This is a genomic window from Streptomyces sp. NPDC088915, assembly GCF_044749825.1.
Classification (GTDB): domain Bacteria; phylum Actinomycetota; class Actinomycetes; order Streptomycetales; family Streptomycetaceae; genus Streptomyces.
Genome location: NZ_JBIVIR010000001.1, coordinates 450,475 through 504,755, shown reverse-complemented (window position 1 = coordinate 504,755; position 54,281 = coordinate 450,475). Strand labels below are relative to the sequence as shown.

59 protein-coding genes and 1 tRNA gene (2 of these 60 only partly in view) are annotated in these 54,281 nt (G+C 71.4%); 35 read left to right on the top strand and 25 right to left on the bottom strand.

From position 1 onward, the window contains the following. The 9 genes from ACIP5O_RS02430 to ACIP5O_RS02390 form a co-directional block, all read left to right on the top strand. Positions 1-502: the 3' end of a thioesterase domain-containing protein gene (locus ACIP5O_RS02430; RefSeq protein ID WP_401287581.1), read on the top strand. Its footprint begins 629 nt before the window's first position; only the last 502 of its 1,131 coding nucleotides appear in the window; its start codon lies beyond the left edge, outside the window; its stop codon occupies positions 500-502. Next, positions 499-999 carry an SAM-dependent methyltransferase gene (locus ACIP5O_RS02425; RefSeq protein WP_401287579.1) on the top strand — a complete coding sequence of 167 codons (501 nt, stop codon included), beginning with the start codon at positions 499-501 and terminating at the stop codon, positions 997-999. Before ACIP5O_RS02430 ends, ACIP5O_RS02425 begins: the two co-directional genes overlap by 4 nt. A gap of 61 nt (positions 1,000-1,060) precedes the next feature. Further along, a complete protein-coding gene (locus ACIP5O_RS02420) occupies positions 1,061-2,530 on the top strand; it encodes a coproporphyrinogen-III oxidase family protein (protein WP_401287576.1) in 1,470 nt (489 codons plus the stop codon). Positions 2,531-2,532: 2 nt separating this feature from the next. After that, positions 2,533-3,618: a PLP-dependent transferase gene (locus tag ACIP5O_RS02415; RefSeq protein ID WP_401288127.1), complete on the top strand. Its 1,086-nt coding sequence runs from the start codon at positions 2,533-2,535 to the stop codon at positions 3,616-3,618. After that, positions 3,612-4,634, top strand: a complete 1,023-nt coding sequence (locus ACIP5O_RS02410) for a hypothetical protein (protein WP_401287573.1) — start codon at positions 3,612-3,614, stop codon at positions 4,632-4,634. The genes ACIP5O_RS02415 and ACIP5O_RS02410 overlap by 7 nt, the downstream gene beginning before the upstream one ends. Positions 4,635-4,707: 73 nt before the next feature. Next, positions 4,708-5,457, top strand: coding sequence for a class I SAM-dependent methyltransferase (locus ACIP5O_RS02405; RefSeq protein WP_401287571.1), 750 nt, complete (start codon positions 4,708-4,710; stop codon positions 5,455-5,457). Positions 5,458-5,512: 55 nt separating this feature from the next. Further along, positions 5,513-6,826 (top strand): acetyl-CoA carboxylase biotin carboxylase subunit family protein, encoded by a 1,314-nt coding sequence (locus ACIP5O_RS02400; protein ID WP_401287568.1) that lies wholly within the window; start codon positions 5,513-5,515, stop codon positions 6,824-6,826. Positions 6,827-6,862: 36 nt separating this feature from the next. After that, positions 6,863-7,342, top strand: coding sequence for an SAM-dependent methyltransferase (locus ACIP5O_RS02395; protein ID WP_401287565.1), 480 nt, complete (start codon positions 6,863-6,865; stop codon positions 7,340-7,342). A 243-nt stretch (positions 7,343-7,585) separates the two neighbouring features. Then, the gene (locus tag ACIP5O_RS02390) at positions 7,586-8,593 is read left to right on the top strand and encodes a helix-turn-helix domain-containing protein (RefSeq protein WP_401287562.1); all 1,008 of its coding nucleotides are present in this window, start codon (positions 7,586-7,588) and stop codon (positions 8,591-8,593) included. 126 nt (positions 8,594-8,719) lie between these two features. On the opposite strand, the gene ACIP5O_RS02385 is transcribed toward ACIP5O_RS02390, so the two are convergent. Next, entirely contained in the window at positions 8,720-9,253 is a 534-nt protein-coding gene (locus tag ACIP5O_RS02385) for a YbjN domain-containing protein (RefSeq protein ID WP_125656152.1), read from the bottom strand. A gap of 120 nt (positions 9,254-9,373) precedes the next feature. Here ACIP5O_RS02385 and ACIP5O_RS02380 point away from each other — a divergent pair, with 120 nt between their 5' ends. Beyond that, the gene (locus tag ACIP5O_RS02380; protein ID WP_401287559.1) at positions 9,374-9,808 is read left to right on the top strand and encodes a hypothetical protein; all 435 of its coding nucleotides are present in this window, start codon (positions 9,374-9,376) and stop codon (positions 9,806-9,808) included. Between the two features lie 7 nt (positions 9,809-9,815). Here ACIP5O_RS02380 and clpB read toward each other — a convergent pair whose 3' ends face one another. Further along, positions 9,816-12,410 carry an ATP-dependent chaperone ClpB gene (gene clpB / locus ACIP5O_RS02375; protein WP_401287556.1) on the bottom strand — a complete coding sequence of 865 codons (2,595 nt, stop codon included), beginning with the start codon at positions 12,408-12,410 and terminating at the stop codon, positions 9,816-9,818. Positions 12,411-12,596: 186 nt separating this feature from the next. Between clpB and ACIP5O_RS02370 the strand changes: the two genes are divergently transcribed. Further along, positions 12,597-13,001, top strand: a complete 405-nt coding sequence (locus tag ACIP5O_RS02370) for a pyridoxamine 5'-phosphate oxidase family protein (protein ID WP_401287554.1) — start codon at positions 12,597-12,599, stop codon at positions 12,999-13,001. 120 nt (positions 13,002-13,121) lie between these two features. Here ACIP5O_RS02370 and ACIP5O_RS02365 read toward each other — a convergent pair whose 3' ends face one another. Beyond that, entirely contained in the window at positions 13,122-13,439 is a 318-nt protein-coding gene (locus tag ACIP5O_RS02365; protein WP_356539340.1) for a (2Fe-2S)-binding protein, read from the bottom strand. 8 nt (positions 13,440-13,447) lie between these two features. Continuing rightward, positions 13,448-13,732: a hypothetical protein gene (locus ACIP5O_RS02360; RefSeq protein WP_401287551.1), complete on the bottom strand. Its 285-nt coding sequence runs from the start codon at positions 13,730-13,732 to the stop codon at positions 13,448-13,450. A 132-nt stretch (positions 13,733-13,864) separates the two neighbouring features. Here ACIP5O_RS02360 and ACIP5O_RS02355 point away from each other — a divergent pair, with 132 nt between their 5' ends. Beyond that, the gene (locus tag ACIP5O_RS02355; RefSeq protein ID WP_401287549.1) at positions 13,865-14,845 is read left to right on the top strand and encodes a helix-turn-helix transcriptional regulator; all 981 of its coding nucleotides are present in this window, start codon (positions 13,865-13,867) and stop codon (positions 14,843-14,845) included. 236 nt (positions 14,846-15,081) lie between these two features. Here ACIP5O_RS02355 and ACIP5O_RS02350 read toward each other — a convergent pair whose 3' ends face one another. The 4 genes from ACIP5O_RS02350 to dnaK are packed head-to-tail and all read right to left on the bottom strand — an operon-like array spanning position 15,082 to position 19,254. Continuing rightward, positions 15,082-15,543 (bottom strand): heat shock protein transcriptional repressor HspR, encoded by a 462-nt coding sequence (locus tag ACIP5O_RS02350; protein WP_125656167.1) that lies wholly within the window; start codon positions 15,541-15,543, stop codon positions 15,082-15,084. A gap of 4 nt (positions 15,544-15,547) precedes the next feature. Beyond that, positions 15,548-16,720, bottom strand: a complete 1,173-nt coding sequence (gene dnaJ, locus ACIP5O_RS02345; RefSeq protein ID WP_401287546.1) for a molecular chaperone DnaJ — start codon at positions 16,718-16,720, stop codon at positions 15,548-15,550. A 30-nt stretch (positions 16,721-16,750) separates the two neighbouring features. Continuing rightward, on the bottom strand, positions 16,751-17,413 hold the full coding sequence (grpE, locus tag ACIP5O_RS02340; RefSeq protein WP_401287543.1) for a nucleotide exchange factor GrpE: 663 nt from the start codon (positions 17,411-17,413) through the stop codon (positions 16,751-16,753). After that, entirely contained in the window at positions 17,410-19,254 is a 1,845-nt protein-coding gene (dnaK, locus tag ACIP5O_RS02335; protein WP_356539351.1) for a molecular chaperone DnaK, read from the bottom strand. Before dnaK ends, grpE begins: the two co-directional genes overlap by 4 nt. Positions 19,255-19,515: 261 nt before the next feature. Here dnaK and ACIP5O_RS02330 point away from each other — a divergent pair, with 261 nt between their 5' ends. The 3 genes from ACIP5O_RS02330 (at position 19,516) to ACIP5O_RS02320 (ending at position 23,706) form a co-directional block, all read left to right on the top strand. Beyond that, a complete protein-coding gene (locus ACIP5O_RS02330) occupies positions 19,516-20,100 on the top strand; it encodes a sugar transferase (protein WP_401287540.1) in 585 nt (194 codons plus the stop codon). A 318-nt stretch (positions 20,101-20,418) separates the two neighbouring features. Beyond that, positions 20,419-22,680 carry a (Fe-S)-binding protein gene (locus ACIP5O_RS02325; RefSeq protein WP_401287537.1) on the top strand — a complete coding sequence of 754 codons (2,262 nt, stop codon included), beginning with the start codon at positions 20,419-20,421 and terminating at the stop codon, positions 22,678-22,680. Positions 22,681-22,815: 135 nt separating this feature from the next. Beyond that, complete coding sequence (locus ACIP5O_RS02320) at positions 22,816-23,706, top strand: Yip1 family protein (protein WP_356539357.1); 891 nt, start codon at positions 22,816-22,818, stop codon at positions 23,704-23,706. A 75-nt stretch (positions 23,707-23,781) separates the two neighbouring features. On the opposite strand, the gene ACIP5O_RS02315 is transcribed toward ACIP5O_RS02320, so the two are convergent. Further along, positions 23,782-24,279: a phosphoribosyltransferase gene (locus ACIP5O_RS02315; RefSeq protein WP_121830310.1), complete on the bottom strand. Its 498-nt coding sequence runs from the start codon at positions 24,277-24,279 to the stop codon at positions 23,782-23,784. 13 nt (positions 24,280-24,292) lie between these two features. Further along, entirely contained in the window at positions 24,293-24,868 is a 576-nt protein-coding gene (gene dcd / locus ACIP5O_RS02310; protein WP_137988410.1) for a dCTP deaminase, read from the bottom strand. Positions 24,869-25,279: 411 nt separating this feature from the next. Here dcd and ACIP5O_RS02305 point away from each other — a divergent pair. Then, positions 25,280-25,350: transfer RNA gene (locus ACIP5O_RS02305), tRNA-Gly, on the top strand. A 170-nt stretch (positions 25,351-25,520) separates the two neighbouring features. Here the strand turns inward: ACIP5O_RS02305 and ACIP5O_RS02300 are convergent. Together ACIP5O_RS02300 and ACIP5O_RS02295 are read right to left on the bottom strand one after the other, a co-directional pair. Then, the gene (locus ACIP5O_RS02300) at positions 25,521-27,398 is read right to left on the bottom strand and encodes a sensor histidine kinase (RefSeq protein ID WP_401287533.1); all 1,878 of its coding nucleotides are present in this window, start codon (positions 27,396-27,398) and stop codon (positions 25,521-25,523) included. Further along, positions 27,385-28,188 carry a response regulator transcription factor gene (locus tag ACIP5O_RS02295; protein ID WP_401287530.1) on the bottom strand — a complete coding sequence of 268 codons (804 nt, stop codon included), beginning with the start codon at positions 28,186-28,188 and terminating at the stop codon, positions 27,385-27,387. Before ACIP5O_RS02295 ends, ACIP5O_RS02300 begins: the two co-directional genes overlap by 14 nt. Before the next feature lie 133 nt (positions 28,189-28,321). Between ACIP5O_RS02295 and ACIP5O_RS02290 the strand changes: the two genes are divergently transcribed. Both ACIP5O_RS02290 and ACIP5O_RS02285 read left to right on the top strand, forming a co-directional pair. Then, entirely contained in the window at positions 28,322-29,476 is a 1,155-nt protein-coding gene (locus tag ACIP5O_RS02290; RefSeq protein ID WP_401287527.1) for a serine aminopeptidase domain-containing protein, read from the top strand. Between the two features lie 230 nt (positions 29,477-29,706). After that, positions 29,707-31,035, top strand: coding sequence for an alpha/beta hydrolase (locus ACIP5O_RS02285; RefSeq protein WP_401287525.1), 1,329 nt, complete (start codon positions 29,707-29,709; stop codon positions 31,033-31,035). A gap of 699 nt (positions 31,036-31,734) precedes the next feature. Here ACIP5O_RS02285 and ACIP5O_RS02280 read toward each other — a convergent pair. Continuing rightward, on the bottom strand, positions 31,735-32,526 hold the full coding sequence (locus ACIP5O_RS02280) for a hemolysin III family protein (RefSeq protein WP_401287522.1): 792 nt from the start codon (positions 32,524-32,526) through the stop codon (positions 31,735-31,737). A 358-nt stretch (positions 32,527-32,884) separates the two neighbouring features. Between ACIP5O_RS02280 and ACIP5O_RS02275 the strand changes: the two genes are divergently transcribed. The 3 genes from ACIP5O_RS02275 to ACIP5O_RS02265 all read left to right on the top strand — a co-directional run bounded on the left by ACIP5O_RS02275 (position 32,885) and on the right by ACIP5O_RS02265 (position 34,056). Beyond that, positions 32,885-33,436 carry a DUF5994 family protein gene (locus tag ACIP5O_RS02275; protein ID WP_401287520.1) on the top strand — a complete coding sequence of 184 codons (552 nt, stop codon included), beginning with the start codon at positions 32,885-32,887 and terminating at the stop codon, positions 33,434-33,436. A gap of 4 nt (positions 33,437-33,440) precedes the next feature. Next, entirely contained in the window at positions 33,441-33,650 is a 210-nt protein-coding gene (locus ACIP5O_RS02270; RefSeq protein ID WP_401287517.1) for a hypothetical protein, read from the top strand. A 238-nt stretch (positions 33,651-33,888) separates the two neighbouring features. After that, positions 33,889-34,056 carry a hypothetical protein gene (locus tag ACIP5O_RS02265; RefSeq protein WP_383406928.1) on the top strand — a complete coding sequence of 56 codons (168 nt, stop codon included), beginning with the start codon at positions 33,889-33,891 and terminating at the stop codon, positions 34,054-34,056. 110 nt (positions 34,057-34,166) lie between these two features. Here the strand turns inward: ACIP5O_RS02265 and ACIP5O_RS02260 are convergent, their stop codons facing one another. After that, a complete protein-coding gene (locus ACIP5O_RS02260; RefSeq protein ID WP_401287515.1) occupies positions 34,167-34,664 on the bottom strand; it encodes a DUF5994 family protein in 498 nt (165 codons plus the stop codon). A gap of 239 nt (positions 34,665-34,903) precedes the next feature. On the opposite strand from ACIP5O_RS02260, the gene ACIP5O_RS02255 reads away from it, so the two are divergent. From ACIP5O_RS02255 to ACIP5O_RS02240, 4 genes are all read left to right on the top strand, one after another. Then, positions 34,904-35,170: a hypothetical protein gene (locus tag ACIP5O_RS02255; protein WP_401287513.1), complete on the top strand. Its 267-nt coding sequence runs from the start codon at positions 34,904-34,906 to the stop codon at positions 35,168-35,170. A 152-nt stretch (positions 35,171-35,322) separates the two neighbouring features. Then, entirely contained in the window at positions 35,323-36,531 is a 1,209-nt protein-coding gene (locus ACIP5O_RS02250; RefSeq protein ID WP_401288124.1) for a PP2C family protein-serine/threonine phosphatase, read from the top strand. 992 nt (positions 36,532-37,523) lie between these two features. Next, entirely contained in the window at positions 37,524-37,871 is a 348-nt protein-coding gene (locus tag ACIP5O_RS02245) for a transcriptional regulator (RefSeq protein WP_401287510.1), read from the top strand. Continuing rightward, positions 37,868-38,539 (top strand): nucleotidyl transferase AbiEii/AbiGii toxin family protein, encoded by a 672-nt coding sequence (locus ACIP5O_RS02240; protein WP_401287508.1) that lies wholly within the window; start codon positions 37,868-37,870, stop codon positions 38,537-38,539. The genes ACIP5O_RS02245 and ACIP5O_RS02240 overlap by 4 nt, the downstream gene beginning before the upstream one ends. Positions 38,540-38,888: 349 nt before the next feature. On the opposite strand, the gene ACIP5O_RS02235 is transcribed toward ACIP5O_RS02240, so the two are convergent. From ACIP5O_RS02235 to ACIP5O_RS02210, 6 genes are all read right to left on the bottom strand, one after another. Further along, positions 38,889-40,004 (bottom strand): hypothetical protein, encoded by a 1,116-nt coding sequence (locus ACIP5O_RS02235; protein ID WP_401287505.1) that lies wholly within the window; start codon positions 40,002-40,004, stop codon positions 38,889-38,891. Beyond that, the gene (locus ACIP5O_RS02230; protein WP_401287502.1) at positions 40,001-40,309 is read right to left on the bottom strand and encodes a helix-turn-helix domain-containing protein; all 309 of its coding nucleotides are present in this window, start codon (positions 40,307-40,309) and stop codon (positions 40,001-40,003) included. The genes ACIP5O_RS02235 and ACIP5O_RS02230 overlap by 4 nt, the downstream gene beginning before the upstream one ends. Continuing rightward, positions 40,306-41,052, bottom strand: a complete 747-nt coding sequence (locus tag ACIP5O_RS02225) for a hypothetical protein (RefSeq protein WP_401287499.1) — start codon at positions 41,050-41,052, stop codon at positions 40,306-40,308. Before ACIP5O_RS02225 ends, ACIP5O_RS02230 begins: the two co-directional genes overlap by 4 nt. After that, entirely contained in the window at positions 41,043-41,339 is a 297-nt protein-coding gene (locus ACIP5O_RS02220) for a hypothetical protein (RefSeq protein ID WP_401287496.1), read from the bottom strand. The genes ACIP5O_RS02225 and ACIP5O_RS02220 overlap by 10 nt, the downstream gene beginning before the upstream one ends. Next, a complete protein-coding gene (locus ACIP5O_RS02215) occupies positions 41,336-42,127 on the bottom strand; it encodes a hypothetical protein (RefSeq protein ID WP_401287493.1) in 792 nt (263 codons plus the stop codon). Before ACIP5O_RS02215 ends, ACIP5O_RS02220 begins: the two co-directional genes overlap by 4 nt. Before the next feature lie 115 nt (positions 42,128-42,242). Then, positions 42,243-42,977, bottom strand: coding sequence for a Crp/Fnr family transcriptional regulator (locus tag ACIP5O_RS02210; protein ID WP_401287491.1), 735 nt, complete (start codon positions 42,975-42,977; stop codon positions 42,243-42,245). A 676-nt stretch (positions 42,978-43,653) separates the two neighbouring features. Between ACIP5O_RS02210 and ACIP5O_RS02205 the strand changes: the two genes are divergently transcribed. Together ACIP5O_RS02205 and ACIP5O_RS02200 are read left to right on the top strand one after the other, a co-directional pair. Beyond that, positions 43,654-43,902, top strand: a complete 249-nt coding sequence (locus ACIP5O_RS02205; protein ID WP_401287488.1) for a hypothetical protein — start codon at positions 43,654-43,656, stop codon at positions 43,900-43,902. After that, entirely contained in the window at positions 43,899-44,300 is a 402-nt protein-coding gene (locus ACIP5O_RS02200) for a DNA-binding protein (RefSeq protein ID WP_401287487.1), read from the top strand. Before ACIP5O_RS02205 ends, ACIP5O_RS02200 begins: the two co-directional genes overlap by 4 nt. A 273-nt stretch (positions 44,301-44,573) precedes the next feature. Here the strand turns inward: ACIP5O_RS02200 and ACIP5O_RS02195 are convergent, their stop codons facing one another. After that, positions 44,574-44,963 (bottom strand): VOC family protein, encoded by a 390-nt coding sequence (locus ACIP5O_RS02195; RefSeq protein WP_401287484.1) that lies wholly within the window; start codon positions 44,961-44,963, stop codon positions 44,574-44,576. A 146-nt stretch (positions 44,964-45,109) separates the two neighbouring features. Next, on the bottom strand, positions 45,110-45,676 hold the full coding sequence (locus ACIP5O_RS02190; RefSeq protein WP_401287481.1) for a TetR/AcrR family transcriptional regulator: 567 nt from the start codon (positions 45,674-45,676) through the stop codon (positions 45,110-45,112). A 151-nt stretch (positions 45,677-45,827) separates the two neighbouring features. On the opposite strand from ACIP5O_RS02190, the gene ACIP5O_RS02185 reads away from it, so the two are divergent. Genes ACIP5O_RS02185 through ACIP5O_RS02165 form a run of 5 tightly spaced genes read left to right on the top strand, consistent with a single transcriptional unit; the run spans position 45,828 to position 49,565 of the window. Further along, positions 45,828-47,462: an MFS transporter gene (locus ACIP5O_RS02185; RefSeq protein ID WP_401287479.1), complete on the top strand. Its 1,635-nt coding sequence runs from the start codon at positions 45,828-45,830 to the stop codon at positions 47,460-47,462. Next, a complete protein-coding gene (locus tag ACIP5O_RS02180; RefSeq protein ID WP_401287476.1) occupies positions 47,393-48,049 on the top strand; it encodes a CatB-related O-acetyltransferase in 657 nt (218 codons plus the stop codon). Before ACIP5O_RS02185 ends, ACIP5O_RS02180 begins: the two co-directional genes overlap by 70 nt. After that, the gene (locus ACIP5O_RS02175; RefSeq protein WP_401287474.1) at positions 48,046-48,858 is read left to right on the top strand and encodes a virginiamycin B lyase; all 813 of its coding nucleotides are present in this window, start codon (positions 48,046-48,048) and stop codon (positions 48,856-48,858) included. Before ACIP5O_RS02180 ends, ACIP5O_RS02175 begins: the two co-directional genes overlap by 4 nt. Beyond that, positions 48,773-49,168 (top strand): hypothetical protein, encoded by a 396-nt coding sequence (locus ACIP5O_RS02170; protein WP_401287471.1) that lies wholly within the window; start codon positions 48,773-48,775, stop codon positions 49,166-49,168. The genes ACIP5O_RS02175 and ACIP5O_RS02170 overlap by 86 nt, the downstream gene beginning before the upstream one ends. Beyond that, the gene (locus ACIP5O_RS02165) at positions 49,155-49,565 is read left to right on the top strand and encodes an Imm50 family immunity protein (protein WP_401287469.1); all 411 of its coding nucleotides are present in this window, start codon (positions 49,155-49,157) and stop codon (positions 49,563-49,565) included. The genes ACIP5O_RS02170 and ACIP5O_RS02165 overlap by 14 nt, the downstream gene beginning before the upstream one ends. Before the next feature lie 140 nt (positions 49,566-49,705). Here the strand turns inward: ACIP5O_RS02165 and ACIP5O_RS02160 are convergent, their stop codons facing one another. The 3 genes from ACIP5O_RS02160 to ACIP5O_RS02150 all read right to left on the bottom strand — a co-directional run bounded on the left by ACIP5O_RS02160 (position 49,706) and on the right by ACIP5O_RS02150 (position 52,116). Further along, positions 49,706-50,983 carry a M23 family metallopeptidase gene (locus tag ACIP5O_RS02160; RefSeq protein WP_401287466.1) on the bottom strand — a complete coding sequence of 426 codons (1,278 nt, stop codon included), beginning with the start codon at positions 50,981-50,983 and terminating at the stop codon, positions 49,706-49,708. A 322-nt stretch (positions 50,984-51,305) separates the two neighbouring features. Next, on the bottom strand, positions 51,306-51,740 hold the full coding sequence (locus tag ACIP5O_RS02155) for a hypothetical protein (protein WP_401287463.1): 435 nt from the start codon (positions 51,738-51,740) through the stop codon (positions 51,306-51,308). 160 nt (positions 51,741-51,900) lie between these two features. Then, entirely contained in the window at positions 51,901-52,116 is a 216-nt protein-coding gene (locus ACIP5O_RS02150) for a DUF6243 family protein (RefSeq protein WP_401287460.1), read from the bottom strand. A 268-nt stretch (positions 52,117-52,384) separates the two neighbouring features. Between ACIP5O_RS02150 and ACIP5O_RS02145 the strand changes: the two genes are divergently transcribed. The 3 genes in view from ACIP5O_RS02145 to ACIP5O_RS02135 are tightly spaced (at most 19 nt apart) and all read left to right on the top strand, a layout consistent with a single transcriptional unit that may run on beyond the window. Then, entirely contained in the window at positions 52,385-52,786 is a 402-nt protein-coding gene (locus ACIP5O_RS02145) for a WXG100 family type VII secretion target (RefSeq protein ID WP_401287458.1), read from the top strand. A 19-nt stretch (positions 52,787-52,805) separates the two neighbouring features. Further along, positions 52,806-53,111, top strand: a complete 306-nt coding sequence (locus ACIP5O_RS02140) for a WXG100 family type VII secretion target (RefSeq protein ID WP_365539621.1) — start codon at positions 52,806-52,808, stop codon at positions 53,109-53,111. Further along, positions 53,111-54,281 carry the 5' portion of an RNase A-like domain-containing protein gene (locus tag ACIP5O_RS02135; protein ID WP_401287454.1) on the top strand. 596 nt of this gene lie beyond the right edge of the window, so 1,171 of the gene's 1,767 nt are visible here — the first part of the coding sequence; it begins with the start codon at positions 53,111-53,113; its stop codon lies beyond the right edge, outside the window. The genes ACIP5O_RS02140 and ACIP5O_RS02135 overlap by 1 nt, the downstream gene beginning before the upstream one ends.

Genomic DNA, 54,281 nt, shown 5'->3' with positions numbered 1-54,281 from the left:
GCGGGTCGGGCTCGTCGGACTGCTCGACACCCGGATCAACGTCTCGCCCTCGGGCGACCCCGACTTCGCCCTGCGGGCCCTGCTCTGGCGCGGACTCAAGCTGGAGCTGGACATCGACTGGCTCCGGGGCCTGGCGCCCGAGGAACGCGCGGCGGTGCTCGTCGAGCGGGCCGTCGCCGCCGGGACGGTGCCCGCCGACTTCGACGCGGACCGGCTGCGCCGCATGATCGACATGTACCAGTTCAACCTGGACGCCCTCGCGGCCTACGAGGTGAAGCCGTACGACGGCACGGTCACCGTCTTCCGGGTCACGGACCGCTCCATGGAGGACGGCACGCTGCCCGAGGACCTCGGTTGGAGCGCGGTCGCCGCGCACACCGTGGTCTGCGACGTGCCGGGCGACCACTTCACGATGATCGAGCCCGGACAGGTCGAGGTGCTGGGCCGGCGCCTGAGGGAGCAGCTCGTCCCCCGTTCCACGGAGGAGGGAACGTCCGCATGAACCAGGAACCCACCAGCGCCCCGGACCCGGCCCCGTACCGGTTCCGTCCGATCGGTGTCGTCCGCTCGCCCCGCACCGTCCCCCGGCACGACCACTGGGGCGACGTCAGTGCCGTCATCGAGCTCGACCCCGAGCAACTGGACCCCGACGCGGTGGCCGGGCTCGACCAGTTCTCCCACCTCGAAGTGATCTTCCACTTCCACCTCGTACCCGAGTCCGACACCGTACGGGGCTCCTGCCCGCCGCGCGGCCGCGGGGACCTGCCGGCGCTCGGCATCCTCGCCCAGCGGCTCAAGGAGCGGCCCAACCGGCTCGGCGTCTCGCGCTGCGAGCTGGCCGGTGTCGACGGGCTCACGCTCCACGTACGGGGACTCGACGCGCTGGACGGCACCCCCGTCCTCGACGTGAAGCCGTACCAGCAGATCTTCCAGCCGGCGCCCGAGACGGTGCGCGAGCCCACCTGGCTGCGGGCGGCGATGTCCGCCTACTACTTCTGACCGTTCCCGCCCCTGTCCGGCCACAAGCCGGCCGCGGACGTCCACCCCAAGGAGACCCACCTTGTCCAGCCTCACCACCGGCGGCAACGGCACCGTCGACCTGGAACTGAACCTCGGCCGACTCCTCGACCGCAACCCGCAGCTGCAGATCCCCCGCGACGAGTACAACATCAACGTCACCTCGAACGAGGGCGATCAGCTCAGCAGCGAGGAACTCGCCCGGGAGTACGGCACGTTCCCCGGCGCCGGCCACCCGGCCCACCTGTACTTCCACCTCCCCCTCTGCAACTACATCTGTCATTTCTGCAACTACGTCAAGCGACTGGTGCCGCGCGGCAAGGAGGACCCCTCGCTGCGACTGTGGTCCGACCTCCTCATCGAGGAGTCGCGCCGCTACCTGGACCGCTTCGACTGGGTGTCCCAGGCCCGCGTCGAGTCCTTCTACATCGGCGGCGGCACGGCCGCGCTGCTCCTCAACAGCCCCGAGTACATCGAGCCGTTGGTCCGCCACGCCCGCGAGAACTACGACCTGTCGGACGACGTCGAGTTCAACATCGAGGGCAACCCCGAGAACTTCCAGCGCCACCACCTGGAGACCGCGCGGGAGCTGGGCTTCAACCGGTTCAGCCTCGGCGTCCAGTCGCTCCAGGACGAGGTCAACGACTTCACCAAGCGCCGCCACTCCTCGGCCCAGTCCATCGAGGCCGTCGAGAACCTGCTGGCGACCGGCTGCCCGTTCAACGTCGACATGATGTTCGGCCTGCCGTACCAGACCCCGGAATCCGTCCGCCGTGACATGACGATCCTCACCGACCTCGGCGTCCCGACGATCACCATCTACCGGCTGCGCAACGCGGACCGCGAGGAGATGGGCATCGGCAACCGGGCCGTCTGGAACAACCCCGCCGTGCGCGAACGCCTGATCAGCGAGGGCCGCTTCCCCGACCTGGACTCCACCTACGCGATGCGACAGGAGGCCGTCGAGGTCCTCCTCGAGAAGGGCTACTACCCGAGCCCCTGCGGCTGGTGGAGCCGCCCCGGCACGTACAGCGGCGGCAACATCCCGCAGACGTCGAAGAACAAGTGGGAGCACTACAACACCATGATCGCGTACGGTCCCGGCGCCTACGGCTGGCTGACCGGCGACCAGGAGGAGTTCCTCCAGACCCACAACATCACCGACATCAGCAAGTACGTCTCCTTCATGCAGAAGAACGACGGCCTGCCCCTCAACTTCGGCCGCCGCCTCTCCGGCCACAAGGCCGTCGGCACCGCCCTCGGCTTCAACTTCAAGGCCAACCAGCCGATCGACCTCCAGCGCTACAAGGACCGCTTCGGCGCCGACCTGATGGAGATGGAACCCTTCGCCTCCGCCTTCGCGGAACTGCTGGAGCGCGGTCTCGTGGAGATGGTCGACGACGGCGCCGCGCTGAAGCCGACCCTGGACGGCGAAGCCCTGCACGAGGAGATCATCTTCCACTACTTCCACCAGCGCATCGGCCTCTCCGACGCCCCGGTCTGCCGGCGGTGACCATGTACGACGTCACCGTGAAGGCCCCGGCCGTCCCGGGGCCGCCGTCCGCGGAGGCCCGCGGCCCCGTCCAGCGGGCCGAGGACGCCTTCGCCGCCTTGCACGGCGCCGACGCGGCGCTGCTGCTCCCCGGCGTGGTGGCCGCCACCACAGCCGTACTGCTCGCCCTCACCAACCCCGGCGGACATGTGATCGCCTCCGACCAGACCCGCGACCCGCTGCGCCGGGTCCTGCTCGCGGAGCTCACCGGCGCCCGGCGCACGGTCTCGTTCGTCGACTGCACCGAGGTCGACGCGGTCGCCGCGGCGGTCCGCCCCGAGACCCAGGTCGTGTACACCCCGTCCCTCAGCGACCCGCTGATGAAGCTGTCCCAGCTCAACGACGTGGCCACCTACGCGCAGATGAACGACCTGCTCCTGGTCGTGGACAACACCGTCCTCTCTCCGGCGCAGCTCCGGCCCCTGGAGACCGGCGCGGTCGTCGTCGTCGAGGACGCCTCGCCCTGCCTCGACGAGTGGGACGACCTCAACGCCGCCCTGGTGACCTGCGTCAACCGGTACCTCGTACCGATCCGCGAGCAGGCCGGACTCCTCGGCGGCCGGGTCGACCCGTGGGCGGCGCACCTCCTGGAGCGCTCCCTCTCCACCCTGGAACTGCGGATGACGGCCCGGCAGGCCCACGCGGAACGGGTCGCGGACGCGCTCCGCGGCCACCCCGCCGTCCACACCGTGCACCGGCCGACGTTCGACGACGCGGACTGGGCCCTGGAGACCCACCAGGGCTTCGGCGCGCTGCTCTCCTTCGAGGTAGTGCCGGAGGCCGGGAACCTCGACGGCGTCCTGGCCGCGGCCGGCGCGCGCACGGCGGCGGGCAGCGCGCTGACCCTCCCCGCGCTCACCACCCACGCCCGCCTCAGCGAGCGGCTGCGCCGGGAGGCCGGAGTCTCCCGGCAGCTGGTGCGCGTGTCGGTCGGCACCGAGGACCCCGGCCCGCTGATCCGCCGCCTGCGCCAGGCCCTGGACGCGGCACTCGTAACGGACGCCGGTGCCGTCGTACCGGCCTCCGGGGCCGAAGGAGAGTCATGCTGAACGGAGTCGACCTGCCGGCCAGGCAGGCACTGGCCGAGCAGATCCGGGAGGACTCCTGGGAGGCTCAGCTGAGCATCGGGGTGCAGGCGCACCCCGAGCCCGGCGCCCGCTGCCGGGTGGACACCGAGCCGATGCGCCTCGGGTCCACCCGGGTCGCCCGGTCCTTCAGCGTCCACCAGAGTCGCGGGGCGGCCGCTTCCCAAGGTTCCGCGGGTTCTGCGAACTGCCTCGATCCGGTCGGGTCGGTGCTCGTCGCCCTCGGCGCGTCCGTCGCCGACAGCGTGGCCGCCTCGCTGACCGGCGAAGGCTGCCACCTCACGCTCCTCAAGGTGCTCCCCGTCGTGGAGACCGACACGGACGGCGGGCGGTCCAGGCTCTCGTACGCCCTCCACATCGAGGGCGAGGTCTCCCCGGCGGAGGCCCGGCGGGCGGTCCTGGCGGCGCGCGGGCGGAGCAGTGGCCACCGCACCCTGGAGGAGCCGAATGAGATCCGGGTCGTCGTGCAGACCGCGCGGGACGAGCACCTCACCGCCCGGCCGGTCCCGGCCGACCCGGCGCCGTTCACCGCGGCCCTGCGCCGTGCTGCCGAGGTGGCCTGGGAGGTGGGCGCGCACGTGATCGCCGAAGTCGACGGCGTACGGGCCGAGTCGGACCAGCCGAAGCAGCTGTTCGGTGCCGACCTCGCGCCGAACGCCCAGGAGTACGTGCTGTCCGCGCTGGCGGCGGAGGCACTCCGGTTCGCGGCGCCGGCCGACGCCGGGGGCGCCGCGGCCGAGGACACCGTCCACGCCTCCGGCCGGATCGACCTGCGCGGACCGTACTCCGCCCAGGACGCCCAGGTCGGCCTGCGCAACATCCTCGTCCAGCTGTTGCCCTCCGATCCCTCGGCGGGCGACGGCTCCGCGGCCGCGGCCGTGCGCGGCTGGCTGGCCGAGGGTCACGCCCTGCGCCTGGTCAGGGACGCCCACCCGATCCACGTCGAGCTGGTCCTGAACGGAACGCCGATCGCCGCCTGACCTCCTACGCCCCCCACTCCCCACCCCCACTCCCCCCACGCATCGCTCAGCACCGACACGAAGGAGCAGCACCGTGCCCCGTGAATGGGACGCCAAGACGTACGACGCCCTCCCGCTGCCGCACCAGCAGTGGGGCAAGCGCACCCTCGGCCGCCTCGACCTGCGCGGCGACGAGACCGTCCTGGACGCCGGCTGCGGCACGGGCCGTGACACGGCGGCGCTGCTCGACCTGGTGCCCGAGGGCCGGGTGATCGGTGTCGACGGCTCCACCCGGATGCTGGACCGGCTCCGGGTGAAGCTGGCCGACCGGCTCGACCGCCTGGAGGTCGTCCACGGCGATCTGACGAAGCCGCTGGGCCTGGACGGCCCGGTGGACGCGGTCAGCAGCGTGGCCACGTTCCACTGGATCACCGACCACCCCGCGCTCTTCGCCAACGTGGCCCAGAATCTCCGTCCGGGCGGCCAGTTCGTCGCGGAGTGCGGCGGCGAGGGCAACGTCGCGCGGATCAACGCCGCCGTCGAGGAGGTGCTCGGCGCCTCCGGCGAGCGGGAGGAGGTCTGGTACTTCGCCGGGGTCGAGGAGACCACCGAGCGGCTGCGCGAGGTCGGCTTCACCGACATCGAGGTCGACCTGCTGCCCGACCCGGCCCGGCTGGAGCCCGGCGAGCAGCTGTGGAGCTACCTCGCGACCGTGGTGCTCGGCTCCCACCTGGACCGGCTGCCCGAGGAGGACCACGAGGACTTCGTCCGGTCGGTCGCCGCCAAGCTGCCGGAGCCGGTCGTGGACTACGTCCGGCTGAACATCACGGCCCGCCGCGCGTAACCCTCCCCGTACCGTCCCCCGCTCCTTCGCACCCCGCCGCACCGGAGGCCGACCCATGGGCGATGCCGCCCTGCCCGTCCTGCTCGTGGTCCACGACGAGGGTTCCGCCGCGCCCATGCGCATCCTGGCGGCGGCCAGGGGGCTGTGCAGGGTGGTGCTGCTGTGCGAGCCGGAGCATCCGCGCGTGGCGGAGGGGCTCCGGAGCGTCGGACGGCACGCCGAGATCGCGGACGTCACCGGCCTCGACACCGAGGCCGTGGGCCGGCTGGCCGCCGGATTCACCCCGGGCGGAGTGGTCACCTTCAGCGAACGGCGGCTGCGGCTCACGGCGTCGGTGGCCGAGGCCTGTGGGGTGCCGTTCCACACCGAGGAGACCGTGGACGTCCTGACGGACAAGTTCCGTCAGCGCCGGAGCCTAGCCGCCCACGGCGTCCAGGACACCCGGTGCGTTCCCGTCCCGGGAGTGGAGGACATCGAGGGCGTGATCGACCGCGTGGGCCTGCCCGCCGTGCTCAAGCCGAGGTCCGGGGCGGGCAGCGTGGACACCTGCCTGGTCCGGTCGGCGGACGAGTGCCGCTCCCGGCTGGCGGAGTTCACCGCGGACCGGGACGCCCCCGGGGAGTTCGTCCTGGAGGAGTACCTTCCCGGCGATCCGGGGCTGGCCGGCCCCGACTGGGGGGACTACGTCTCCGTGGAGTCCGTGGTCGTCGACGGAGAACCACGGACCGTCGCGGTGACGGGCAAGCTCCCGCTCGCCCCGCCGTTCCGGGAGACGGGACACCTCCTTCCCGCTCCGCTGGCCCCCGCGGTGGCGGCGGACGTCGTGCGCCTGGAGCGGCGGGCGCTTCGCGCACTGGGCGTACGGCACGGCGTGACCCACACCGAGATCAAGCTGACCCCGGCCGGACCCAGGGTCATCGAGGTCAACGGCCGCCTGGGCGGCCACATGGCCGAGCTCGTCCGGCGTTCCCTGGGGTACGACCTGGTGGCGGCGGCCCTGCGGCTCGCCCTGGGCCTCCCCGTGGAGAGCCCGGAACCCCCGCCGGGACGTGGCCGGAGCGGGGTGGCGTTCCACTTCAAGGTGGTCCCGCCGCCGGACGCGCCGCCGCCGGACCGGCCGGCACTCGTCGAGCGCCTCACGGAGGTGCCGGGCGTGGACCTGGTGGACATGACGGAGATCCCCGTACCGTCCGGATGGCGCGTCGGTACGGCCGGAGCCGTCGGTGTGGTGTACGGCACCGCCCCGGACCACGCCGAGCTGCGGAAAGTACTGGACCGGCTGCGGGAACTGCTGGACGCCGCATGGCGAACGCCCGTACCGCAAGCCCCTCGAAGCCCCTTCGCGCACCCCCGTAGCGACGTACGGTAGCCCTTGATCACTCCCCACCCGTGAAAGGCGCGGCACATGCCAGAGAACAGCTCCCCGGTCGAGGTGGTCTCGGACCCGGTCGGCCGGGTGGTCGGCGGACGGGCCGAGGTACGCGACGACGAATGGGGGGAGGTGTCCGCGGTGATCCGCCTCGACGAGCGATTCGGCACGGAGGCGATCGCGGGCCTGGACTCCTTCTCGCACGTGGAGATCGTCTACCACTTCGACCGGGTCCCGGTGGACAAGGTGCAGACGGGCGCCCGGCACCCGCGCGGCAACACGGACTGGCCGCTGGTCGGCATCTTCGCCCAGCGCGGCAAGAACCGCCCCAACCGCCTCGGCGTCTCCCGCTGCCGGCTGCTGCGCGTCGATGGCCGGGACATCCACGTGGAGGGCCTCGACGCGGTCGACGGAACCCCCGTCCTGGACATCAAGCCCTACATGTCCGAGTTCGGCCCCCGCGGCGGGACGACCCAGCCGGAGTGGGCGACCGAGATCATGCGCCGGTACTACTGACGGCCGGGAAGAAGCGGACGTACGGGACGGGACCGCGAAAACCCCGTCCCGCAGAGGACGGGACGACAAGAACTCCCGTCCCCACCCGGCCCGGCCCCTCGATCAGCCCTTCCCCGCCCCTCCCCGTCTTTGAGGTTGATCACAAGGATTCACGCTCGCGAGCCGAACGCCCCGTGCGTAGGATCGCAAGCGCATCTGGTGCCGACGGGTGATCCCCGTGGAGGCCGGAACGGGGGGATTTGCATGCGCACCGGTGAAGACCGGAGCGGGCTGGACCGCAAGGCCTACGGACTGCTCTACCGGAATCCCGGCTGGGGGCTCGAAGAGGTCTCCGCCGCGGCCGACTGCTCGCCCGCGGAGACGGAGGAGGTCTGCGACCGGTTGCTCGCCATGGGACTGCTCCGCCCGGCCCCGTCCACACCGTGCGGATTCACCACGGTGGAGCCGGAGGCGGCACTCGCCCGGCTCGTCTCGCACGAGGAACGGCAGTCCGTGGCCCACGCCAAGCGTCTCGCGGGGATCAGGTCCGCCATCACCTCGCTCACCACGAACTTCTCCGACCTGCGCAACGAGCGGCGCGAGCCGGTCGAGATCGAGACCCTCACGACGCCGGCGGTGGTGAACTCCTTCCTGGAGGACGCGGGCAGCGCGGTGCGCACCCGGATGAGGTCGATGCACCCCGGCGGCCCACCGCCCGAGGACGTCATCGACGGAATGCTGCTCCGCGACAAGGAGATGGAAGGCCGGAACGTCGAGGTCGATGTCCTCTACCAGCGCCGTACGGCCGAGGTGCCGTACGTGGCGGCGTACCTCAGGGACGCCTCGCGCCCGGGCCGCGAGGCCCGGACGGCGGAGTCCCTGCCCATCCGGATGATCCTCTTCGACGACGACCTCGCCGTCCTGCCCATCAACCCGGCGGACAGCAGCGAGGGCGCCCTCGCGGTCCACGGCCGCACGCTGCTCAGCTCCCTGCACGCGTTCTACGACCACTACTGGCACAACGCGACGCTCCCGCACCAGCCCCCGCCCCGGCACCAGGGAGACCCGACGGCCCGGCCCGCCCTGGACAGCCAGGAGCTGGTCATCGTCCGTCTGCTCGCCGACGGCGTGAAGGACGAGGCGATCGCCCGCCACCTCGGCGTCTCCTCCCGCACCCTGAGCCGACTGGTCTCCGGCCTCCTCGACACCCTGGGCGTCCAGACCCGCTTCCAGGCCGCCCTCCGCATCACCGAACTCGGTCTGCTGGCCTGACGGCGGACTTCGGACGCGGTCGAGCACCGACGGCTCCGCCTTCTGCCGCCGGCCGGCACGAGGCCGGGAAGCAAGGAGCCCGGCCCCCCTTTCCGGGGGCCGGGCTCCTTCACGCTCGGGCGGGGCTCAGGCCTCGTCGCCCTCGGCCTTGTCCTCCGGGGACTCCAGGCCGAACTGCTCCACGATCCACTTGTCGAACTCGATGGAGGCGCGGACCCAGCTCACCGTGGAGGACACGAAGTGCTCCAGGGAGACGCCGGTGCCGATCAGCATCTGGGCCTCGCCGATGAGGCGGAGGGTGGCGGAGCCGTCCTCCTCCTCGTGCAGGTGGGTGTAGACCTTGGGCCACAGGGTGCGGCGGTTCCAGTCGTCGATCGCGTCGAGGACGCGCGCGCGGTCGTCGGCCGAGTGCGGGCGGTCGTAGAACGTCCGGACCGAGAAGACCTGCTGCTCGTCCTCGCCGCGGAACATGAAGTAGGTGCGGAACTCCTCCCACGGCGCCGCGAGGTCACCCTCGTCGTCGACGACGTACTTCAGCTCCATCTGGTCGAGGAGCTGCTTGACGAGGTCCTGGTCGGGGACGACGGGGCCCGCCGGTCCTGCGGCCTGAGGCTGGGGCTGGCCCCCGAAATTCGGAATCGAGGACGGGTCGATGCTCACCGTGTATTTCCCTTCGTACGGATGCTCGCCATCCTCTCCCATCCCGGGCGGTCCGTGGCAACCCCTGCTCCCGCGATCCGCTGCGGGCTGACAAGATCTGCCCCCATGGGGGAGGAGACGGTGGCGAAACGCAAGCCGGTGAAGGCACGGCCCTGGACCTGGGTCTGGGCCACGGTCGTCATGACGGTGGTATGCGGCGGGCCGATGGCCCTGCTGGGCTGGGGCGCGATGGCCTGGTCCGAGATGGGGGAGGCGAAGCCGGCCGACTGCGCCGAAGTGATGACCTTCGCCCGGGGGACGCTCCCGGCGGACGCCCGGGACGCCCGGTGCACGCTGGCCCACTTCCAGGACACGCTGGTCGAGGCCGAATTCCGGATGGACCGGGCCGGGGCCGCGGCCTGGCTGACCGTGACCTACCCGGCCGGGGAGCCCTCCTCCTGCGAGGAGGACGTGTGCGTGAGGGCGTCGTACGACGAGGCGCTGTTCGTGGACGTCACGATCGCGTACGAGGACGGGGACACCGCCCTCGTACGCGTCGAGGCCTTCGACCTCTGACCCGGGGCTACCGGGCCGCCGGCCCCACGATCAGGCCGTCCTCGAAGCGGTCCACGCGGACCGTGTCGCCGTCGCGGACCTCGCCCGCCAGGATCTCGCGGGCGAGGCGGTCGCCGATCGCCGTCTGGATCAGGCGGCGCAGCGGGCGGGCGCCGTACGCCGGGTCGTTGCCCTCGTCGGCCAGCCACTCCAGGGCCTCCGGGGTGACGTCCAGGGTGAGGCGCCGCTCGGCGAGCCGCCGGGCGAGGCGGTCGATCTGGAGCCGCGCGATCCGGCCCAGCTCGGTCCGGTCGAGGGCCGAGAAGACCACCAGGTCGTCGAGCCGGTTGAGGAACTCCGGCTTGAAGCTGGCCCGCACGACCTCCAGGACCTGCTGCTTCTTCACGTCCTCCGGGGTCGCCGGGTCGACCAGGTACTGGCTGCCCAGGTTCGAGGTCAGGATCAGGATGGTGTTGCGGAAGTCCACCGTCCGGCCCTGTCCGTCGGTCAGCCGGCCGTCGTCGAGGACCTGGAGCAGGACGTCGAAGACCTCCGGGTGCGCCTTCTCCACCTCGTCGAGCAGGACCACGCTGTACGGGCGGCGGCGGACCGCCTCCGTGAGCTGGCCGCCCTCCTCGTAGCCGACGTAGCCGGGGGGCGCGCCGACGAGCCGGGCGACGGAGTGCTTCTCGCCGTACTCCGACATGTCGATGCGGACCATGGCCCGCTCGTCGTCGAAGAGGAAGTCCGCGAGCGCCTTCGCCAGCTCGGTCTTGCCGACGCCGGTCGGGCCGAGGAAGAGGAAGGAGCCGGTGGGCCGGTCGGGGTCGGCGATCCCGGCGCGGGTGCGGCGCACCGCGTCGGAGACGGCCCGGACGGCCTCGGACTGGCCGATGAGCCGCTTGCCGAGCTCGTCCTCCATGCGGAGCAGCTTCTGCGTCTCGCCCTCCAGGAGGCGGCCGGCGGGAATGCCGGTCCAGGAGCCGACCACGTCCGCGATGTCGTCGGGGCCGACCTCCTCCTTGACCATGGTGTCCTTGGCCGATTCCTGCTGGGCCTCGGCCTCGGAGGCCTCCTCCAGTTCCCGCTCCAGGGCCGGGATCTCGCCGTAGAGCAGCTTGGAGGCGGTGTCGAAGTCGCCGTCGCGCTGGGCGCGCTCGGCGCGGCCGCGGGCCTCGTCCAGGCGCTCCTTCAGCTCGCCGACCCGGTTGAGGGACTGCTTCTCCTTCTCCCAGCGGGCGGTGAGGCCGCGCAGCTCCTCCTCGCGGTCCGCGAGGTCGCGCCGCAACTTCTCCAGGCGCTGCTTGCTGGCCGCGTCCGTCTCGTTCTTCAGGGCCAGCTCCTCCATGCGGAGCCGGTCCACGGAGCGCTGGAGCTCGTCGATCTCGACCGGGGAGGAGTCGATCTCCATGCGGAGCCGGGAGGCGGCCTCGTCGACGAGGTCGATGGCCTTGTCGGGCAGGAAGCGGGAGGTGATGTACCGGTCGGAGAGGGTCGCGGCGGCCACCAGGGCGGAGTCGTTGATCTGCACCTTGTGGTGGGCCTCGTACCGGCCCTTCAGTCCGCGCAGGATCGCGATGGTGTCCTCGACGGTCGGCTCGGCGACCAGGACCTGCTGGAAGCGGCGCTCCAGGGCGGGGTCCTTCTCGATCCGCTCGCGGTACTCGTCCAGGGTGGTCGCGCCGACCATCCGCAGCTCGCCGCGGGCCAGCATGGGCTTGAGCATGTTGCCCGCGTCCATGGCGGAGTCGCCGCCGGCGCCCGCGCCGACGACCGTGTGCAGCTCGTCGATGAAGGTGATGATCTGGCCGTCGCTCTCCTTGATCTCGGAGAGGACGGTCTTCAGGCGCTCCTCGAACTCGCCGCGGTACTTCGCGCCGGCGACCATCGCGCCGAGGTCGAGCGAGACGAGCCGCTTGTTCTTGAGGGACTCGGGGACGTCGCCCTTCACGATCCGCTGGGCGAGGCCCTCGACGACGGCGGTCTTGCCGACGCCGGGCTCGCCGATGAGGACCGGGTTGTTCTTGGTGCGGCGGGAGAGCACCTGCACCACGCGCCGGATCTCGTGGTCGCGGCCGATGACCGGGTCCAGCCTGCCCTCGCGCGCGGCGGCGGTGAAGTCCGTGCCGAACTTCTCCAGCGCCTTGTACTGCCCTTCCGGGTCGGGTGTGGTCACCCGGCGTCCTCCCCTGGTCGTCTCGAAGGCGTCCAGCAGCCTCTTCGCGCTCGCGCCCTGCCGGTCGAGGATCTCACCGGCGCGGCCGCCCCGGGCCGCGACGCCGATGAGGAGGTGCTCGGTGGAGACGAAGTCGTCCCCGAGCTCCTTGGCCCGCTGCGCGGCGTCCGCGACGACCGCGAGCAGTTCGCGGTCGGGCTGCGGGGGCGCGACCGTGGAGCCGGCGACGCTCGGCCGGGCGGCGAGGAGCCGCTCGGTCTCGGCGCGCACGGCCGCCTGGTCGGCCTCGACGGCGGCGAGCAGGTCGGTGATGTTCTCGTTGTCCTGGCCGGCGAGGAGGGCGAGCAGCAGGTGGGCCGGGGTCAGGTCCGCGTGTCCCTCGGACACGGCCCGGCCGGTGGCCGCGTTGATCGCGTCCCGGCTCCTGTTGGTCAGTTCGGCGTCCATGTGCGGTGCTCCTCCTCGGCGTGCGGTGCCTCCGTGGATCCCGTACGGATCCACTCCACGACGTCGTTCCACGGCGTTGCGCCACGACGTCACTCCACGACTTCCGTGACCCTTCTAGAGTACACAAAGTTGAGTCGATACCGCTCAAGTCAACGGAGGGAGTCCTTTCCCGGGTAGTTTCCGGGCATGGCAACGGATCCCAGGAACCCCGGCGAGTCGTATCTCCGCTTCTGGCGCGAGCACCACATGAGCACCCTGACCACCCCGCGGCCGGACGGCACCCCGCACGTGGTCGCGGTCGGCGTCACGTACGACCCCGAGGGCGGGTACGCGCGCGTGATCACCAACAGGAACAGCCGGAAGGTCGCCAACGTCCTGGCGGCGGGCGCGGAGGGCGCGCGGGTCGCGGTCTGCCAGGTCGACAAGAGGCGCTGGGCCACCCTGGAGGGCGTCGCCCGGATCCGCACGGAGCCGGAGGTCGTCGCGGACGCCGTCGCCCGCTACGCGGAGCGCTACGGGCGCACGCCGACCCCGAACCCGGACCGGGTCGTGATCGAGATCGCCCTCACCCGGGCGATGGGCCGCGCCTGACGCGGAGGGCGCCCGGAAGGAACACGGGCGCAGCACAGCGGCGCCATCGCGTTTCAGGTCCGCGATGGCGCCGCTGTGTGGGGGAAGTACCTGGGCGACCTACAACGACGGGGGGATCGCTCAGGCACTGCGGGGGGTGGCGGTGAGGGTCTCGGGCTCGATCAGCTGGTGGTCGCGCTGGTCGAGGTTGACGAAGATCATGCCGTACCGGATGGCACAGCGGATGGGCTGCGGCGCCCCGCGCGGGCGGCGCAGGCACCGGTAGGCGCGGACGTCCTCGTCCTGCTCCCGTGCGACGACGATCGGTTCTCCGAAGAGGGTGACCTTCAGCGAGTCGCCGCGGTGGGGGATGGCCGTGGCGAGGTCGACGAAGTGCCAGCCGGATCGGTAGGCCGAGGCCATCTCCCGCCGGAACCTGGGGTCATCGGGAACGTTCATGATCCCGCTTAACTCCAGCCGGGGTCGGCGGGGGCCGCGTGCCAGCCCGGGTCGTTCGCGAGGGCCAGCACCGTGGTGGCGGGCGCCACGTGCCAACCGGGGTCGTTGGCGGGCTCCGCGTGCCAGCCCGGGTCCTGGGCCGGCGCGAAGTGCCAGCCCGGGTCGTTCACAGCGGCCTGGACCTTGGCCGGCTCCGCGTGCCAGCCGGGGTCCTGGGTCACGCCCACGGCCCCCACTGCGACAGCCGCGATGAAGGCGACTCCGGCCACCGCACTTATGAGCTTCTTCATCATCACCGAGCAACCTCACTTGAAGGCAACGTCTCTTTGCGACCCCCGCGAGTAAGACGATGGCTTACTCTCTCCGCTTGCACCACCAAACCCATGCATCATGTTCCTGAGATGCAGGAGCCTGGGGGTGTACATATGGGGAAACAAGCGGACGAGACAGGTCACCCTCATTCGCATGCGGAGCTCTGCGCGGCAGGCTCCGAGCTGTACGCGTCCGCACTGCGGGCGGGACGAATACCCCGGTCAGAGACGGTCGAGGCGCCCTGCCTCCTGGATCTGTCCCTGCTCCACCCCGATCCCGACGACGCCCGGTGGCTGCGTCCGGTTCCGCCCTCCGCCGCCCTCGCCCAGCTCCTCCAGCCGATCGAACGCGAAATCCTCGACCGGCGCCGGCGCACCGTCGCCCTGTCCGACGCTTTCGAGCCGTTCATGGCCATCAGCGCCCACGACTCACCGACCACGCACGCCATCACCGTGCTCGAGGGCATCGATCGCATCAACGCCACCCTCGACCGGGTCGTCGCCAACTGCCGCAGCGAACTGCTCACCGTCCAGCCCGGCGGCGGCCGCCCCGCCCAGGCCCTGACCGCGGCCCTCCACCGCGTCTCGCCGCTCCTGGGCCGCGGCATCAACATGCGCACCCTCTACCAGCACACGGCCCGCCACACCGAACTCACCCTGGCCTACCTGGAGCACGTCGGCCCCGAGGTCCAGGTCCGCACCCTGGAAGAGATCATCGACCGGCTGATCATCGTGGACCGCGAGGTCGCCCTGATCCCGGCCCGCAGCGACCGGCAGATCGCCCTGGAGCTGCGCCACCCCGGCCTGGTCGCCTACCTCGGCGGCGTCTTCGACCAGTTCTGGCGCCTGGCGGTGCCGATCCGGGAGGAGATCCCGTACGACGTCAAGACCGACGGCATCGGCGGCGTCCAGCGCTCCATCGCCCGGCTCCTCGTCGAGGGGCACGTGGACGAGGCCATCGCCCGCCGCCTCGGGATGAACGTGCGCACGTGCCGGGCCCACATCGCCAAGCTCGCCGCCACCCTCGGCAGCGGCAGCCGGGCCCAGCTCGGCTACCTCATCGCCCAGTCGGGCATCCTCGACCAGGACGACTAGGGCCTGTCCGGCGGATCAGGGTCGGGTGGGCCGCAGCGTCTGGTGCGGTACATCGCAAGGCGCCGGAGCGGCTCGATAGCGGAGCCATCGGGACGTTTCGGCAACGCGGCGAGGTACCGTGCCAGGCGTCGCGGCCCCGGCCATGATCCGCCGGACAGGCCCTAGGGCCTGTCCGGAGCACGCGTGAGGCCCCCTCCACAGACGGAGGGGGCCTCACGGCACGGTGAACGGCGGGGCTACTCGCCGCGCTTGGGGCGCCAGACCACCAGCGCGCTCGCCTGCTGCACGTCCTGGTACGGCACGAGGTCGCGTCGGTACGAGGCGTGCACCTGGGCCTCGCGCTGCCGCATCGCCGCCGCGGCCCCGTCCACGGCCGCCGACAGCTCGGCGATCCGGCTCTGGAGCGCCGCGACCTGGTTCTCCAGTTCGATGATGCGCTTGATCCCGGCCAGGTTGATGCCCTCGTCCTGCGACAACTGCTGCACCTGGCGAAGCAGTTCGATGTCACGGGCCGAGTAGCGCCGCCCCCGGCCCGCCGTGCGGTCCGGGGAGACCAGGCCGAGCCGGTCGTACTGACGCAGGGTCTGGGGGTGCAGACCGGAGAGCTGGGCCGCCACCGAGATGACGTACACCGGCGACTCGTCGGTCAGTTCGTACGCCCTATTGCCCAATCCTGGCTGTCGTCGGCGCCCTTCCACCGGGTCACGCTCCCTTCGCGGCCTGGAACAGCTCGGCCCGCGGGTCCTCGGAGGCGGTCGCCTCGCGGTAGGTCTCCAGGGCCTCGCGTGCCTTGTCGTCCAGCTCCTCCGGCACGGCGACCTCGACCGTGACGAGCAGGTCGCCGCGCGTGCCGTCCTTGCGGACCGCGCCCTTGCCCCGGGCGCGCATGGTCCGGCCGTTCGGCGTGCCCGCGGGCAGCTTGAGGGTGACCGCGGGGCCGCCGAGGGTCGGCACCCTGATCTCGCCGCCGAGCGCCGCCTCCGTGAAGGAGACCGGCACCGTGACGGTGAGGTTGTCGTCCTTGCGGCCGAAGACCGGGTGGGCGTCGACGTGCACCACGACGTACAGGTCGCCGTTGGGCCCGCCGCGCTCGCCCGGCGCGCCCTTGCCGCGCAGCCGGATCCTCTGGTTGTCGCTCACGCCCGCCGGGATGCGGACCTGCATGGTGCGGGAGGACTTGGCCCGGCCGCTGCCCTTGCAGACGTCGCAGGGGGTCTCGGCGATGAGGCCGCGTCCCTTGCAGTCCACGCAGGGGTCGGTGAGCGAGAAGCCGCCGCCGCTGCCGCGCGAGACCTGCCCGGTGCCGACGCAGGTCGGGCACACCCGGGGGGTGCCGTTCTTGTCGCCGGTGCCCGAACACGCCGTGCACGGCTGCTGGCTGGACATCCGCAGCGGTACGGTCGCGCCCTCGATGGCCTCGGTGAAGCTGAGCGTCACCTCGGACTCGACGTCCTGGCCGCGCCGCGGCTGGGTGCGGGCGCCGCCCCCGCCGCGGTTGAACAGGCCGCCGAAGACGTCCCCGATGCCACCGCCGCCGCCACCGAAGCCGCCGGCCCCGCCCTGGGCGCCCCCGAAGAGGTCGCCCAGGTCGAAGTTGAACGAGCCGCCGCCGGGACCGCCGGCCCGGAGGCCGCCGTTCCCGAAGAGCGCGCGCGCCTCGTCGTACTCCTTGCGCCGCTTGGGGTCACCGAGGACGTCGTTCGCCTCGGAGATCTCCTTGAAGCGCTCCTCGGCCCTGGTGTCGCCCTTGTTGGCGTCCGGGTGGTTCTCGCGGGCGAGCTTCCGGTATGCCTTCTTGATCTCGGCCTCGGTGGCGTCCTTGGGGACGCCGAGGACCTTGTAGTAGTCCTTCTCGACGAAGTCCTTCGTGCTCATCGACGTCCCTCCTTCCGGACGATCGTTGCGTCACCCCTCCTCGGGGGCACCGCTCTCCTCGTCGGCCGACTTCTTCTCGTCCTTGGCCGGGGCCGCGCCCGGCTGGGGCTCGGCGACGGCCACGCGCGCGGGCCTGATGGTCCGCTCGCCGATCCGATACCCGGGCTGCAGGATCGCCACGCAGGTCGTCTCGGTGACGTCCGGCGCGTACGAGTGCATCAGGGCCTCGTGGATCGTCGGGTCGAAGGGCTCGCCCTCCTTGCCGAACTGCTGCAGACCCATCTTGGCGACGACGGTCTCCAGCGATTCGGCCACCGACTTGAACCCGCCCACGAGCTCGCCGTGGTCCCGGGCCCGGCCGACGTCGTCGAGCACGGGGAGGAGCTCGGACAGGAGGCTCGCGACGGCGATCTCCTTGACCGTGACCCGGTCCCGCTCCACGCGGCGGCGGTAGTTCTGGTACTCGGCCTGGAGCCGCTGGAGGTCCGCGGTGCGCTCGTCGAGCGCGGAGCGCACCTGGTCCAGCTGGGCCGTGAGGCCCGCGGCACCGTCCGGCTTCTGGCTGCTTGCGTCCCCGGCCGGGGCCGTCGCGTCCTCCTGGGCGGAGTCCTCGACGGCCTCGGCGGCGTCGTCAGGGGTGGCGCCGGAGGGGACGTCGGGCTTCTCCTCGAAGCCCGGGGTCTCCTCGGTCACGCCTGGCCACCCTTCTTGGGCTCGTCGTCCACGATCTCGGCGTCGACGACGTCGTCGTCCGCCTTGGCCTGGCCCGCACCGGCGTCGCCGCCGGCGGCCTGCGCGGCCTGGGCGTCGGCGTAGAGCGCCTGGCCGAGCTTCTGCGAGACGGCCGCGACCTTCTCGGTGGCAGTGCGGATCTCGGCGGTGTCCTCGCCCTTGAGCTTCTCCTTCAGCTCGGCGAGGGCGCCCTCGACCTCGTCCTTGACGTCGCCGGGGACCTTGTCCTCGTTGTCCTTGAGGAACTTCTCCGTCTGGTAGACGAGCTGCTCGCCCTGGTTGCGGGACTCGGCGGCCTCGCGGCGGCGGTGGTCCTCCTCCGCGTACTGCTCGGCTTCCTGGCGCATCCGGTCGACCTCGTCCTTCGGCAGCGAGGAGCCGCCGGTGACGGTCATCTTCTGCTCCTTGCCCGTGCCCAGGTCCTTCGCGGTCACGTGCATGATGCCGTTGGCGTCGATGTCGAAGGCGACCTCGATCTGCGGGACGCCGCGCGGGGCCGGCGGGAGACCGGTCAGCTCGAACATGCCGAGCTTCTTGTTGTACGCCGCGATCTCGCGCTCGCCCTGGTAGACCTGGATCTGCACGGACGGCTGGTTGTCCTCGGCCGTCGTGAAGATCTCGGACCGCTTGGTCGGGATCGTGGTGTTGCGCTCGATGAGCTTGGTCATGATGCCGCCCTTGGTCTCGATGCCGAGGGACAGCGGGGTCACGTCGAGGAGCAGGACGTCCTTGACCTCGCCCTTGAGGACACCGGCCTGCAGGGCGGCGCCGATGGCGACGACCTCGTCCGGGTTCACGCCCTTGTTGGCCTCCTGGCCACCGGTGAGCTCCTTGACCAGCTCGGCGACGGCCGGCATGCGGGTCGAGCCGCCGACGAGGACGACGTGGTCGATCTCGGAGAGCTGGATGCCCGCGTCCTTGATGACGTTGTGGAACGGCACCTTGCAGCGCTCGAGCAGGTCGGAGGTGAGCTGCTGGAACTGGGCGCGCGTGAGCTTCTCGTCCAGGTGCAGCGGGCCCTCGGCGGAGGCCGTGATGTAGGGCAGGTTGATCGTGGTCTCGGTCGAGGACGAGAGCTCGATCTTCGCCTTCTCGGCCGCCTCGCGCAGACGCTGGAGGGCCATCTTGTCCTTGGCCAGGTCCACGCCGTGACCGTTCTGGAACTGGGTCACCAGGTAGTCGACGACGCGCTGGTCCCAGTCGTCGCCGCCGAGGTGGTTGTCACCGTTGGTGGCCTTCACCTCGACGACGCCGTCGCCGATCTCCAGGAGGGACACGTCGAAGGTGCCGCCACCGAGGTCGAAGACGAGGATCGTCTGGTCGTCCTTGTCGAGGCCGTAGGCCAGGGCGGCCGCGGTCGGCTCGTTGACGATGCGCAGGACGTTGAGGCCCGCGATCTCACCGGCCTCCTTGGTGGCCTGGCGCTCGGAGTCGTTGAAGTACGCCGGGACGGTGATGACCGCGTCGACGACCTTCTCGCCCAGGTAGGCCTCGGCGTCCCGCTTGAGCTTCTGCAGGATGAAGGCGCTCATCTGCTGCGGGTTGAAGTTCTTGCCGTCGATCTCGATCTTCCAGTCGGTGCCCATGTGGCGCTTGACCGACCGGATGGTCCTGTCGACGTTGGTGACCGCCTGACGCTTGGCCACCTCGCCGACGAGCACCTCGCCGTTCTTCGCGAAGGCGACGACGGACGGCGTGGTCCTGGCGCCCTCGGCGTTGGTGATGACGGTGGGCTCGCCGCCTTCCAGAACGCTGACGACGGAGTTAGTCGTGCCCAGGTCGATGCCGACCGCACGTGCCATTTCGATTCCTCCAGCTGACTGACTTGAGTGGTACTGACTCAAGGATGCACGACCTCGGGTGCGGAGTCAACAGACCTGAGTCGATCCGACTCAACTCTTCGCCCGCCCATCCGCTCACGGAACAGCTCCGGAGGGGTGGAGAGGCGCGTCATTCCCCCTTCCGGGAGGGCGACCCGTGAGAGAGTCCGGGTGCCCCTTCCCGGGCAAAGCGGGCATATTCCACGAATATCCCATGATTCTCACGCGGAAGGATGTGAGGGAATGGCGGTCGGTGGAGGTGCGGCGGTCGGCGGGAGCACGGCGGTCCGCAGGAGCACGACGGCCGGCAGGGGCGCGGCGGCCAAGCGCGCCTTCGACGTCGTGGGCGGGCTCGCCCTCGTCACCGTCCTGTCCCCTCTGTTCGCCGCCGTCGCCCTCTCGGTCGTGCTCGGCTCGGCGGCCCCCGGTCGCGGGGTGCTGCGCCGCCGGACGGTGGCGGGTCTGGCGGGCCGGCCCTTCACGATGCTGACCTTCCGCACCCGGAGCCCGCTGGCCGCGCTGCCCCTGCTGCTGCACGTCGTGGCGGGCCGGATGTCCCTGGTCGGGCCGTGTCCGCTGACCCCGGGCCACCGGGAGTGCGCGGGCGAGGGCCGCCGCCGGCTCTCCGTACGGCCGGGGCTCACCGGGCCGTGGCAGATCAGCGGGCGTTCGGACCTGCCGTGGGAGGAGCGGGAGCTGCTCGACCTCCACTATGTGGACCACCACTGGCTGGGGACGGACCTGCTCGTCCTGGCGCGTACGCTTCCAGCAGTGCGCAGACGCCGCGCGGCAGGTCGCGCGGCGGTTCGTCCGGCGAGGATCGCTTGAGTTCCGGCGGGAGTCACCCGACTTCCGGCAGGAGTCATCGCGCTTCCCGCAGGAGCCGTCCGGCTTCCGGCAGGAGTCACCCGGGCTCCGGCAGGAGTCGTCCGGGCTCCGGCAGGAGTCGTCCAGGCTCCGGCAGGAGTCGCCCTGGCCCCCGCAAGGGCCGCCAGGCCTCCGGCAAGGGTTGCCTGAGCGACACAGATCACCGCGAGGCCCCCTGCATCAGCGGGCCCCGAACGGGTAATCTCAGCACGGACTAAATAAGTTACCGCTTAGTAGGCTCAGCTCAGGCACTGAGCGGGCCCGCTCGAGGAGCCCGTCATGCAACTCGCCGCGATCATTGTGTCGCTGACGCTGACCGTGGTCGGCGTTGCCCTGCTGGCTCGTGCCATCGGCCAGTTCGTCCGGTACTTCAAGCTCGGCCAGCCCGTCCCGGCCGGGACCCGGACCGACAACCCGTACCAGCGCAGCGTGACCCTGGTCAGGGAGTTCCTCGGCCACACGCGCATGAACCGCTGGGGCGTCGTCGGCTTCGCCCACTGGTTCGTCGCGGTCGGCTTCCTGACCCTGCCGCCGACCCTGGCGCAGGCCTTCGGCCAGCTCTTCCAGGCCGACTGGACGCTGCCGGTGATCGGCGGCTTCCTGCCGTTCGAGCTGTACATCGAGTTCATCGGCGTGATGACGATCCTCGGCATCGCGGCCCTGATCGTGATCCGCCTCCTCAGCCTCCCGGGCCGGGCGGGCCGCAAGTCGCGCTTCGCCGGCTCCAAGGCGGGCCAGGCGTACTTCGTCGAGTACGTCATCCTCACCATCGGCCTGGCGATCTACGTGCTGCGCGGCCTGGAGGGCGCGATCCACCACGTCGAGCACTACGAGGCCGCGTACTTCGCCTCGTACCCGCTCGTCCTGGCCTTCAAGGGCCTGAGCGTCGGGGCGCTCCAGAACCTCATCTACTTCACCGCCATGGTGAAGATCAGCACGTCGTTCATCTGGATGATCGTCGTCTCGCTGAACACCAACATGGGCGTGGCCTGGCACCGCTTCCTGGCCTTCCCGAACATCTGGTTCAAGCGCAAGGCCGACGGCTCCACCGCGCTCGGCGCGCTCCAGCCGATGACCACCGGCGGCAAGGAGATCGACTGGGAGGACCCGGCCGAGGACGCCGTCTTCGGCGTCTCCCAGGTCGAGCAGTTCTCCTGGAAGGGCCTCCTGGACTTCTCCACCTGCACCGAGTGCGGCCGCTGCCAGTCGCAGTGCCCCGCCTGGAACACCGGCAAGCCCCTCTCCCCCAAGCTCCTGATCATGTCGCTGCGCGACCACGCGCACGCCAAGGCGCCGTACCTGCTCGCGGGCGGCGGCAAGACCATGGAGGGCGACGAGAAGGCGACCGAGGAGCAGCTGAAGGACGTCCCGGCGTCGGCCCTGGCCGAGGCCGAGCGCCCGCTGATCGGGACGGTCGAGGAGAACGGCGTCATCGACCCCGACGTCCTGTGGTCCTGCACCACCTGCGGCGCCTGCGTCGAGCAGTGCCCGGTTGACATCGAGCACATCGACCACATCGTCGACATGCGCCGCTACCAGGTGATGATCGAGTCCGCGTTCCCGTCCGAGGCGGGCACGATGCTCAAGAACCTGGAGAAGAAGGGCAACCCCTGGGGCCTGGCGAAGAAGCAGCGCGTCGAGTGGACCAAGGAGGTCGACTTCGAGGTCCCGATCGTCGGCAAGGACGTCGAGGACCTCACCGAGGTCGACTACCTGTACTGGGTCGGCTGCGCGGGCGCGCTGGAAGACCGCGCCAAGAAGACGACGAAGGCCTTCGCCGAACTCCTCCACATCGCGGGCGTCAAGTTCGCGATCATGGGCGGCGAGGAGAAGTGCACCGGCGACTCCCCCCGCCGCCTGGGCAACGAGCCGCTGTTCCAGCAGCTGGGCCAGGAGAACGTCGCGATGCTGAACATGGCGTTCGGCGAGGACGACGAGGACGAGTCGACGAAGAAGCCGAAGTCGGCGAAGAAGATCGTCTCGACCTGCCCGCACTGCTTCAACACCATCGCCAACGAGTACCCGCAGCTCGGCGGCGAGTACGAGGTCATCCACCACACCCAGCTGCTCCAGCACCTCATCGACGAGGGCAAGCTGATCCCGGTGACCCCGGTCGAGGGCCTCATCACCTACCACGACCCGTGCTACCTGGGCCGTCACAACAAGGTCTACACGCCGCCGCGCGAGATCATGTCCGCCGTCCCCGGCCTGCGCCAGCAGGAGATGCACCGCCACAAGGAGCGCGGCTTCTGCTGCGGCGCCGGCGGTGCCCGGATGTGGATGGAGGAGCGCATCGGCAAGCGCATCAACAACGAGCGCGTCGAGGAGGCCCTGTCCCTCAACCCGGACATCGTCTCCACCGCCTGCCCGTTCTGCCTCGTCATGCTGACCGACTCGGTCAACGGCAAGAAGAACGACGGCAAGGCCAAGGAGTCCGTCACGGTCGTGGACGTGGCCCAGCTCCTCCTGGACTCGGTGAAGACCCCGGTCGACCCGGAGCCGGCGGAGGAGACCGAGCCGGAGCCGGAGCCCGCCGCGTAGGCACCACCCGCTCAGGAGAACGGCCGTCCCGCCTTGGCGCGGGGCGGCCGTTCCCGTACATACCGTCCCCTAGGGGATGTCACAGGTCAGCCGCAAAGGAGCGCCCGACCGGCGGAAGCGGGTACGTTCATTGACGTGGCTGGATTCAGGAACGGACGCGGCCGGGACAACCGCCCCCCGCAAGGACGACCGCAGCAGGCGCCGTACGGGTATGACGCGGCCCCGCCGCCAGGAGCACGGCAGCAGTGGCCCCAGCAGGGCCAGGGGCAGCCGCCGTACGGGCAGCAGGGGCAGCACGGACACGGGCAGCAGGGACACGGACAGCAGCCCTACGGCGAGCCGGAGTACTTCGGCGACCCGTACGGGCAGCAGCACCCGCACGCGGTCACGGCGAACAACCCGGGCCACACGCAGGTGTTCAGCGTGGACGACCCGTACGGCCCGGCCACGGACCACCACGCCGGCGCGGCCCCCGTCCCGACGGGTCCCCGGCTCCCCTGGAAGGCGCTCCTGAGCGGCATCGTGCTGCGCCCCGCGGACACGTTCCTGCGGACGCGGGACCACGCCGTCTGGGGCCCGGCGCTGATCGTCACCTTCCTCTACGGCCTGCTCGCGATCTTCGGCTTCGACACGGCCCGCGAAGAGGCGATCGACGCGACCCTGTCGACGGCGGTCCCGTACGTCCTGATGACCGCCCTCGGCTTCGTCGTCGGCGGGCTGATCCTGGGCGCGGTCACCCACACCCTGGCCCGCCAGCTCGGCGGCGACGGGTCCTGGCAGCCGACCGTCGGCCTGTCGATGCTGATCATGTCGATCACGGACGCGCCCCGCCTGGTCTTCGCCCTCTTCCTGGGCGGCGAGAACGGCCTGGTCCAGGTCATCGGCTGGCTGACCTGGCTGGCGGCGGGCGCCCTCTTCACCGTCATGGTCAGCCGCTCCCACGACCTCCCGTGGCCGAAGGCCCTGGGCGCGTCGGCGATCCAGCTGGTGGCGCTGCTGAGCCTGATCAAGCTGGGCACGCTGTAGGAACGCGTACGTACGGACAGGAAGGCCCCCGCCGGGTGTCGGCGGGGGCCTTCCTCACGTCCGGGGAGGGGCGCCTCAGGCGTCGAGGACCTGCCCCTCACGACGCACGACGGGCGGCTCGACGCTCCAGGGGAAGTTGATCCACTCGTCGGTCTTCTTCCACACGTACTCGCACTTCACGAGGGAGTGGGACTTCTCGTAGATGACGGCCGAGCGGACCTCGGCGACGTGGTCGACGCAGAAGTCGTGGACGAGCTTCAGGGTCTTGCCGGTGTCCGCGACGTCGTCGGCGATGAGCACCTTCTTGTCGCTGAAGTCGATCGCGTTGGGAACGGGCGCCAGCATGACCGGCATCTCCAGGGTGGTGCCGACGCCGGTGTAGAACTCCACGTTCACGAGGTGGATGTTCTTGCAGTCCAGGGCGTAGGCCAGGCCGCCGGCGACGAAGACGCCGCCGCGGGCGATGGAGAGCACGACGTCGGGCTCGTAGCCGTCGTCGGCGATGGTCTGCGCCAGCTCGCGGACGGCCTGCCCGAACCCCTCGTACGTCAGGTTCTCGCGTACTTCACTCATGACTGCGACCGCCTCACACCTGGGTCCGATGGAAGTTCATGTACGAGCGGGAGGCCGTCGGCCCCCGCTGCCCCTGGTACCGCGAGCCGTACCGCTCGCTCCCGTACGGGTGCTCGGCGGGCGAGCTCAGCCGGAACATGCAGAGCTGGCCGATCTTCATCCCCGGCCAGAGCTTGATCGGCAGGGTGGCGAGGTTCGACAGCTCCAGGGTCACGTGTCCGGAGAACCCGGGGTCGATGAACCCGGCGGTCGAGTGGGTCACGAGCCCGAGCCGCCCGAGAGAACTCTTCCCCTCGAGGCGGGACGCGATGTCGTCCGGGAGGGTGATGACCTCGTAGGTGGAGGCGAGCACGAACTCACCCGGGTGGAGGATGAACGCCTCGTCGCCCTCCGGCTCGACCTCGCGCGTCAGGTCGAGCTGCTCGACGGCGGGGTCGATGTGCGGGTAGCGGTGGTTCTCGAACACCCGGAAGAAGCGGTCAAGCCTCACGTCGATGCTCGAGGGCTGCACCATGGATTCGTCGTACGGGTCGATGCGCACCCGCCCGGCATCGATCTCGGCCCGGATGTCCTTGTCTGAGAGAAGCACGCCCCCACGATACGCAGGGGGCGCGGACCTGCCCCAATCGGCAGGGCCCCGCGCCCCGGCGCTCCCGGCTCAGCGCCGTTCGAGCTCCACCGGCACCGCGTGCCGCAGCCGCGCACACCGCGGACACCGGATGAGCCGCCCGGGCCCGATCCGCCCGGCCCCGAGCTGCTGAAGCGGGAACGAGGCGGTACTGAACACGTGCCCCTCGGCACAACGGACGACGGTGCGCTCCATGGAACCCATCAAGTCCCTTCCCCTACACATGCGGTGGACGAGCAGCCACCTTAGGCGACCGCGGGCCCCTCCCCGGGACGGCACTCCGCACACGCCCGAGGAGGGCGGCGGCTTCGTCTCAACTGGCGCATGGGGTACAGTGTGCAACGATGCGGCACCGGTCATCCGGCCCGCTGCGCGGATGTAGTTTAATGGTAGAACATGAGCTTCCCAAGCTTATAGCGCGGGTTCGATTCCCGTCATCCGCTCTTCGAACGAAGGCCCAGGTCAGAGACCTGGGCCTTCGTCGTCGCGCAAGGGCGCCGACCCGGCGCCGGGAGCGGTTCCCGTTCGTCGGCGGGGCCGCGGGCGCGGTTGTCGCTCGTCCGTCCACGGCGTCCCGGTGCGGTGCTTGAGGCGGTCTTCGCCGCTCCTGTGCTCAGGGCGTGGAGGAGCCGGATGTGCCGTCACGCCCGGTGAGGTGCGTCCCGTGGTGCTGGAAGTCGTCGTGTCTCCCCGGCAGCCGTAGGGCGAACACGGAGCCCTGCCCCGGTTCGCTGCTCACGCTCGCCGTGCCCCCGTGCGCCTCGGTGAGGTTGCGCACGATGGAGAGGCCGAGCCCACTGCCGCCGTGCTGCCGGGAACGGGACTTGTCCGCGCGCCAGAAGCGGTCGAAGACGTGGGGGAGGTCCTCCTCGGCGATGCCGGGGCCGGTGTCGCGGACCTCGATGCGGACGCCCCCGCACGCGCCGCCGGCTTCCGCCTCGCTGTCGGTGGGATGTCCGCCCAGGGTGACCGTGCCGCCCGCCGGGGTGTGCCGGATCGCGTTGGACACCAGGTTGCCGACCGCCTGGCGCAGCCGTACGGGGTCCGCGTCGAGCCACAGATCGTCGTCCGCGTCGACGACGAGGGCGATCAGCCCGGCTTCCGCGCGGGCCTGGTGGCCTGCCGCGACCTGGGTGAGGAGGAGACGTACCGGGGTCGGCTCGGGGTGCAGGACCAGTCGGCCGTCGTCGAGGGCGGCGAGGTCGCGGAGGTCGTCGATGACGTGCTGGAGCAGGACGGCTTCGTCGTGGAGGGAGGCGATGTACTCGGCGTCCACCGTGGCCATACCGTCCTGGGCCGCCTCCAGCCAGCCGCGGATGTTGCTGAGCGGGGTGCGCAGCTCATGGGCGATGTCGCTGACCATGTCCTTGCGTTGGCTCTCCAGTCGCGCGCGGTGTTCGGAGAGTTCGTTGAACGCGGAGGCGAGCCGGCCGATCTCGTCCCCGCTCCGGACGGGAACGGGCGTGCTGTCGCCGGCGTCCTTCATCCGCCGGGCCGCGTGGGTCAGGTCGCGCAGCGGCCGGACGACCCGAGCCGCGACGAGGACGGCGGCGCTCACGGAGAGGGCGAACACCAGGGCCGCGAGGCCGATGATCTCGGTCGTGCTCCGGGGCGAGACGCCGAAGGCGGTGCGGCCGGTCGCACCGGTCGGCCCCAGGGCCAGCCTGGCCGGCGGGGCGACGTGGCTCTTGAGCTGTTCGCGGCGGCTCTGCGCGACGCAGGACGTGATCTCGTCGTCGTTGTTCGCCGCGGTCGGACCGCCCGTCGTCCTGGACCAGGAGAAGTCGACGCCGACCCGGATGCCGGTGATGCCCGTTCCGTTCAGGCACTCGGCCACGAGGGTGTCGAGCCGGTCCAGGGCCCTGCGCTCGGTGTCGGTGATCGTCCGCTCCAGGACTCGCTTGCACAGGGGCGCGGCAACGGGCGGGCCGGAGCGGCCGAGGTGGCGGACGCTGGGGCGACCGCTGGGAGCGGTGTCGATGACGGCCTTGATCCCGTTCTTCGCGAGGCATGCCGCTTCTCGTGCGGCGTGGTCGTGGAGGAGGGCGCGTTCGGTCCCCGTGAGCCGGTACGGCCCCACCGCACGGGGATCGATCCGGTCGCCGGCGGGGGCGGCGGAGAGCGGGTCCAGCAGGGTCACCGAGGGTGCGGGCGGAGGCGGAGTGCGCGACGCGGAGTCGGCGAGGGACTTGTGGTCCAGCGAGGTCAGCACGATGCGCCGGCCCGTCTCCCCGGACAGGCGACGCACTTCCGGCTGGACGCCGCTCCAGGTGCCGTGGGTGGCCGCGTAGGCCAGGAGCCGGTCCTGGATCCGGGCGTCGTCGGCGACGATCTGCCCCTGTTCGCGCTCGATCGCGCCGGTCGCGGTCCGCGCGGCGAGCCAGGCCGTGGCAGCGACGCCGCACGCGCCGACCACGACGGAGACCAGGAACAGGCGGAACAGCAGTCGCTTGTGGAGCGGGAGCCTGCCGGACGGCTCAGGACCCGGCACGCGTGGCTCCGTGGACGGCTGCCCCGTCGTTCCCCTCGCTCCGCTCCCCGGTCGGCCGAGCCGGGCAGGACCTGCCGGCCCGCTCGTCCGCGTCGGCCGGGACCAGTTTGTAGCCGACGCCGAAGACGGTGACCAGCCGACGCGGATCGCGGGGATCGTCCTCGGTCTTCCTGCGCAGGTTCATGATGTGCATGTCGACCGTGCGGGGAGTCGTGTAGTGACTGAAACCGTGCAGCTCGTCGAGGAGCCGGTCCCGGGTGAAGACCTGCCCCGGGCGTGCGGCCATCGCGACGAGCAGGCGGAACTCCCCCGGCGTGCACTCGACGGCGCGGCCGTCCACCGTCACCTCGTGCCGCTCGGGACTGACCCGGAGGGTGCCCACGCGAAGGTCCCCGTCGTCGGACGAGGGCTGCGACTCGCTCCGAGCCGCCCGGCGCAGCAGCGTGCGGACGCGGGCGACGAGTTCACGGGGGCTGTAGGGCTTGGTGACGTAGTCGTCCGCACCCAGATCGAGGCCGAGCAGCAGGTCGTCCTCGGAGACCCGGGCGGTCAGCAGCAGGACCGGCACGTCCCGGCCCTCGGCCCGCAGGACGCGCAGCACGTCGAGCCCGTCCACCCGGGGCATCATCCAGTCGAGGACGGCGAGGTCCGGCTCCCGCCGGCGTACTTGGTCGAGTGCGGCGCGGCCGTCGTGGACGGTCCGGACCGTGTGCCCCTGGCGCTCCAGATAGCGGGCCACCAGTTCGGCCTGCTTGGGGTCGTCCTCGGCGACCAGGATGTGTGCGCACATGGCGACGATCGTAAGTCACGACGATCCGATGATCTGCACCGATTGTCCCGGTATGCACGCCGTCCGGTCCGGCACGACGGGAAGCCGACGAGAACCTGACAGCTTCCTGACACGGCTCGACTACGAAGGAGCCATGACCCCCGCTCCTCCCGGCCGACGGCCCCGCCGCGCGGTCGGCACCCTCGTACTGACCCTGCTGCTCGTCCTGGGCTGTCCGCTCGCAGGACCCGGCACCGCGGCCACCGCGGCGGCACAGTCCGCTCCCCAGGCTCCCCAGGCTCCTCGACGGGACGAGGTGCCCGTCAACGCCTGCGTACCGAAGCGGCTGCACGGCAAGGCGATCACCTTCACGGCCTCGGACGGCGTCCGGCTGTCCGGTCTCGTCCTGGGCAGCGGGCCGCGGGGCGTGGTCCTCTCCCACGAGAACGGCTGGAACATCTGCAGTTGGCTGGCGTTCGCCGAGGAGCTCGCCGCCACCGGCCACCAGGTCCTCGTCTACGACCAGCGCGACGTGCACGACGGGGCTTCCGAGCGGGGCGGCCGGGCCGCGAACCTCCACTTCGACCGGGACGTCCGGGCCGCCGTCCGGCAGCTCAGGGACCGGGGAGCACGGCACATCCTCGCGGGCGGGGCCTCCATGGGCGGCACGGCGACCGCGACCGTCGCTCCCGAGATCCCCGGCCTCGTCGGCCTGCTCATCCTGTCCTCGCCGCGCGAGCTCCCGTTGATGAAGCCGCTCCCGGGTCTCGCGAGGGTGACAGTGCCGTCGTTCTTCGCCGCGGCCACGGGCGACATGACCTTCGTCGACGAGGTGCGGGCCCTCCACCGGGCTTCCGGCGCCGAGGACAAGCGGCTCCACATCCTCGACAGTCACGTGCACGGAGTCGACATGATGGAGGACGGCGAGGCCGGGGCACGTCTTCACGACCAGGTCCTGGCCTTCGTCGACGACGCCTTCCGCGAGGCCGGCGCTTCCACGCCGCCGGTGGACCACGGCGGCTCCACATCCCCGGCGGACCACGGTGGCTCCGTGCCCCCGGCCGATCCCACGGGCCGCACGCTCCCGTCCGACCGCACCGGCGCCGTCACCCCGTCCGAACCGGCCGGGTCACCGACCACGCGCCCCGGGACCGGGTCGCGGACCCCCTGGGCAGCGGCTCACGACGGTGTGGAGCCCGGCCGCTCACCGTTCCTCGTCATCGGGGTGGCGTGTGCCCTCCTCGTGGCGGCGGTCGCGGGCGCCGGCGTGGCCGTGCGGCGAGGACGAGGCGCCAGGCGTCGCCGCTGAACGTCCGCGACGGGCAGGCAGTACGGACGGGCCGGCCTCCGTGTCGAGGCACGCCGTGAGCGAGGGATGCGCGCGCCGGTGAGCGGCGGCCCGCGGCGGTCCCTCCCCTTCGACTTTCCAGCAGGTCACTTACACACGGTGACCGCGATGACGAACCTCGAATCCGGGGCGGGGCGGCCGGACGCCGCCTCCGCGTGAAGACCGGAAACGATCCGAGAGGAAGAACACCCATGGCAACGAAACACCGCAAGCGGCTCTTCTCCGGCACAGCGGGCCGCAGAGCCCTCGTGGCCGGGGCCGTGGCGGCAATCGCGGCGGCGGTGGTCGTGCCCGTGCAGGCTTCGGCCGGCAAAGCCGCGCCCGGCCCGCGGCCCGGCCAGGAGACCGGGCCGGAAACCCACGAAGTAATCGAGGCTCGGTACGACCTGGGCGACCAGGCGTTCACGCCTCCCGCTCCCTACGAGGGCAAGGCCGAACTCACCGCTGTCGTCCACTACCCCAGGGACGTGGCGCGTGGCAGGCATCCTCTGATCCTGATGCAGCACGGACTGTGGCACACCTGCGCGGACCGTGCGGCACAGGTCGAGCTGGAGGCCGCGCAGAAGGCGCTGGCCGAAGCCGAGAAGGCCGGTGACGAGGACGAGGTGGCCCGTCGGAGCGCGCTCGTCGACCGGGCGAACGTCCCCTTGTGGTCCTGGCCCTGCCGGGACGGGGTCTCCCCCCTGCCCAGCAGCTCCGGCTACGACTACCTGGCCAGAGCCCTCGCCCGGGAGGGCTTCATCGTGGTCTCCATGGGCACCAACGGCATCAACGCGACCAGCTCGGGCCAAGCCCCTTCGGTGTACCAGGCCCGCGCCGCGCTGATCAACAGGCATCTGGAACTGTGGCGCCAACTGGCCGCAGGAAAGGGCCCGTTGCAGGGCAAGCTGAAGGACACGAAGACGGGTCGGGGGAGCCGCGCCGGGTTCGCGGGCCATGTGGACCTCGCCAGGGTCGGCACCCTCGGCCACTCCATGGGTGGCGGCGGAGTGATGCAGCACGCCGCCGACGACCGGCACGGTGCCTGGCCCGAAGGCGTCGAGGTGAAGGCCGCACTCGGCCTCGCCCCCACCGCGACCTGGGACGTCGAGCCGGTCACCAAGGTCCCGCTCGCCGTGCTGTGGGGCACCTGCGACCAGGTCAACACCGGTAAGTACGTCGACTGGAACAAGGGCGAGAACAAGGCCCCCCTGTACGGCATCACCCTGACCGGCGGCAACCACGACTACTTCAACACCCAGTGGTCCCCGTCGAGCGGACAGGTCGGCGGCAAGAACGACGCCGTCCCCGGCCGACGCCCCGGCCACTGCGTCTCCCAGGACGGCCGGGAACAGGAACACCTCGGAGTGGACGAGGCCACCCAGCGCCGGATCACCACCGCCTACACGACGGCCTTCTTCCGCCGCCACCTCATGGGCGACACTTCCGCCGACACCCTGCTGACGGGCAGGAAGCAGCTCCCGTACGCGCCGGGCGTGGTGAAGGTGGAGTACGTGCCCGGCGGACGCGGCGCGAGGTAGGGCTGGGGGTGAACCGCTCGTCTCCTCGAGGACGTGGGCGTGGCCGGGTCCGTGCTCGGTCTTGAACCGGTCAACGAGCTACCCGTACTTCCCGAGAACCCACCGTCCGCCCCGGACACCTCGAAGGCCAGGCGTGCCACAGCGTGCCGGTAGACGCGGTGAAGAGCGGTCAACAGGGGGGTTCGCCCGTCCTCTCGGAACGAACCTTCAAGCGAACGTTCCCGCAGGTCATCCGGGCTCTCAGGGGCCAAGTGCCGGGTGATTCCCAAGCTTATGGCGCGGGTTCGATTCCCGTCGTCCGCTCTTGCGCGAAGCCCCGGACCAGTGGCCCGGGGCTTCTTCGCTGCCCGAGTCCGTCCAGGAGCCGCGCACCACGCGTGCGCCACGCGCTCTCCGTGGCGTCCGTCCTGCGGACTCCTCGCGGACCGCCCGCGTCGCCCCGTCAAGGCGGGCCACCGCTCCCCCACCCCTCGTGATCCGGCCCCGGTCAGGACGCCTTGAGCCCGCGCGCCCTCTCGAGGTCCGCCCTCGACCGCCAGTGCCGTAGGGGCTGATCCGCGCCCTGCGCGGGCCCCTCCGACGTGCTGACGGGTCTTCCCCGGCCGCGCGGCCGTCCGTGCGCCCGGTCGTCGCCCTCGTACGCCGACGGGACGCTTCGGCACCGGGGCCCGCGGGCGAGATCAGGCTCCCGACGGAGCGTCATGACCGGTGGACGGCGAGGAAGACGGCCGCGTAGTGGGCGGCGAAGGCTGCCACGGTCAGCACGTGGAAGACCTCGTGGAAGCCGAACCAGCGGGGCGAGGGGTCGGGGCGCCGGAGGGCGTAGACGACCGCGCCCGCGCTGTAGAGGAGGCCGCCGGTCACGATCAGGGAGACCACGGCCGCCCCGCCGCCCCGCAGGAAGTCGGGCAGGTACCCCACGGGTGCCCAACCCAGGGCCAGGTAGCAGGGGGTGTAGAGCCAACGGGGAGCCCCGGCCCACAGGACACGGAAGGCGATGCCGGCCGACGCGCCCGTCCACACGGTCCACAACAGGACGGACCACTGGCCGGGAGAGAGCAGGAGGACGGCGAGCGGGGTGCACGTGCCGGCGATGATCAGGAAGATGTTGGCGTGGTCGAGGCGACGTAGAACGGCCTCGCCGAGCGGCCCCCAGGTGCCGAGGTGGTAGACGGCACTGGTCCCGAACAGCAGCCAGGCCGTGGCGGAGTACACGGTGCAGACCAGCACGGTCTGCGGCGTTCCCGCACGGCAGATGAGGACGATGCCCGCCACCAGCGACACGGGGACCATGCCGGCGTGGAGCCAGCCGCGCAGCCTCGGCTTCACCTGTTCCGCCAGCTCGGCGGCCAGTTCGGCCGGACCGGCGGCGGGACGGGCGTCCTCGGCGGCACCGTCGTGACGCGGTCCGGGAGCGGGACCGGCCGGCCCGTACCCCCCGACCGCCGGTGCGGAAGGGCCGCTGCCGGCTTCGGCGTCGTCTCGGGACACCGCCTCCTCCGGTTCCGAACCGGTCCGTCGGGGATCGCGGGCAACCATGTGCACATCGTAGGAACCCGCCCGGAGGAGATCCCGGAACCCCACCCCGTGGCACTCCGCGTGACGAGCTCCGGCCCCGCGGGCGGCTCCCCGCCGTCGAAGCGCGTCGGGCCGGCCTGCCGGGTCGGGGCGGACGCCCGGGAACCGTCCGGCGGAAACCCTTTCGCCGGGAACCACTCGTCCGGCCGCGGGGCGCAGTAGGCTGGGATTACCGGAAGTAACTCGTACATCCGCCGCCACGCGGACGTCGTTTCCGGCGATCAAGACACTGGGCCGCTCCGCGGAGCGGCCCGGGAACGGGTCCGCGATCATGACCACCATCGCTCCGCCCCTCCCGGCACGTCTGACCCTGACGCCGGGGACCACCCCCGCCGGCTTGTTGGACGGCGCCTGGTGGCCCCGCTCACGCGATCTCGCGGTCGGGCTTCCGTCACTGGTCGACGCGCTGGAGAGCCGCTTCGGGCGCATCACGCGCGTCACGGTGAACCCCGCCCGCTGGCCCGTCGTCCCTCACAAGGTCCCCGCCACCGGGCACACCGTGCACGTGGGCTGGTTCACCGAACAGGATCCCGACAAGATGATCCTGCTCTCCTACGCCGTCGGCCGCTGCGACCTGCTGGTGATCCCGCCCGGGACCGAACCCGCCGCGGCGGCCCGGCTCATGGCCGCCGCCGCCGTCCCCGGCGGCGTCCTCACCGCCGGCGCACTGCTGTCCGGCGAAGCCGCGGCCGACCGCGGCGCACGGGACGTCCGAAGCCGCGAGGACTCCTGGGAGACCGATGGCGGGGCCGCCCCGCCGGTCCTCCGGCACCCGGTCGTCGGGGCACGGATGATCTCCCTGCCGGGGAACGTGCGGAGGTGACGACGTGGAGATCCTGATCACGCTCGCGGCGGGAGCCGCCCTGATCGTGCTCGGCCTGTTCCTGATCCACCGGCTCAACGCCCAGCACGACGCGCGCATCGCGGCCCACCGCTTCGGCGACCCCTTCCCGGCCGCCGCCCGGCCACCGGGCCACAGCACCCGCAATTCGTCGGGACGGGCGCCCGGCCGCAGACGCACGGGCATCCGGTCCTGACCCTGCGACCACTCCTCCGGCCGAAGGCCGCGGGCGGTGCACCCGGCACCCGGGACGACCCGCCCGGCGGCCCGTTCCACCTTTCGTCACCAACCGGCCCGAAGTCATACAATGGAACCAGGATCGAGCACTCTCACGTGCGGCGGTCCGGAAGGGCGGTCCCGGCGGAGTGAATGCGCCGGGGCCGTTGTGACGACCGCCGCCGCAAGGTTCCCGCATCCGCGAACCGAGGCACACCATGGTCCTCTTCCCTGTCCTGCTGATCGCCGCGATCGCGCTGATCGTCATCGGCGCGGCCGTCGACGGCATGTTGTACCTGGCGTCTGTCGGCACGCTCCTCCTCATCGTGGGCGTCCTCTACCTCGCCGTGAGGTCGGTACTGCGCCGCCGACACCCGGCGCACTGAGGTCCTTTCCCCACCGCCGGCACTTCCGGACCTCTCCAACCGTCACCGGGCCGCGCGACGGCAGGCGGAGCGGCGGGGGCACAGGGCCCGGCTTCCTTTCGCGGTCCGGGTCATGACGGTCCCTCGGGCCCGGTCGTCGGGGAGGGCAGGACGGTGACGAGGATCTCGGCGGCCCGCGTCACGTTGTCGGCACGGACCGCACGGGCCATGGCCGTGCGCGCGGCCTCGGGCTCGGTGTCCGGCGGCACCACCATCAGCGCGAAGTGGTCCTTGTCGCCGCGGGTGATGAGGACCGTGTCGTCGCCGACGGGGAAGGAGTCGAAGTGGACGACCCGGCCGTCGACGGTCAGACGGGTCGGGATGCCGTTCCAGGCGGAGGCGTCGAGACCGACCCGGCTGAGCGGGCCGAGGTGCTCGCTCAGGGCGGTGACCAGGGGCGGGAACTCCCGTTCGACGTCGCGCGTGCGCGGCCACCACGCGCCGTCGAGGAGACCCTGCCGGGACCGCGCCGTCTCCAGGCGGAGCAGGGCGGTGCCCGGCCGGACGGCGTGATGGATCTCGTCGGGCAGGAGGAGCGGGGAGGTGGGGGAAGTGCCTGCGTCGGTCATGACCGTTCCGCCCGTCTGCAGGAGGTCGCCGCCACCCGGGGTGTGGCCACAACGGGTGCCGGGCCGACGGGCGGTGCGGGGTCTCGTTCCTTCACCGTACTCCGCGGGTTCCGCGCGTGCGCCGCTCCGTCGACGCACGAGGTCGGCGTCACCGGACGTACGGTGGACGTACCGGGAAGCGCGCCGGGCCCGCTCCGGACGCCCGCGAACGCGTCCCGGGCGAAAGGACGGTGCCCGCTGTGGAGCACAACGACCCCGAAGCCCTGCCGCCACCCGGACACGCCGAGGTGCGCATCGTCGCCGCCACCCCGGACGCCGCCCGCGCGGTGGCGGAGGTCCTCCGCCGCTGCTTCGCCGGCGGCGAGCAGCGCAGCTACCCCGTCCCGGGCGGAGGCTCCCGCCTCCACCTCACCGTCGACACCGCCCGCACCGCCGGCCCGGCCCGGTCCTGGCTGGCCACCAGCAGGCCTCCGAGCGGCACCGGAGCCCACACCGAGGAACCCTGACCGGTCCCTCGACGACAGGACGGCACGGCGTCCCCGGCCCCGGCAGGGCACGCGTGGCGTCCCCGGCCGCCGTGCAGCGTCCTGGAAGCCGCATCGCGATGCCGCCGGATCGGCATGCCGGCACCGTCCCCGGACGTCGCCCCGCCGCCCTCATGGAGGCCCCGGTGACCGTCGGACGGTACGAGCACGGGGCTCCCGACCGCTCGGAGAGCTTCGGGGAGGAGCTGCTGGGCGGGCTCCTGGACCCCGCGCACGAGCTGCCGCCCGACCGGGTCGGGCCCGTCGTCGCCGACCTGCCGGCCCGGCTCGGATGCCGGGAGGTGCGGATCCTCCTCCAGGACTACGGGCAGCAGAAGCTGGCCCCCCTTCCCGGGGAAGGACCGGCGGGCGGCGAGCCGCTGCCGGTCGACCACTCGGAGGCCGGTCGGTGCTTCCTCACCTCACGCCCGGTCGAGACCGCGTCGGCCGAGGGGGCGCGCGTCCACGTACCGCTGCCGGCCGGCGGTGACCAGGCCGGGGTCCCGGCCGTCACCCTGGACACGGTCGACGACGACGACCGCCGCATCCTGCGCAGGGTCGCGGGCCTGGTCGCCGACCTGCTGCGGACCAAGAACGGTTACACCGACCTCTTCTTCCGGACCCGCCGCGGCGAACCGATGAGCGTCGCCGCGGAGATCCAGTGGTCGCTCCTGCCGCCCCTGGCCATGTCGATTCCCCGTGTCGCGGTCGCCGGGGCCCTGGAACCCGCCTACGACGTGGCCGGCGACAGCTTCGACCACGCCCTGAACGGCGACGCCCTCCACCTCGCCATGATCGACGCGACGGGACACGGCCTGGACGCGGCGACCATGGCGACCGTGGCCATCGGCGCGTACCGGCACGCCCGCCGGATCGGCGTCGAGCTGTACCTCTTCATGGACCGGGCCGTGGCCGAGCAGTTCGCCCCCGACCACTTCGTCACCGCGCAGATGATGCGGCTGGAAACGGACACCGGCCGCCTCCAGTGGGTCAACGCCGGACATCCCGCCCCCATGCCGATCCGCGAGCACCGCGTCGTACGCCGCCCGAACAGCCCCACGGCCCTCCCCGTCGGCTTCGGAGGGGACCAGCCGCAGATCGGCGAAGTGACGCTCGAACCCGGCGACCGCGTCCTCTGCTTCACCGACGGCCTGGTCGAGGAGCACGAGGGCGGACGGGAACAGTTCGGCGAGGACCGGTTGCTCGACCGCGTCCACCGACTGGACCGGGCCGACCGGAGCGTCCGGGCCGTGGCACGCGACCTGTCCCACACGCTCGTACGTGCCCGTGACGGGGCCACCACCGACGACGCGACGCTCGTCCTCGTCGAATGGCGCGGATGACGGAAACCCCTCGTGTCCGGCGGCGTGGCCGCGAGGAGAGACCCGGTCGTACGCCCTCGCCGGGCCCCTGCGCGGAGCACGCCGGAGGTACCGGGAGCACCTCGTACGTCCCCCTCACGCGGGCGTCGTCCCCGGCGATCGACACGCCGGGCCCCTCACGGGAGCCCGGGGGCGGGTCGGCCTCATGACCGGCACCCACGCTCCCACCCGCCCGGCACGCCCTGTGCTCTGACACTGCGGACCTCCCCGGCCGGCCCGCCGGACGGCGCCTGGTGGCCGTACCCGCGCGATCTCGCCGCCGGACCGTCCCCTGTCGGAAGCGCTGGAGGAACGCCGGGGGCACATCACGCCGCCGCCGACTGCCGCCTGCGGGAGGCCCGGGGCCAGGAGGACGCCCGGGAGACGGAGGGAGGGGCCTGCCCACGTCCCCGTCCCGCCGCCGGAGCGCGCAGGATCGTGCTCCCGCGCAAGAGGCGGAGGTGACGGCCACGGCCCCGCGCCCGTCCCGGTCCCCTGTCGGGAAGCTGTCCGGCCGCCGCGTCCCGTCCGCCTCCGGCACCGTGCCACGGCCGTGCCCTTCAAGGCGGTGAACAGCGGTCAACAGGAGTGTTCGGGGAGTGGTCGAAAAGCCGTCTCGGAGCACGTTTTCGCAGCTCGAACCAGGGTTGGCCAGGTCGAGTGCCGGTGATTCCCAAGCTTGTGGCGCGGGTCCGATTCCCGTCATCCGCTCTTTCATGAAGCCCCCGGGTCAGAGACCTGGGGCTTGTCTGTCGGCAGACGAGTCTCGCTGTCGGCGCACCCTTCAGTACCCCGAGATGGGGCCGGTGGGGGGTCTGAACCCCTCGTCGTCTCGCCGGAGGTTCCCTAGGAGCCCTCTGACCTGCTTCTACACCATCGTTACCACCGCTGCAGCCCGGTAGAAGCCCTGAGCCGGGTGTTCCCCTGCATCGGAATCAGCCGGCCATCTCGCCCTCCTGCGGAATAATCAAGGCATGGCAGCCACGCCCAGTGCCCCCGAGCTCCGCCGTACCAGATTCGCCCGGCGGCTTCCCGCCGAGCTCTCGGAGCTCGACGGTCCCACCCACGGCCATGTCGTCCTTCCACTGCACCTCGCGTGGTCCGGCCTGTCCCGGTTCGATCTCGACCAGTCGCGATTGCGGATGAGCTGCTACCGGATCGTCTTGGCCGAGGGGCAGCGTGACGACCTGGTTCACTATCTGAACCGGGACCTGCTGGTCACCATGTGGCCCGTTCTGCGCACACTGATCAGCCGGGACATCCGTGACGTCTGGGAGAACGCCTTCAACGAACTGGCGCCCGACGCCCAGGCTGCTGCGTGAATCTCACGGAACTGCACCGGCGACTCCTCGCGGATCTCCTCGCCGTGGGCGACGCCTACCCGCTCGTACTCACGGGTGGCTACGCCGTCCAGGCACACGGACTGGTCGATCGACTCAGCAAGGACCTCGATGTCGCCACCGAGAACCCGGAGCCGATGGAGAAGATCGCCGCGACCGTGTGCATCGGTCTCGAACAACGCGGCTGGCAAGTACGGGGGTTGGAGACCGACCCCCTGTTCGCGCGACTGATCGTCACCGACACCGCCACCGGCGAGGAGTGCGAGGTCGACGTCCTCAAGGAAGCACTCTGGCGCCCGCCCGTGAAGACTCAGCACGGCCTGGTGCTCTCCCTGGAGGACGTCGTCGGCACAAAAGTGCGCGCACTGGCAGACCGCGGCTTGGCGCGTGACCTCATCGACGTCCGCGCGGCAGCCGACCGCTGGGGGCACGTCGAACTCGAAGAACTCGGCCGCCGCCACGCCCGTGACAGCTTCGACCTCTCCGACCTTCAGGCCCGGCTCACCGGCGCGGACTGGATCGACGACACCGAATTCGCCGCGTACGGACTCGACGACCACCAGACCCTCAAGCTGCGACAGTGGGCTCAGGAGTGGGCCGATGACATCGCCGAGAGACTCCAGGAAGCGGAGGGGCCGCCCGACGACTGATCACCGGGCATGAGAACGGCGAGGAAGCGTCGCGCCTCCGAGGAAGTCACTCGTGCCCCGGCCGTGCCCTTGGGAGCGGTGAGCAGCGGTCAAAACGGGGATCCCCAAGCCCACGGGCAGGGCCACGCTGACATTCTTTTCACAGGTCAGGCACCTGATGATCTAGCTGAGCAGCGGTGATTCCCAAGCTTATAGCGCGGGTTCGCTTCCCGTCATCCGCTCTTGCGCGAAGCCCCAGGTCAGGGACCTGGGGCTTCGTCGTTATCGGGACCTACTCATGGCCTGCCGAGATCCAGTCGCCCGGTTCAGCCGCCGGCGACGGTGGAAGGGAGAACCTTCTGCCGCGCGATCAGACCAACGCGCGGGCCCTGCGCTCCCAGTCCGCGACCCGGGTCATCACACCGCTGACCTGCTTGACCGCGGCCGTGAGGTCCCGGCCCGGCACCCGCAGCTCCCGGCTCATCTTCACCAGCCACCGCATGCCGACCTCGACCTCGCCGAGCACGCCGACCACCTCGTGGGTGGACTCGGCAGTGCTGATCATCTGCTCCAGGAAGCCGGTCACCGAACCTGCGCGCTGCTCGGGCGGCATCGCCTCGATGACATCGAACGCCGTCTGAACCGCCGCGTCCATCTCCACCATCTGCCCGGCGAAACGGGTGCAGGCCTCCCGGAGACCGGAGGCCGGCTCGGCCATCGCCCTGGCCAGCTCGGTCATCGCCGGCAGCCACGCACTCATCGGTGTCCCCGGCTGGGCGGCCCGCTCCATCACGGGACCGATCTGCACGGCGGCTTCGGAGATCACCGTCATGAACCCGGCGATCGCCTCCGTGGTCTCGCCGATCGCTTCCGTCTGCGCCTCCACGCGGGCGAACCGGTCGAACAGCCCGGGAGCATCCAAGTCGTCCGGCTCCGCCTCCACCACGACTTCCGGCGACGGCACCACCGGCAGCCCGAGCAGGATCCGGGCCGGGGTCAGCGGTTCGAACCGGTTGTCCAGGGCACCCTTCAGCGCGGTCTCCAGGTCCCGCCGCGCCCTGACCAGACCGCTTCGGCTCCGCTTGAACATGATCGTCCGGATCAGCGAGAGGTCGAACGGCAACTGCCCGTGCTCACCGATGTGGATGATCGGTTTGCCCGTCAGGTGCCGGATCCCGAGCTCGTAGGTGACGTTCGCGTTGCCCCCGGTGAGGTCGGCGATCACGATGTCGTCCTGCAGCACGTGGCGGCAGATCTGTTCGGTGATCTCACCCGTGTCGGCGATCCCGTCCGCCCTGACCGGAACGATGCCGTGCCTGGCGCAGGCGGGCAGGATCACCTTCTCGTAGATCTCCAGGTTCTCCTCGTATGCCAGGAGTTCCGGACTCCCGTCCGGGGCGTGCTCGTTGCCGATGGGCGCGATGACGAAGCAGGTCGTCATCGATGCCTCCTCGGGCTTCTCCTCGGTGACCGCCACGATGCTCATGCGTAGTCCTCCGTTTCGAACTCTTCTGTCCGCCGGCGCCGTTCCTCGAGGTCGGCGCCGGCTTGCAGATCAGCCGAGTAGACGGGGCGCTCCTCGATCCCGAGCGCCCGAAGCAGGTCGGCGGTGGGAATCCGGTACTGCCACCCGAGACGCAGGAACCGGCAGGGGAAACCACCCTGGTGAATGAGCTTGTACGCGGTGGCGGGGCAGAGCCCGAGCGCGCGGGCGGCGGTGCGCAGGTCGATGACCAGCGGCAAGTCGAACGCCTCGCCGAACGACAACCAGGTCCTGGAACGCGGGGTCACCGTCGCCCTCCCGCCGGACGCAGCGACAGGGTGCCGATGCGGCTGCCCTCGCCCGGACGCCGCGCCCGGTGCACGATCTCTCCGAGACCCAGGTGGCCTGCCAGCTCGCCCAACCGGAAGCTCTCCAACCGATCCGGTGCGACGCTGAACCGCACGGTCGCCGACAGACCGTCGGGCCGGGCGGGTGGCGACACCCGCAGCTCCCAGCCGTCGTGCCAGTCGCCGACCGGCGACTCAGCAGGGGACTCCACGGAGAGGTGAGCGGCGGCCAGCGCCCCGACGTCCGCCACCGGCCGCTCCCGAGTGCGGGCCCGGGCGAACGCCCACACCCTGTTGATGGTGGGGCGCAGCAGCGCGCGGCCCACCTCCTGGGTCCGCGGGTCCACGTCCACGAGTACTGTCAGTAGGGCGAGCAGTGACTCGGATTCGAGCTCCCGCCGGTCGATCGGCCACCGGATCGCGATCCGGTGGAGGGTGCGCCGCATGGCGGGTAAGGCCAGCCAGAGCGCCAGCAGCCGTTCGGATCCGCCCGCACCGGTGTCGCACTGCGCCGCGTCGACGGCCTCGCGCCAGATCTCCTCGCGGAGCACCGGGTCCGACGACCTGCTGTACAGAACCCGCCGGGCCGTCAGGGCGGAGAGCCGGGTCGGTCCCTCGGCCGTGATGACCGGAAAGGGTAGTTCGGCGAGCCGGAACCGGTGCTCCAGCACGTCGAACACCCGGTTGTAGGGGATCAGTCCCACGGTGAACCTCCCGAATCGTCAGTGTCGTCACGCATGCTGTCCACGATGCGTAAGCAGGCCCGGGCGATCCGGTGCAGCTCCTCGCGCAGCGTCTCGTAGGGGGCCGGCGAGAAGCCGGACGTGTACCGCCGCGCACTCGTGGCGGAGCGGTGGTCGCAGGCGGCGGCGTAGTAGTACACGTCGCCGGTCCGGCCCTGGACGGAGAGGCCCCGGGTGTCCTGCTGGCGGTTGCCGCCTGCCGTGTTCTCGCAGGAGGTGCAGCCTCTCGCGGGTGGGACACCGCTCATCGGCCGGCCCCGCCGGGCACCACCCCGTGGATGACGGACCCGTGGATCACGCCCTGGACGGCAGTGCCGTGGACGTCCTGCTGGACGAAGCTCGGCCGTTCCGCCTCCGCCGCTCGCGCCGGGGACCGCGGCCCGCCCTCCGGCGCGTCCGGCCGGGGCTCCTCCGCGTCCTGTGGGTCCACACCGGGCAACCGGACCCAGCCGTACCCGGCGAACCCCTTCTGTTCGACGTGGATACGGCGGTACTCCTCCGGGTCGTGTCCGTGGAACCGCGAGCGCACCACGTCCTGGTAGAGCCGGTCGGAGATCACCACGACCAGGCTCGCCGACCCGGCAGCCGCCAGGGCCCGCTTCACCTCGGGTGCGTTCAGGTAGCGCGCCACGGCGATCGGAGCGGGGCCGGAGAAGCCCAGGGCGGCGGTGGTGGCCACGCCGGTGTCGATGGCCAGCCGAAGCCGCATCCGCCCGGCGGGTCGACGGATGGCGTTGTAGCTACCGAGTTCGGCCGCGAGGTGGGTGACGTACTCGCCCAGCACCACCTGCTCGGAAGTGCCGGCCGGGAGGACCGCGAACTCCATGTCGCCCTGCGGCTGGACGGACCACGTGCTGTGGTCCAGCCCGCTGCGTTCGGCTGCCGCCCTGAGCATCCGGGCGAGTTGGGCCTGCGCGGTCCGCTGGCCCGGGGTGTCGAAGGAGCTGTACTGCTCGATGTCCGCCGCCAGGCAGAGGCGGCGGTCGTCATCCGGCCGGGGCTTGTCCCAGGACGGGACGGTCGGCTGCGACGTCATGTGAACCATCACCTACTCGATGAGTTCGGATAGTCGGTGGTGCTGGTCGCCAACTGTGCGGCCGACGGGCCGGGCTCTCCGAGCAAGCCGCAAAAATGCGGGATGTCGGTTCCTGTCAGCGGCCGATCGGCGGCAGGAGTCCGATCGCCCGGAGGCGGTCCGGCTTGAGCACCGCCATCTCGCGGTTCTTGATCCTCACGACCCCCTCGGCACGGAGCCGCTCCAGCGCCTTCTGCACCGCCCTCTCTCGTGATCCGATGAGCGCTCCGAGTTCGGCCTGCGTGAGCTCGACGCAGATCAGAGTGTGCGAGCCGAGGGACTTGCCGTGGTTCTCGGCGAGTTCGGCGAGCACCCGGGCGAGCCGTACCTGAACCGGGAACTCGCCGAACGCGCTGCGCCAGGAATTCGCGCTGCGCAGGCGGCGGTTGCTGAGCCGCACGATCTGAAGGGCGGTCTCGGGATGCTTGTCGAGGAATCTCTGCACCGCTCGGCGTTGGACGACGTGTACGTCGATGTCCGCGCCCGCCGTCACCGTGGCCGACCTGGGCACGTCGTCGATCACGGCCATCTCTCCGACCACGTCTCCGCCGGCCCGGATGGCGATCAGGGCTTCACACCCGTTGGCACGCCTCCTGGTGACCTTCACGTAGCCGTTCTCCAGGAGCATCAGGCAATCGCCCGGTGTCCCTTCCGCGAGGATCTTCGCTCCGGGCGGATACTGCCGCGGGGAACCGATGCTCAGAAGTTCCTCCCGGGCCGCCTCCGACAGGCTGCCGAGGAAGCGGGCGGGCCGCCGCTCGCCGATCTCATGCGCACCGCGTCGTGCTGCCCTCTGGGTCGCGCGCTCCATACCCCACCTCGTGGTCGAGTCCAAGTGCCTTCCCGATCAGGGAATCAGGCCCGGATTCGGGCGGAAAGAGCGTGTGAGGCGCATCCGGTGTGGTGCGTGCGCATGGCGCGGCGCGTCGGGGCGAGGGCCTCCGAGGGTCTCCCGGGTGTTTGTGCAGGACGGCGACATGCGCTATCGCGTCCCGTCGGCCGACAGCGTGGAACGAGTACAGCCAGGTCCTCCCGCCTGGCCGGATCTCTTCCCCGTCACCACACGAAACCCGGGCCCTCAGTTCAACGGAGTGACACGACCGACCGGAGGAGATCCCGATGGGCAAGCTCACGGAACGAAGGCGGCGCGAACTGCTCGTCGCCTGGGACGAGCCACCCCGTTCGCCGCCGTACGGGGTGTCACCACGACTACGGGCTCTGCTCTTGTCGTGTGCGGTCTGGCGTGGTGGCAGCGCCGATGAGCGAATCACAGGCCGGCTCCGACGGACCGGCCGGAAGGGCACGGGCCGCGCTGAGGTCGACCGGGCTCACACCGAGCAGCCCGGCGAGGGGGTCGCTGCGACCTGTCGTCCCTCCGCCGCGGGCTGGGACGCCAGAAGCAGGGTCGATTCGGCCGTGCGACCTCGCCTGTGGAGTGCCCGTGGGAAACACAAGCCCTCCCACGCATACTCCAGCATGCTTGCCGTATGTCCTCGACGACTCGCATCACCGTCACACTCCCCAGCGATCAGGTGGCCGAGCTCCGCAAGCTCACGGACAACGTCTCCGGCTACGTCGCGGAAGCCGTGGCCCGTCAGATCCGGCACCAGCTTCTGGGCGACGACCTTCGCCGTCACGAGGAAGAACACGGACGCTTCAGCGACGAAGAGCTCGCCGAAGCCCGCTCGAAGATCTTCGGTACCGCCGACTCCGCCAAGAACACGGACGCCGCGTGAGCGAGCGCGTCGAAACCGTCGTCCTGGACTCGGAGGGGCTCTCCTCCTGGATGGCACAGGACCGCAGGCTCCTCGCGATGCTGCAGGTCTTCCACGACATGGGAGCCGACCTCGTGATCGGGGCGAACACCATGGTGGAAGTCAGTCGTTCCCGCACCAACATCCCCCGCCTGACCTGGGCCCTGTCCCGCGTCAAGGTGGAACCTGTCACCGAGCGGGCAGCCAAAGCGGCGGCAGAACTCCTCAAAGACGCCGGGCTGCACGGGCACAAGTACGCCATCGACGCCACGGTCGCCGAGGTCGCCCTGCGCCAGCCGAAACCCATCGCCCTGCTGACGTCCGACAGCGACGACATGGCCGAGCTCTGCGGCCGCCAGGTCCGCATCATCCCGCTCTGACCCGCCGCACCTCGGAGCATGCACGCCGACAGGTTGTATCGCGCTGCCACGGCCCGTGCCCCATCCGTGCCCAGCGGAGCGGACAGCAGCGGTTGTGTACGGCGTCCGGAGTTCACTCGAACCTCTCACGCCTCGGTCAAACATGCAGGTCAAAGCCAGTATGACCGTTCAAGGATCTTCATTCCCAAGCTTGTGGCGCGGGTCCGATTCCCGTCATCCGCTCTTCGAACGAAGGCCCAGGTCAGAGACCTGGGCCTTCGTCATGGCATGCGGTTACGAGGGCCGGCCGCCGTACGGCACGGTGATGAGTTCCATGGCGTGGCCCGCCGGGTCCGTGAAGTACACGCCGCGGCCACCGTCGTTGTGGTTGATCGTGCCGGGCTGCTTCCGGTGGGGGTCGGCGTAGTGCTCGATGCCGCGCTGTCTGATCTGCGCGTACGCCGCGTCGAACTCCTCCTCGGAGATCAAGAAGGCGTAGTGCTGGGGGGTGATGCTGTCCGCGGGGACGGTGGCGAAGTCCAGCGTGACGCCGTTGCCCAGGCCGACCGCGATGAACGGGCCCCACTCGGCGGTGATCTCAAGGTGGAGAAGGTCCGCGAAGAACTCGGCGGACTCCCGGTTGTCCCGGGCGTGGACGATCGTGTGGTTCAACTCGACTGACAAGGAATGCCTCCGAGGGCATGTCCCGACACCTCCATGTCTCACCCAGCCGGTGACCGACACGCGATGTTGCCGTAGATCTTAGTTCCATCTATCCAGTGAATCAAGGGAAGTTGACGAGGGCCACGGCTGCAGGAACCGGAGCGCGGTCACAGCAAGCGGTCGACCAGGCCGTCGACGTAGTCCGGGGCGAGCGGGCCCATGCCGAACAGGACGCGGATGTACATCGGGGCCAGGACGTGGTCCAGCACGTCGAGCGCGTCGAGCGCGGGCTCGCCGCGTTCGCGGGCGCGGTCGAGTACGGACTGCAGTTGCCGGATGCGTTCGGCACGAAGCTCCTCGGCCGCCCGCACGCCTCGCTCGCCGCTGCCGGACAGGGCGACGGCCAGGTGCAGCACCGCCGGGCCATCGGGCCCGGTGATCTCGCGGGCCACCTGGGCCGCGTACGTGCGCAGGTCGCCGGCGAGGCTCCCGGTGTCGGGCATCGGCGACCGCGCGTCGAGGCGGGTGAGCGCCACGTCGGTGAGCAGGGTCTCCAGACCGCCCCACCGGCGGTAGATGCTGCTGTCGGCCACGCCCGCGCGGGCCGCGACCTCACGGACGGTGAAGTTGCCGTAGCCGCGCTCGCCGATCAGGTCGGTGACGGCCCGGTGCACCTCCGCGCCGACGCGGGCGCTGCGCCCGCCGGGCCGCCGGGCTCGCTCTCGCTCGTTCATGCCCCCACCTTAACGCAGTCAGCACTTGCGTTTACAAAGCAATCCTCTCTACAGTCCCCTAACGCAGCCGCTGGCTGCGTTAGAGCACCCAAGTGTATCGCCGTCCGTGTCGAACGCGCCCGGGCGTACCCAACGACGGAGAGGAATCCCCATGGCTGCCTCGCCCGTGGCCTCGGGCGGTCGACCGAACCGGGCCGTGCTGCTCGCGGTGACCTGCCTGGGCCAGTTCATGGTCCTGCTCGACAACACGATCGTCGGAGCGGCACTGCCCGACATGCAGCACCGGCTGCACACTCGGTTGACCGGCCTGCAGTGGATCGTCGACGCGTACGTCCTACTGGTCGCCATGCTGCTGCTGTCCGGCGGCGTCTTCGCCGACCGGTTCGGCCGCAAGCGGGTGTACCTGGCCGGCGTGGCGGTGTTCACCGTCGCGTCGGTGGTGTGCAGCCTCGCGCCCTCGCTCGGCTGGCTGATCGTCGGCCGGGTGCTGCAGGGCATCGGGGCGGCGGCGTCGAGCCCCGCCTCGCTGGCCCTGCTCGTCGCCGCCCACCCCGTACCGCAAGAACGCGTCAAGGCGATCGGGCTGTGGGCCGGACTCAGCGGAATCGGTCTGGCCGCGGGCCCCGTGGCCGGCGGCGTGCTGACGGACGCCTTCGGCTGGCCCGCCGTCTTCCTGGTCAACCTGCCCATCGGCGCGGTCCTTCTGCTGGTCGGCCTGCGCCGCCTCGACGAGTCCCGCAATCCGAGCGCCCCCGCGATCGACATCCCCGGAACGGCGCTGTCCGTCCTGGGGGTGGGCGTGCTCACCTACGGGCTGATCGAGGGTGGTGCCCGCGGCTGGACGTCGCCGGTGATCCTGGGCTGCTTCACCGCCGCGGCGGCCCTCCTCGCCGCCTTCGTCGCCGTCGAAGCGCGCCGCTCCGCCCCGATGCTGCCGCTGGGGCTGTTCCGGCAGCGGCTGTTCACCGTGTCCAACACCGCCATGGTCGTGGTGGGGTTCGCCCTCATGGGCTCGTCGTTCTTCTTCTCCCAGTTCTTCGTGTACGTCCAGGGCAGCTCGATCCTGCGCGCCGGCCTGCAGACCCTTCCCCTGTCCCTCGCCATGGTGATCGTCAGTCCGTACGCGGGCAGGCTCGCCGCCCGGCACGGCTTCCGGACCGTGGTCACCACCGGCCTGGCCCTGGCCGGCCTGGGCCTCGTCGCGCTCGGCACGGTGCACGCCGACACCGGCTACGGGAACGTGTGGTGGCGGCTGGCAGTCGCCGGCACCGGCTTCGCCCTGACCCTGTCCCCGCTGACGGGAGCCGCCGTCCAGGCGGTCGGCCCGCAGGAAGGCGGCCTCGCCTCAGGCGTCAGCAGCACCACCCGGCAGATCGGCGCGGTGCTCGGCGTGGCGGTGCTCGGAGCCGTCGTCCGCGCCCGCCAGGCCGGCGGCTCCTCCTTCGAGACCGGCCTCGACAGCGCCTTCCTCGTGGCCGGCGCCGTCACCCTGGTCACCGCCGTGTTCACCGGCTTGGGGTTGGCGCGGTCCGGGCCCGCGAAGCCCGTATCCGCGGAAGGTCCCGCGGCACCGCGACGCTCCACCGGTCCCGATCCCGATCCCGATGCGGTCACCGCTTCGGACAAGGCGTCCGACAGCAGCCCGAGCCAGACCGAAGCCGTCCCCGGCCCATTTCCGCCGCACCCTGGTCACACCCCTCCCCGAGGAGAAGCACCTTGTCACCCGATCCGACCACCCTTCACCCGCTGCCCGCGCACCAGCGTGTGGTGTTCCTCAAGCCCCTGATCACCTCGCCGAACATCACCGTGGGCGCGTACACGTACTACGACGATCCCGACGGCGCCACGGAGTTCGAGCGCCGCAACGTCCTCTACGCCTACGGACCCGAGCGCCTGGTCATCGGCAGGTACTGCGCGCTCGCCACGGGGACCCGTTTCCTGATGGCCGGCGCCGAGCATCCGACGATGGGGGTGTCCACCTACCCGTTCACGATGTTCGGCGGCCGGTGGGCCGAGGAGACCCTGGACATCGTCACCGCCATGCCCAGCCGCGGCGACACGGTCGTCGGCAACGACGTCTGGTTCGGCTACGGGGCGACCGTCATGCCCGGCGTACGGATCGGCGACGGCGCCATCGTCGCGGCCGGCGCCGTGGTCACCGCCGACGTCCCGCCGTACACGATCGTCGGTGGCAACCCGGCCCGACCGATCCGGCAGCGCTTCGACGACGCCGGCATCGACCGGTTGCGGCGCGCCGCCTGGTGGGACTGGCCCGCCGGCCTCGTCACCGAGCACGCCCGCACCATCATGGCCGGAACACCGGCCGACATCGCCCGCATCGCGGCCGACCACGCCCTGGAGAAGCCCCTGTGACCCGAGTGACCCCTGTGATCGTCGAAGAACATCCGGTGGCCGACAGCGCGGCGGGACCCTACGCCCTCACCACGGGACCGGACGGCGCCCTGTGGTTCACCCTCGTCCACGGCGGCCGGATCGGGCGCCTCGTCCCCGGCCAGGAGCCGACGAGCCACCGCCTCGCCCCCGACAGCGGGCCGACCGTCATCACCCCCGGCCCCGACGGCGCGCTGTGGTTCACCGAGTACAAGGCGGACCGGATCGGGCGGATCACCACCGACGGCGTGATCGACGAGTTCGACCTGCCCACGCCCGGCTGCGGACCGTTCGGCATCGCGGCGGGACCCGACGGCGCGCTGTGGTTCACCGAGGCCGGCGCCGACCGCGTCGGCCGCATCACCGTCGACGGCCGCATCACCGAGTTCCCGCTCCCCATCACGGGCGCGTTCCCCTCGGCGATCACCGCCGGGGGCGACGGCGGGATGTGGTTCACCCTCAACCAGGCCGGCGCCATCGGGCGGATCGGCATGGACGGCGCCGTCGCCCTCCATCCCCTGCCGACGGAGGCGGCGGCGCCGGCCGGGATCGCGGCAGGCCGCGGGGGCGGCGCCCGGGAGGGGCGGATCGAAGGCGTGGAGGAGCATGACTCCTATGACCTGGACCGATCTCGTCCCCCGCCGGGACGTCTTCGCACCGTATTACGACGAGGTTCCCGAGCTGTCGGGAGTCCGGCTGCGGTCGGTGCACCTCGATGCCTGGGGCTCGGTGGTCACGCTGCGCCTGGACCTTCCCCGGTTTCCGGACCGCTGGGACCGGGGGCCGGGTGACACCGCGCAGTGTCACCTCGCGTTCTCGCACGTGGAGGACTTCGAGATGACGGGGTGGCGTCCGCCGGTGACGGCCGACGTCGCGCTCGCACCGCTGCCCCGCCACCGGCTGGCCGTACGGGTGGCGGCGCCGGGGCTCGACCTGTCGTACACCTCCAACGCGACTGTACTGGCAGGGCGCCTGAGCGTCTTCACCCTGGGCCCGGACGGCGAGGACGCCGGCCCGCACCAGTTCACGAGCGTCCTGGAACGCAAGCTCTTCCCCACCGTCCCCGAGACCCATGTGAACACCTTCTATGAGCACCTCTGAGATGGACCTCCCCCTCTGGCCCGAGCTTGCGGCGCTCTACGAGACGCCGCCGGACCTCTCCTCCTGCCCGCTGTACTACGTGCACGTCGACGAACGGGACACCTCGGTCACCCTCGGCTTCGAGACCTCGCGGCTACCGGACCGTCCCAGGCCGGAGTGGGAGGGAAGGCAGTACAACACGGTGCGGTTCTTCGTCGTGTTCACCGGCGTGGACGAGCTGCGCTTCACGGGCGTCGCGGCGGAGCATCCGGACGCGCACGACCGCACGGTGGGCGTCGTCGTGACCGGCGGCGGCCGACAGCGGGTCTCGGTGACCAGTGAGACCCGCTCCATCGCCTTCTCGGCCGCGGCGTCCGCGGTGACCGGGATCCGCGTGTACCTCCAGGGCTCGCCCTGACCGGCTCAGGGCCTGTCCGGCGGATCATGGCCGGGGCCCGGTGCGCGGACGCACGAGAGCCGGACGGGTGCTGATCGCCCGGCCCCGCGACGCCCGGCACGGTCCGGTGGAGCGGTCCCGCCGGGACCGCCGAGAAGCGGTCAGAACTCCAGCACCTCGCGATCGAGCGGGTACCGCGCGCGGTGGAAGCCCTCGTACGGGGAGGGGGTGATCGGCAGGACGCCGGTCGGCTGCAGGCCCAGGTTGTCGTCCCAGATGCGGGGCTCGACCCGGCCGACGACGCGGAACCCGCGGAAGGTGAACGGCGGGCTGTCGGTCGGGAAGAACTCGGGCGTGGTCATCACCTGGAAGTGCAGGTGCGGCGTGGTCGAGTTGCCGCTGTTGCCGATCAGGCCGAGGACCCGGCCGGGTTCGACGCGGTCGCCCTCCCGGACCTCGATCGAGCCGGGCGTCAGGTGGGCGTAGAGCAGGTGGCGGCCCGGCGCGACCTCCAGGGTGACGTGGTTGCCGACGGTCTCGTCGATCGGCGGGATCGGCGGCGCGACGGGCGGCACGTTGTCCGGGATCCCGTCCCGGACCTCCACCACCCTGCCGCCGGCCGCGGCGACGACCGGCTGCCGGTAGCTCAGGTAGCTGGTGAGCCGCGCGGGGTCGCCCTCCCAGGTCTGCCCCCGCTCGCCGACCCGGTACCAGTCGATCGCGAAGCGCTGCGGCACGTAGAAGCGGCCGTCGATCGGGGCGAGGCCGCGCCGGTGGTGGGTGTTGCCGCAGCACGACTCGCTGGAGTACCAGGTGCCGGGGCGGACCGGCGCGTCCAGGTTCAGCGGCTCGGTGCGGTCGGTCGGGGTGGGCTGGACCGTCTCCTCGAACGCGGAGGGGCCGGAGGCGGCGAGGACGGCGCCCGAGAGGTGGTGTTCGAGGACCCGGGGCACCCGCCGGCCGCGGTCGAGGACCAGGTCGAGCCAGATGACCCACTGCTGGGAGCCCGGGATGACGGTCGGCGTCGGCGCCGGGGGCGGCGGGGTGTACCCGTCCGCGCCCGGCAGGGGGTCGCCCACCGGGTTGGCGGCCTCGGCCAGCGCCCGGCCGCTCAGCGCGCCCACCACCCGGTGCGTGCGGGCGTCCCGGACCTCGACGCGGTCGAGCCGCACCCGCGTGCCGCCGGGCAGGGCGCTCGTGGTGAGCAGTTCGTACGAGAGGTGCGTCTTGCCGTCCGTGGCGGTGAACGGCGTCGGTTCGGTCATCACCGCCGCCGTCAGCGGAGTGAACTGCGGGCCGGGTTCCGGTCCGGCCGGGCCGGTCCCGTATCCGGGCGCCGTCGAAGCCGCCAGCAGGCCGGCTGCGAGCGCGGCGGCGGCGAGCCCGCGACGTAGCGGGCTGCGGCGGCCGGTGCGCTTGCGGGGGTCGCGCTCTGCCATGGTGCTCTTCCAGTCGTCGGTTCCGGGGCCGTGGAGAAGGGCACCGGCACGCCCCGCGCCGAGGCGCAGGCCCATGTAATCCGGCGCCGCGCCGCTCCGGGCGTACGGCGCCGGGGGCGGGTGCCGAACTGCACCCGTCCAGCCGCACCGGCCCCCGGGCCGCGCCGGCGGACGCCGGGTTCGTCGCGTACGACGGGAGGGACCGGGCCCGGCTCCTCCGGGCGGAACGCCGGTGGACCGTTCGCCGGCCCGGCCCGACCCGGTCCGGCCCGGCCCGGCCCGGCCCGAGCGCGGGCGGGAGCCGCCGCCCGGGGCTCCGCCGTCACCGCTCCGGAGGGATCGGGATGCGCGGATCGTCGATGTCGACCGTGATCTCGACCCCCGAGGTCGAGCTGAAGGTCGCGGCGTTTCCCGATGGCCGAATGCGATCGAACGGGTTGGACTCCATGAAGAACATCGCCCAGATCAGGGCACGGTCCGCGGTCAGACGCGCGAGGAAGCCCTCCGATCCGTACGAGCCCTCGCCGCCCCACAGCAGCCCCCGCTCCCCCAGGTCCACGGCGACGCGTCCGTCGACCGGGGACACCCGGGAGGGGTCGCCTTCCAGCACGTCGTCCAGCGCGAACGGGGCGAGCAGGGTGAAGCCGCTCGGTGCGGCGGGGTCGAGGGCGACGGCGTGGGAGCGGCCGTCGGCGCAGAACAGGGCGTCCTCGGCGGGAAGCTCGTACGCTGCCCACAGGCGTTCGATCGCGGTCATCTCTTTTTGCGCTTTCCGTCGCGGGTGCGCCGGGGCCTCTCCCGGGAACCGCCGGTACTCCGCCGGTCGACGCGCGGCTCGGCGTCGGCCCGGGGTCCGGAACCGCGCGTCGCGGTCCGGGCCCAGGGTCCGTGTGCTGCCACCCCGCGGCGGTGGTGCGTCAGCTCTGGGCGGCGGTGTCGTCCGTCTCGTCGGTGCTCTCGCTCGTGCCCACCTTCTCCTTCATCTTGCGCACCAGCTCCGCCTTGCGGTCCGCGGCGCCCTGGCGGTCGAGGTTGCGGTGCGGACCGTTGTTCTGCCGTTCGGCGCGGGACAGCTTCTTGCGCTGTCCGCCGCCCTGGCCCACGGGGTTGTTGATGTTCTTGCTGTCGGTCACGGGGTCTCCCGGTCGTGAAGTGGAGTGGTCTGCGGATCCACCGGTGGGGGCGGGCGGCGACGCCGGAGGACGTCGGACGGGCCTCTCGCACCCTCACGCGCGAACCGGTGCCTCGAAGGACACGACGAGGACGTTACCCGGTTCCGTCGATCCCGGCCGGGGCCGATGTCCTCCGGGGCACCTGCGCCGCCTCCCCGAGACGTTCACTAGAGTGAACATCCGTACGCGGAGACACGCGTGCGAACAGTTGCGACGGGCGGGGGCCGGGATGCAGAACGCCGATCTGGGCGTGTCGGAGGACAACCTCACCACGTTGGCGAACGACCTCGACGGGATGCAGCGCTACCTGGAGCAGCAGGTCCGCGCCATGGACGGGGTCGTCGACAGGATCGCCGCGGGCTGGCAGGGACCCACCGCCACCGCGTACCGCTCCCTGCACCGCGGCGTCGCCGAGGACGCGGTGCGCATCCGCCAGGTGCTGGTCCTCCTGGAGGCCGCCACGCGCGCCTCCCGCGACGGCTTCACCCAGCAGGAGCTCGACCTCCTGGCCCGGCTCCGGCAGACGCAGCGGGGCGAGGACGTGTCGGCCGCCGCCCGCGACCTCACCGTGCCCGACCCGGCGCCCGCACAGGACGAGAGCCGGCCGAAGAGCCGCCTCGACGCGATCTGAACCACGGGGGATCAGCAGCATGCCGGACGACGACCGGATCACCGTCGACTTCACCACCCTGCAACGCCTTTCGGGCGACCTGGAGGAGATCCTCCGCACCCTGAACGAGAAGCTGGACGTGCTCTACGGGCGCGTCTCCAAGGCCGTCCTGGACTGGGACGGCGAGGCCCGCGAGACGTTCATCGACGAGCTGGACCGGTGGAGCCACGACGCCGACGACCTCAAGGCCGCGCAGGCCTGGCTCCACGAGGTCGTGACCAAGGGCCACCTCAACTACGCCGCGGCCAACAGATCCGTGCTCCAGGGCTGGGGAGGCGGTGCCTGATGGCCGGCCCCTCTCCTGCCCAGCAGCCGGGCGGCGGCGGCGCCATCGACGTCAAGCCGAGCGACCTCTGGTCGGTCTCCGGCCGGGTCGCCGGCCAGCAGGACTTCCTGATGCGCGGCGCCAACAAGCTCCTGGAGGAACTGCGCAAGTACCCCGACGCCGGGGGCGCGGGCACAGAGGCCCGCAGGTTCGCCCAGGCGTACAAGAAGATCGGCGACCGCTGGCTGGAGGTCTGGGGCCGTTCCGTGCTCGGCGTCGGCGGCGTCGCCGTCGGCTTCACCGAGACGGCCAACGCCTACACGAAGGCGGACGCGGCCTCCCACCCCAAGGGCAAGCCGGCCGAGCAGCGGCCGCTGCCCGTGGTCGTCGACAAGGCCCCGGACTTCGGTTCGGTCCCCGACATCAAGTGGGGCGACGACGACGGCGGCGACGACTTCCTGCGCGGTCTGATGGAGGGCGTCCCCGAGATCGTCCGGGACGTCCTCCAGCCGCTGTGCAAGAACGTGTTCCGGGTCGGGAGGGTGGCGGACGTCCACCCCTTCCCGCAGCAGCACTACCTCAACTCCCTGAGCCACAGCTGGACCAACGTCTCCATCACGGGAACGATGGTGGCGGACCAGCTCACCCAGGCCGTCGGCACCATCACCAACCACCAGCAGGCCGACTGGGAGGCCGCCATGCGGACCTTCTGCAGCGCCTTGTGGGGCGGAACGGCCTGGGGACAACAGCGGCACGGCTACCAGTGGGCCCAGACCGCTAACTCCGGCCCGGGCACCCCGCGCGTCCCCACGGGCAGCGAGCCCGTCCTCGCCGTCCTGAAGGACACGGCCGACGACGTCGCCACCATCCTGCGCGAGTACGCCGAGGCGGCCGTCGACCTGAACCGCGACGTCTGGGACGAGATGGAACGCGCCATGAAGAAGGCCGTCAAGGACATCCTGGAGGACCTGGCCAAGCCCAAGGACGCCAAGAGCCTCCTCGGCACCGTCACGAACGTGATCGGCAAGGGCGTGGGCCTGGTCCTCTCCTTCGACGTCAAGACCGTGCTGAACATCGACACGGCCAAGCTGAACCGGATCGTCGACAGGTACACCGGCGTCCTCGACGGCCTCACCACCCGCATGGAGGCGCTGAAGGGGCCGCTGGACGAGGCGTACCTGAGCGCCCCCA

Coding starts and splice junctions, on each gene's coding strand:
- ACIP5O_RS02425 (WP_401287579.1), top strand. CDS start 499: ATGAACCAGGAACCCACCAGCGCCCCGGACCCGGCCCCGTACCGGTTC.
- ACIP5O_RS02415 (WP_401288127.1), top strand. CDS start 2,533: ATGTACGACGTCACCGTGAAGGCCCCGGCCGTCCCGGGGCCGCCGTCC.
- ACIP5O_RS02410 (WP_401287573.1), top strand. CDS start 3,612: ATGCTGAACGGAGTCGACCTGCCGGCCAGGCAGGCACTGGCCGAGCAG.
- ACIP5O_RS02400 (WP_401287568.1), top strand. CDS start 5,513: ATGGGCGATGCCGCCCTGCCCGTCCTGCTCGTGGTCCACGACGAGGGT.
- ACIP5O_RS02395 (WP_401287565.1), top strand. CDS start 6,863: ATGCCAGAGAACAGCTCCCCGGTCGAGGTGGTCTCGGACCCGGTCGGC.
- ACIP5O_RS02390 (WP_401287562.1), top strand. CDS start 7,586: ATGCGCACCGGTGAAGACCGGAGCGGGCTGGACCGCAAGGCCTACGGA.
- clpB (WP_401287556.1), bottom strand. CDS start 12,410: ATGGACGCCGAACTGACCAACAGGAGCCGGGACGCGATCAACGCGGCC.
- ACIP5O_RS02370 (WP_401287554.1), top strand. CDS start 12,597: ATGGCAACGGATCCCAGGAACCCCGGCGAGTCGTATCTCCGCTTCTGG.
- ACIP5O_RS02365 (WP_356539340.1), bottom strand. CDS start 13,439: ATGAACGTTCCCGATGACCCCAGGTTCCGGCGGGAGATGGCCTCGGCC.
- ACIP5O_RS02360 (WP_401287551.1), bottom strand. CDS start 13,732: ATGATGAAGAAGCTCATAAGTGCGGTGGCCGGAGTCGCCTTCATCGCG.
- ACIP5O_RS02355 (WP_401287549.1), top strand. CDS start 13,865: ATGGGGAAACAAGCGGACGAGACAGGTCACCCTCATTCGCATGCGGAG.
- dnaJ (WP_401287546.1), bottom strand. CDS start 16,720: ATGAGCACGAAGGACTTCGTCGAGAAGGACTACTACAAGGTCCTCGGC.
- dnaK (WP_356539351.1), bottom strand. CDS start 19,254: ATGGCACGTGCGGTCGGCATCGACCTGGGCACGACTAACTCCGTCGTC.
- ACIP5O_RS02330 (WP_401287540.1), top strand. CDS start 19,516: ATGGCGGTCGGTGGAGGTGCGGCGGTCGGCGGGAGCACGGCGGTCCGC.
- ACIP5O_RS02325 (WP_401287537.1), top strand. CDS start 20,419: ATGCAACTCGCCGCGATCATTGTGTCGCTGACGCTGACCGTGGTCGGC.
- ACIP5O_RS02315 (WP_121830310.1), bottom strand. CDS start 24,279: ATGAGTGAAGTACGCGAGAACCTGACGTACGAGGGGTTCGGGCAGGCC.
- ACIP5O_RS02295 (WP_401287530.1), bottom strand. CDS start 28,188: ATGTGCGCACACATCCTGGTCGCCGAGGACGACCCCAAGCAGGCCGAA.
- ACIP5O_RS02290 (WP_401287527.1), top strand. CDS start 28,322: ATGACCCCCGCTCCTCCCGGCCGACGGCCCCGCCGCGCGGTCGGCACC.
- ACIP5O_RS02285 (WP_401287525.1), top strand. CDS start 29,707: ATGGCAACGAAACACCGCAAGCGGCTCTTCTCCGGCACAGCGGGCCGC.
- ACIP5O_RS02275 (WP_401287520.1), top strand. CDS start 32,885: ATGACCACCATCGCTCCGCCCCTCCCGGCACGTCTGACCCTGACGCCG.
- ACIP5O_RS02265 (WP_383406928.1), top strand. CDS start 33,889: ATGGTCCTCTTCCCTGTCCTGCTGATCGCCGCGATCGCGCTGATCGTC.
- ACIP5O_RS02260 (WP_401287515.1), bottom strand. CDS start 34,664: ATGACCGACGCAGGCACTTCCCCCACCTCCCCGCTCCTCCTGCCCGAC.
- ACIP5O_RS02250 (WP_401288124.1), top strand. CDS start 35,323: ATGGAGGCCCCGGTGACCGTCGGACGGTACGAGCACGGGGCTCCCGAC.
- ACIP5O_RS02245 (WP_401287510.1), top strand. CDS start 37,524: ATGGCAGCCACGCCCAGTGCCCCCGAGCTCCGCCGTACCAGATTCGCC.
- ACIP5O_RS02235 (WP_401287505.1), bottom strand. CDS start 40,004: ATGAGCATCGTGGCGGTCACCGAGGAGAAGCCCGAGGAGGCATCGATG.
- ACIP5O_RS02220 (WP_401287496.1), bottom strand. CDS start 41,339: ATGAGCGGTGTCCCACCCGCGAGAGGCTGCACCTCCTGCGAGAACACG.
- ACIP5O_RS02215 (WP_401287493.1), bottom strand. CDS start 42,127: ATGACGTCGCAGCCGACCGTCCCGTCCTGGGACAAGCCCCGGCCGGAT.
- ACIP5O_RS02210 (WP_401287491.1), bottom strand. CDS start 42,977: ATGGAGCGCGCGACCCAGAGGGCAGCACGACGCGGTGCGCATGAGATC.
- ACIP5O_RS02205 (WP_401287488.1), top strand. CDS start 43,654: ATGTCCTCGACGACTCGCATCACCGTCACACTCCCCAGCGATCAGGTG.
- ACIP5O_RS02190 (WP_401287481.1), bottom strand. CDS start 45,676: ATGAACGAGCGAGAGCGAGCCCGGCGGCCCGGCGGGCGCAGCGCCCGC.
- ACIP5O_RS02185 (WP_401287479.1), top strand. CDS start 45,828: ATGGCTGCCTCGCCCGTGGCCTCGGGCGGTCGACCGAACCGGGCCGTG.
- ACIP5O_RS02165 (WP_401287469.1), top strand. CDS start 49,155: ATGAGCACCTCTGAGATGGACCTCCCCCTCTGGCCCGAGCTTGCGGCG.
- ACIP5O_RS02160 (WP_401287466.1), bottom strand. CDS start 50,983: ATGGCAGAGCGCGACCCCCGCAAGCGCACCGGCCGCCGCAGCCCGCTA.
- ACIP5O_RS02155 (WP_401287463.1), bottom strand. CDS start 51,740: ATGACCGCGATCGAACGCCTGTGGGCAGCGTACGAGCTTCCCGCCGAG.
- ACIP5O_RS02145 (WP_401287458.1), top strand. CDS start 52,385: ATGCAGAACGCCGATCTGGGCGTGTCGGAGGACAACCTCACCACGTTG.
- ACIP5O_RS02140 (WP_365539621.1), top strand. CDS start 52,806: ATGCCGGACGACGACCGGATCACCGTCGACTTCACCACCCTGCAACGC.